Here is a 57,671-nt window from a genome sequence, read left to right on the forward strand (position 1 = left end):
GAATTTGCCTGGCGGCAATAGCGCGGTGGTCCCACCTGACCCCATGCCGAACTCAGAAGTGAAACGCCGTAGCGCCGATGGTAGTGTGGGGTCTCCCCATGCGAGAGTAGGACACTGCCAGGCATCAAATTAAGCGTGCTGATATGGCTCAGTTGGTAGAGCGCACCCTTGGTAAGGGTGAGGTCCCCAGTTCGACTCTGGGTATCAGCACCACTTTATTTAAAGTGGGTTTAGAAGTTCGGCAGAAAAAAGAATTTGCTTGGCGGCAATAGCGCGGTGGTCCCACCTGACCCCATGCCGAACTCAGAAGTGAAACGCCGTAGCGCCGATGGTAGTGTGGGGTCTCCCCATGCGAGAGTAGGACACTGCCAGGCATCAAATTAAGCGTGCTGATATGGCTCAGTTGGTAGAGCGCACCCTTGGTAAGGGTGAGGTCCCCAGTTCGACTCTGGGTATCAGCACCACTTTATTTAAAGTGGGTTTAGAAGTTCGGCAGAAAAAAGAATTTGCTTGGCGGCAATAGCGCGGTGGTCCCACCTGACCCCATGCCGAACTCAGAAGTGAAACGCCGTAGCGCCGATGGTAGTGTGGGGTCTCCCCATGCGAGAGTAGGACACTGCCAGGCATCAAATAAAACAACAAGCCTCATGCGAAAGCATGGGGCTTTTTGTTTTGTCTGTTATCTGGCGTTCTGCACGAGCGTGGCCTTTTTGCTTTTCAGTTCCTTTACTCCCGCTCCTCATACCTTGGCGCAGAGCGCGCAATGAAACATTTTCACCTTTCCGCCGAATGCTCGACATCGACGGAAAAAAACGCTATCTTCGGGCATCTAGAAGTCTAAACGTATAAATGGATGTGTGAGGGTTAAGCAATGCCGATTCGTGTTCCTGATGAGTTACCTGCGGTCAATTTCTTGCGCGGTGAGAATGTCTTCGTGATGACATCCTCGCGGGCAAAAACACAGGAAATCAGGCCGCTGAAAGTGCTGATCCTCAACCTGATGCCAAAGAAGATCGAAACGGAAAACCAGTTTTTGCGCCTGCTGTCCAACTCGCCGCTGCAGATTGATATCCAGCTGCTGCGTATCGACAGCCGCGAATCGAAGAACACGCCGGCCGAGCATCTGAACAACTTCTATTGTGACTTCGAGGATATCCAGAACGAGAACTTCGACGGTTTGATCGTCACCGGCGCGCCGCTGGGGCTGGTCGATTTCTGCGATGTTGCCTACTGGCCGCAGATCGAACGCGTGATCGACTGGGCCAAGCACCACGTTACCTCCACGCTGTTCGTGTGCTGGGCGGTACAGGCGGCGTTGAACATCCTGTACGGCATTCCCAAGATGACGCGCGAGGTGAAGCTCTCCGGCGTTTACCCACACCAGACGCTGCAGCAGCATGCGTTGCTGACGCGAGGCTTCGACGAAAGCTTTCTGGCGCCACATTCACGTTATGCCGATTTCCCGACCGAGGTGATTCGCCAATATACCGACCTGGATATTCTGGCCGAATCCGAGCTGGCTGGCGCCTACCTGTTCGCCAGCAGAGATAAGCGCCTGGCATTCGTCACCGGCCATCCGGAATACGATACGTTGACTCTGGCGGGGGAGTATTGTCGGGACAATGATGCCGGACTCGATCCTGCCGTACCGCTCAACTATTTCCCCGATGACAACCCCGCACTGACACCGAAAGCCACCTGGCGCAGCCATGGCCACCTCCTGTTTTCCAACTGGCTCAACTATTACGTCTACCAGATCACACCTTACGATCTGCGCCATATGAATCCGACTCTCGACTGATCTTTTCTGTCTGCCGGCGGCTGAATCGAGGCCGCCGCGCCGTTGATCCTCTGCACGATCCTCTTTTTATCCGTCCTTTGATCCAAATAACCATTTCCTGACAAGGCGTTAGTGTGTCTTTATTAAATTACTGGAACCAGTTTCCTTACCTGTCATTATTGTTATTTTATCTAACCAATTGATAATAAAGTGTTAATAAAATATTTAATAATAAAATGGAAATGGTTTTTGATTTTTATTTTTTGTTGAGTATTCTTAGAGCTATCGGGATGAGATCTGACCAGTTGAGGATCGTTTCATCCACCCTGATCCACAGTGATTTCTGATGAAAATGCGCCGGTCGCGCGAGCGCAACGATGGGAAGGAGCAAGGTCATGACACAACAGATAGCAGGCACGGAGTTAAGGTTTACGCAGGGTTTCGCCGCAGCGGAGCGCCAGGTGTTGACCGATGAAGCGGTTGAATTCCTGGCGGAACTGGTGGGGAAATTCACGCCGCGGCGCAACGAGCTGCTGGCGGCGCGTGTCCGCTGGCAGCAAAATATCGATCGCGGCGAACTGCCGGGATTTATTTCGGAAACCACTTCCATTCGTGAAGGTGACTGGCAGATCCGCGGCATTCCACAAGATTTGCGTGACCGCCGGGTCGAGATCACCGGGCCGGTTGAGCGCAAGATGGTGATCAATGCGCTTAATGCCAACGTAAAAGTATTCATGGCGGACTTCGAAGACTCGCTGGCGCCAAGCTGGGACAAAGTCATCGACGGCCAAATTAACCTGCACGATGCGGTTAACGGCACCATTTCCTACACCAATGAAGCAGGCAAAATCTACCAGCTGAAACCGAACCCGGCGGTATTGATCGCTCGCGTGCGCGGCCTGCATTTGCCGGAAAAACACGTGCTGTGGCGTGATGAAGCCATTCCCGGCGGCCTGTTCGATTTCGCGCTGTACTTCTACCACAACTATCGCCAGCTGCTGGCCAAGGGCAGCGGGCCGTATTTCTATCTGCCGAAAACCCAGTCCTGGGAAGAGGCGGCCTGGTGGAGTGATGTCTTCAGCTTTACCGAGGATCGTTTCGATCTGCCGCGCGGCACCATCAAAGCGACCGTGCTGATCGAAACCCTGCCGGCGGTGTTCCAGATGGACGAAATTCTCTACCACCTGCGCGACCACATCGTCGGCCTGAACTGCGGCCGCTGGGATTACATCTTCAGCTACATCAAAACGCTGAAGAATCATGGCGATCGCGTGCTGCCGGATCGTCAGTCGGTGACCATGGAGAAACCTTTCCTCAGCGCCTATTCGCGTCTGTTGATCAAAACCTGTCACAAGCGCGGCGCGTTCGCCATGGGCGGTATGGCGGCGTTTATCCCGAGCAAAGACGCCGAGAAAAATGACTGGGTGTTGAATAAGGTACGGGCGGACAAAGAGCTGGAGGCCAGCAACGGCCACGACGGCACCTGGGTGGCGCACCCGGGGCTGGCGGATACGGTGATGGAGGTATTTGGCAAAGCATTGGGCGATCGCCAAAACCAGCTGGAGGTGCTGCGTGAGCAAGACGCGCCGATCAGCGCCGCACAGCTGCTGGCACCGTGCGACGGCGAACGCACCGAGGCGGGGATGCGCGCCAATATCCGCGTGGCGGTGCAGTACATCGAAGCCTGGATCTCCGGCAACGGTTGCGTGCCGATTTACGGTTTGATGGAAGATGCGGCGACGGCGGAAATCTCCCGTACGTCAATCTGGCAGTGGATCCACCACGAGAAGAGCCTGAGCGACGGGCGCCCGGTCACCAAGGCGCTGTTCCGCCAGATGCTGCAAGAAGAGATGTTGGTGGTGCGTGAAGAAGTGGGGGAAGCGCGCTTTAACGCCGGCCGGTTCGAAGAGGCGGCGCGCCTGATGGAGCGCATCACCACGCAAGATGAATTAATCGATTTCCTGACGCTGCCCGGCTATGAGCTGCTGGCCTGAGTTTTCCCAATCAACCCTACACGACTGAAAGGATAAAAATTATGTCTACCTCTCGCTCTCAACAGATCCAGCAGCTGGAACAGGAATGGAAATCGGCCCGTTGGGACGGCATTACCCGCCCTTACAGCGCCGAAGACGTGATCAACCTGCGCGGTTCGGTCAACCCGGAATGCACCCTGGCGCAAAACGGCGCCGCCAAACTGTGGGCATTGTTGAACGGCAAGGCGCGCAAAGGCTACGTGAACTGCCTGGGCGCGCTGACCGGCGGCCAGGCGCTGCAGCAGGCCAAAGCCGGCGTCGAGGCTATCTACCTGTCCGGTTGGCAGGTGGCGGCGGACGCCAACAGCGCGGCGGCCATGTACCCTGACCAGTCGCTGTATCCGGTGGACTCGGTGCCGAAGGTCGTCGAGCGCATCAACAATACCTTCCGCCGCGCCGATCAGATCCAATGGGCTAACCAGATTGAGCCGGGCAGCAAAGGCTACACCGATTATTTCCTGCCGATCGTCGCCGATGCGGAAGCCGGCTTCGGCGGCGTGCTGAACGCCTTCGAGCTGATGAAAGCGATGATCACCGCCGGCGCCGCCGGGGTGCACTTTGAAGACCAGCTGGCGGCGGTGAAGAAATGCGGCCATATGGGCGGCAAAGTGCTGGTGCCCACGCAAGAAGCGATCCAGAAACTGGTCGCCGCGCGCCTGGCGGCCGACGTGCTCGGCGTGCCGACGCTGGTGATCGCCCGCACCGACGCCGATGCGGCCGACCTGCTGACCTCCGATTGCGATCCGTATGACAGCGCCTTCGTCACCGGCGAGCGCACGGCGGAAGGCTTCTTCCGTACCCATGCCGGCGTCGAGCAGGCGATCAGCCGCGGCCTGGCTTACGCCCCTTACGCGGATATGGTGTGGTGCGAAACCTCAACGCCGGATCTGGATGCCGCTCAGCGCTTCGCCGACGCCATCCACGCCAAATACCCGGGCAAGCTGCTGGCCTACAACTGCTCGCCGTCGTTCAACTGGAAGAAGAACCTCGACGACCAGACCATCGCCCGCTTCCAGCAGGCGCTGTCGGACATGGGCTACAAGTATCAGTTCATTACGCTGGCGGGCATCCACAGCATGTGGTTCAACATGTTCGACCTGGCGCACGCCTATGCGCAGGGCGAGGGCATGAAACACTACGTCGAGAAGGTGCAGCAGGCGGAGTTCGCCGCGGTGGATCGCGGCTACACCTTCGCGTCGCACCAGCAAGAGGTGGGCACCGGCTACTTCGACAAGGTCACCACCATCATTCAGGGCGGCGCCTCTTCGGTCACCGCGCTGACCGGTTCGACGGAAGAACAGCAGTTCTGATGCGGCAAGCTTGAAGACGTTTCACCCGGAGCCTGCATGCGCAGGCTTCTTTTTCTGGCGGGGGTAAGGATGGCGGCAAAACTGGAGTTGTTGATCGCACAGACGATCCTGCAGGGCTTCGATGCGCAGTACGGCCGCTTTCTGGAAGTGACCGCCGGCGCGCAGCAGCGCTTCGAGCAGGCGGACTGGCCGGCGGTGCAGCAGGCGATGAAAAAGCGCATCCATCTGTACGACCATCACGTCGGCCTGGTGGTGGAGCAGCTCAAATGCATCACCGGGCAGAAATACTTCGACGCCGACTTCCCCAGCCGGGTCAAAGCGGTCTATATCGACCTGCTACCGGACTATCCGCGTTTCGAAATCGCCGAAAGCTTCTTTAACTCGGTCTACTGCCGGCTGTTCAAGCACCGCGATCTGACGCCGGACAAGCTGTTCGTCTTCAGTTCGCAGCCGGAGCGGCGTTTTCGCGACATCCCGCGTCCGCTGGCGCGCGATTTCACGCCCAATGGCGATCTGCCGGCGATGCTGCGCAGCGTACTGAGCGATCTGCCGCTGCGTCTGCCGTGGGAGGATTTGACGCGCGATATTCGCTACATCACTCAGGCGCTGCAACGCGCCTTCAGCGCACAGCAGCTGGCGGGTGCAACCTTCCAGATCGCCAACGAACTGTTCTACCGCAACAAGGCCGCCTGGCTGGTCGGCAAGCTGCGCCTGGCCGACGGCGTTTATCCGTTCTTGCTGCCTATCCACCACAGCGAATCGGGCGCGCTGTTTATCGACGCCTGCCTGACCGGTAAGGCTGAGGCCAGCATCGTCTTCGGCTTCGCCCGTTCTTATTTCATGGTCTACGCGCCGCTGCCGGCGGCGATGGTGGAGTGGCTGCGTGAGATCCTGCCGGGCAAAACCACCGCCGAGCTGTACATGGCGATCGGCTGCCAGAAGCATGGCAAAACCGAATGCTATCGCGAATACCTGACCTTTATGGCGCAGTCGCAGGAGCAATTTATCATCGCGCCGGGGGTGAAGGGCATGGTGATGCTGGTGTTCACCTTGCCGTCTTTCGACCGGGTATTCAAAGTGATCAAGGACGAGTTCGCCCCGCAAAAAGAGGTGACGCAGGCGCAGGTGATGGCCTGCTATCAGCTGGTGAAAGAGCACGATCGCGTCGGGCGCATGGCGGATACCCAGGAGTACGAGAATTTCGTCGTCGACAAGGCGCGCCTCAGTCCGGCGCTGTTGGCGGAACTGCAGCGCGAAGTGCCGGGCAAACTGGAAGATCTCGGCGATCGCATCGTGATCAAGCACCTGTATATGGAACGGCGCATGACGCCGCTGAACCTGTATCTGGAGCAGGCCAACGATCAGCAGATGCGCGATGCGATCGAAGAGTACGGCAATGCCATCAAGCAGCTTGCCGCCGCCAATATCTTCCCCGGCGACATGCTGTTCAAGAACTTTGGTGTGACGCGCCACGGGCGGGTGGTGTTCTACGACTACGACGAAATTTGCTACATGACCGAGGTTAACTTCCGCGACATTCCGCCGCCGCGTTATCCGGAGGACGAGCTGGCCAGTGAGCCGTGGTACAGCATCGCGCCCAACGACGTGTTCCCGGAGGAGTTCCGCCACTTCCTGTGCGGCGATCGGCGCATTCGGCAGGTGTTTGAGGAGTTGCACAGCGATCTGTTTACCGCTGAGTATTGGCGCGGGTTGCAGCAGCGCATCCGCGAGGGGCACGTGGAAGACGTGTTCGCTTACCGCAAGAAGCAGCGGTTCAGCCAGCGCTGCGGGGCGGCGCTGCCGGCCGCCACCGCTGCGATGTAAATCAGGCCTGGGCGCCCGCGACGGCGGCGCGCGCCAGTTCGGTGATGCGGGCGTAGTCGCCGCTTTCCAGCGCGTCCGCCGGCACCAGCCAGGAGCCGCCGATGCACAGCACGCTTTTCAGCGCCAGATAGCTGCGGTAATTGTCCGGTGAGATGCCGCCGGTCGGGCAGAAGCGCACCTGCGGGAACGGGCCGCCGATCGCCTGCAGCGCTTTTACGCCGCCGTTGGCTTCCGCCGGGAAGAATTTAAACTCGCGCAGGCCGTAATCCATGCCCAGCATCAGCTCGGAAACGGTGCTGATGCCCGGAATAAGCGGAATGGACCCGGCGGTGGCCGCCTTGAGCAGCTCGTCGGTCAGCCCCGGGCTGATGGCGAACTGCGCACCGGCCTCGGTCACTTCACGCAGCTGCTGGGGATTGATCACGGTACCGGCGCCGATGATCGCTTCCGGCACTTCTTGGGCGATGGCGCGAATGGCGTCCATGGCGCAGGCGGTGCGCAGCGTCACTTCCAACACCCGCACGCCGCCGGCGACCAGCGCTTTCGCCAGCGGTACCGCATGTTCCAGCTTGTTGATCACGATGACCGGCACCACCGGCCCCGCCGTCAGGATCTGCTCGGCGCTTGTTTTCCATTGGTTCATGATGACGTTCTCCTCTGTGGCCGCCGCCAGGCGGCGATGCGGCCAGGCTATCGATTAAAATTTGATGCAGCAGGCGCCCTGCTCGGCGCCGGACAGCTGGCTGCGCAGCGCGCCGAACAGCTCGCGGCCGCAGCCGATGTGTTCTGCGCTCAGATCGGGTTGGCATGGCGCGCGCTGGGCCAGTTCGTCGGCGTCGACCAGCACCTGCAGCTCGCCGCTGCGGCCGTTGACGCGGATCGGATCGCCGTCGCGCACTTTCGCCAGCAGGCCGCCGGTATAGGCTTCCGGGGTGACGTGGATGGCGGAAGGCACCTTGCCGGAGGCGCCGGACAGGCGGCCGTCGGTCACCAGCGCCACTTTGAAGCCGCGATCCATCAGCACGCCCAGCGGCGGCATCAGCTTGTGCAGCTCCGGCATGCCGTTGGCCTGTGGCCCCTGGAAGCGCACCACCACCACGCAATCGCGATCCAGCTTGCCGGCTTCGAACGCCGGCACGATGTCGTGCTGGCTGTCGAACACCACCGCCGGCGCTTCGATAATCTGGTTGTCGGCGGGCACCGCCGAGGTTTTCATCACCGCACGGCCCAGATTGCCGGCCATCACTTTGGTGCCGCCGTGATGCTCAAACGGCTGAGCGACGCTGGCGATCACGCTGGCGTCGAGCGAACCGGCCACGCCTTCACGCCACACCAGCTGGCCATTATCCAGCCAGGGTTCCTGAGTGTAGCGGTGCAGGCCGAAACCGGCCACGGTGTGCACGTCTTCGTGCAGCAGCCCATGTTGCAGCAGCTCGCGCACCACCAGCGGCACGCCGCCGGCGGCCTGGAACTGGTTGATGTCGGCCGGGCCGTTCGGATAGATGCGGCACAGCAGCGGCACCGCCTCCGACAGCTCCGAGAAATCGTCCCAGGTAATGATGATGCCTGCTGCGCGCGCCATCGCCACCAGATGCATGGTCAGGTTGGTGGAGCCGCCGGTGGCCAGCAGCGAGACGATGCCGTTTACCACCACTTTCTCGTCCACCAGGCGGCCGATCGGCAGGTAGTTGCCGGCGGTGTCGGTCAGTCGCGTCACCTGGCGCGCGGCGGCGTCGTTCAGCGCGTCGCGCAGCGGCGTGTCCGGATGTACGAAAGAGGCGCCCGGCAGGTGCAGGCCCATCACTTCCATCACCATCTGGTTGGTGTTGGCGGTGCCGTAGAAGGTGCAGGTGCCGATGCCGTGATAGGACGCGGCCTCGGCTTCCAGCAGCGCCAGGCGGTCGGCTTTGCCCTCGGCGTACAGCTGGCGCACGCGTACCTTTTCCTTGTTGGGTAAACCGCTGCTCATCGGGCCGGCCGGCACGAACAGCGCGGGCAGGTGGCCGAAGGAGAGGGCGGCCATCACCAGCCCGGGCACGATCTTGTCGCAGATGCCGAGGAACAGCGCGCCGTCGAACATGTTGTGCGACAGGCCGACGGCGGCCGACATGGCGATCACGTCACGGCTCATCAGCGACAGCTCCATGCCGTCCTGCCCCTGCGTCACGCCGTCGCACATCGCCGGCACGCCGCCGGCCACCTGGCCGACGGCGCCCACCGCCTGCAGCGCCTGTTTCAGCCGCTGCGGGTAGTGTTCGTACGGCTGGTGGGCCGACAGCATGTCGTTGTAGGCGGTGATGATGGCAATATCGCTGCGCACCATGTTTTTCAGCGCCGTCTTGTCATCGGGCTGACAGGCGGCGAAGCCGTGGGCCAGGTTGCCGCAGGCCAGCTGCGCGCGGTGGACGGTTTGGGAACGGGCCGCTTCGATACGCGCCAGATAGGCGGCACGGCTGGCCTGGGAACGGTGGGTGATGCGCTGTGTGACACGGGACAAGGTTGGGTTAATCATGCCTTCCTCACATTGCTGTTGTTATAGTCGCCGCCTGTGGCGGTGCCCCCGGTGGTAATTTGCAGCCCTGGTGTGCAAGGCCGGGGGCGATTTGGGATTTAAAACATCGTGAATGCCATCATGCCGATAGCGCCGCCGACGCTGCCCAGAATCGTTTCCATCACCGTCCAGGTTTTCAGCGTTTGCAGTTCGTTGGCGCCGGTGAATTTGCCGAACAGCCAGAAACCGGCGTCGTTGACGTGGCTCAGCACGATGGAGCCGCCGGCGATGCAGATAGCCAGCGCGGCCAGCTGCCCGCCGTTCAATCCGAGCTGGCTGGTGACCGGCAGTACCAGGCCGACGGTGGTCAGGCAGGCTACGGTGGCCGAGCCCTGAATCACCCGCACCATGGCGGAGAGCGCAAAGGCGGCCACGGCGATCGGCAGGCCGGCGCCGATCATGGCGTCACCCAGCGCCGGCCCTACGCCGGAATCCACCAGGATCTGTTTGAACACCCCGCCGGCGCCGGTCATCAGCAGGATGATCCCGGCCGGTTGCACCGCGGCGGAGCAGATGGCCAGCGTCTGTTCGTTGCTCATGCCGCGCGGTTTCGCCAGGCCGTAAATCACGATCAGGCAGGCCAGCAGGATGGCGGTGAACGGGTGGCCGATAAACTCCAGCCACTGCTGCAGCTGTGAACCCGGAGTGACCAGCCGCGCGCCGATGGTTTTCATGCCGACCAGCACCAGCGGGCACAGCACCAGCGCCAGGCTGAAGCCGAATGACGGCAGATTGCCCTTGGTCAGCGTCGGCTCGTTCTCTTCCGGCGGCATTGGCCAGTTGACGAAACGGCTGATAAAGCTGCCATACAGCGGGCCGGCGATCAGCATGCCGATCACCGCCGCCACCAGGCCGATGGCGATCATCCAGCCGAAGTCGGCCTTCATCTGCGAAGCCAGCAGCATCGGCACCGGCCCCGGCAGCAGGAAGGAGGCGGCGGCGGCCACGCCGGCGAACAGCGGGATCGCCAGCTTGACGATATTGCCGTCGGTGCGGCGCGCCACGGCGAACACGATGCCGATCAGCAGCACCACCGCCACGTCGAAGAACAGCGGCAGCGCGCAGATCAGGCCGGCGATGCCGAGCGCATAGTGCGCCTTGCTTTGTCCGAATCGTTTCAGCAATTGCGCCGCAATTTGATCCAGCGCGCCGACCTCATGCAGGATCTTGCCGAACATCGCCCCCAGCGCCACCACGATCGCCAGAAAGCCCAGCGTGTCGCCCATGCCTTTTTGCATGGTGTCGGCGATATGGTCCAGCGGCATGCCGGAGAAAATGCCGGCGGCGATGGACACCAGCATCAGCGCGACGAAGGCGTGCATGCGCGCCTTCATCACCAGGAATAACAGCAGTAAAACCGAGCCGACTGCGGTACCGACCAGCGTAACGGTACTCACGCGCACACGTCCTGCGGCAGGAAGCTCTGGATATGGCGCACGGTATCGGCGATCACCGCGTCCAGCGGTTGGTTGATGTCGATCGCCATCACGTCGCTTTCGTCGGCGCCCGGTTGCTCCAGCGCGGCGAACTGGGTGACCAGCATCTGCGGTTTGAAGAAGTGGCCGTTACGCGCCGCCAGGCGGGATTCGATCACCGGGAACTCGCCGTGCAGGTAGATAAACGACAGGTTGCCGTTGCCGGCGCGCAGGCGGTCGCGATACTGCTTTTTCAGCGCCGAGCAGACGATGATCGACACGTTGTTGGTGCGCTGCATGGCAAAGGCGGCATCGTTGAGCGCGGCCAGCCATGGGGCGCGATCGTCGTCGTTCAACGCGTCGCCGGCGGCCATCTTCAGGATGTTGCTGCGCGGATGCAGGAAGTCGCCGTCGAGGAAGCCGGCGGAGAGTTGGCGGGCCGCGGCGGCGGCGACGGCAGACTTGCCGCTGCCGGAAACGCCCATAACGACGTAAATGCGATTTTGATTGTTGGTCATGGCTTGGCTCCAAAACACCGGGTGACGTTACCTTCGTTCAGCTTGATTGTTACCGGTAACATGTTATCGGTAACATTGTCGAAGGAAGTGTGAGCGGTTGCAATGGGCTTTCGCCGTGAGGATCGTTAACTGTGATCGGCTTCAAGCTTTTTTCCCGTGTGCTAAACAGGATGCCGATAGCCTGTTACATGCTGACAACAGAGCAAGGAATCGGGAGAGAGGGCGCGCAGGGGCGCCCTCGGAGGGGTAGGATCAGCGCACGCCGCCGTAGGCCAGGCTGATCTCTTTCGCCGCGTGGATCACCAGCGCCCCCAGTTCGATCACGCGATCGTCGGTGATGCGCGACACCGGGCCGGAGATGGAGATGGCGGCGAAGGCTTCACGGTGCTCGTCGAAGATACAGGCCGCCACGCAGCGCAGGCCGAGCGCGTGCTCTTCGTCGTCAAAGGAGAAGCCCTGTTTGCGGATCTGCGCCAGCCCCTCTTTCAGGTTGTGCGGCGTCAGGGTGTGCGGCGTGTAGGTATGCATGCCTTTCTTGTGCAGCAGTTTGGTCACCTGATCGTCCGGCAGGGTGGCGAGGAACGCCTTGCCGGCGCCGGAGGCGTGCATCGGCAGTTTACCGCCGATCGGCGCCGACATGCGCATCAGCGCCGTACACTGCACCTGATCGATGATGATTGCCTGGTACTCGCTGGTATCCAGCACCGCCAGGTTGACGGTTTCGCCGGACTCTTCCATCAGGCGCCGCAGCGTCGGATGTACCATCGCCAGCAGGTTGCGGCTTTGCAGGAAGCTGCTGCCGACCACAAAGGCGTGCGAGCCGATGGTCCACAGGCCGAGATCGCCGACCTGGCGCACGAATCCCTGCTGCTGCATGGTGGTGAGCAGGCGGTGGGTGGTGGAATTCGGCAGGCCAGCCTGCTGCGCCAGATCGGTCAGCGCCACGTTGCCCTGGGCTTCCGAAATGTATTCCAACAGCTTCAGGCCACGGGTCAACGATTGTACCTGGCCGGTCGCCGCACTGGCGGCCGGGGCTGCTGCGCGGGGCTTCTTGCCGCGTTTGGCGGGAGCAGGGGTGGCCATGGGTGAGATTCCTTTTTCCGTATGATGGAATTCATTTTCGTTTTTTGTCGATGAATTGCAAGTCGCCGCCAGCTCATCGGAGGTGTTGGCGCACAACCTGAAAAACTCTCAATTGTCGCCTGGCCCTTTGTCCTTACAAGCTGTGCTAGGATGACTCGTTGGTTTTTGCGGCAGTTGAGCAATGGGCTGGATGGCAATGGAAGGGGTTACAGTGACGAATCGAGTAGAACAACTGCGCCGCCAGTTAGCGCAGCGCATTTTAGTGTTGGATGGCGGCATGGGCACCATGATCCAGAGCTATCGCCTGGATGAGCGCGATTTTCGCGGTGAGCGTTTCGCCGACTGGCGCAGCGATCTGAAAGGCAATAACGATCTGCTGGTGCTGACCAAGCCGGAAGTGATCACCGCCATTCATTACGCCTATCTCGAGGCGGGCGCCGATATCCTTGAGACCAATACTTTCAACTCGACCTCCATCGCCATGGCCGACTACCACATGGAGTCGCTGTCCGCCGAGATTAACTATCAGGCCGCCTGTCTGGCGCGCGCCTGCGCCGATGAGTGGACGGCGCGCACGCCGGAAAAACCGCGCTACGTCGCCGGGGTGCTGGGGCCGACCAACCGCACTGCGTCCATCTCGCCGAACGTCAACGATCCGGCGTTCCGCAACATTTCGTTCGATGAGCTGGTGACGGCTTACCGCGAATCGACCCGCGCGCTGGTGGAGGGCGGCGTCGATCTGATCATGATCGAAACCATCTTCGACACCCTGAATGCCAAGGCCGCCGCTTTTGCAGTGGAAACCGAATTTGAAGCGCTGGGGGTGGAACTGCCGATCATGATTTCCGGCACCATCACCGACGCCTCCGGCCGCACCTTGTCCGGCCAGACGACCGAAGCGTTTTACAATTCGCTGCGCCACGTTAAGCCGCTGACCTTCGGCCTGAACTGCGCCCTGGGCCCGGACGAACTGCGTCAGTACGTCGCCGAGCTGGCGCGCATTTCGGAGACCTACGTCACCGCGCACCCGAACGCCGGTTTGCCGAACGCCTTCGGCGAGTACGATCTGGATGCGGCCGAGATGGCGCGCCAGGTCGGGGAGTGGGCGCAGGCCGGCTTCCTCAATATCATCGGCGGCTGCTGCGGCACCACGCCGGAACATATCGCCGCGATGGCCAACGCGGTCGAGGGCGTGCCGCCGCGCCGGCTGCCGGAGATCCCGGTCGCCTGCCGCCTGGCGGGCCTGGAGCCGCTGACCATCGATGCCAACACCCTGTTCGTCAACGTCGGCGAGCGCACCAACGTCACCGGTTCGGCGCGATTCAAGCGGCTGATCAAAGAAGAGAAATACAACGAGGCGCTCGACGTGGCGCGTCAGCAGGTTGAGAGCGGCGCGCAGATCATCGACATCAACATGGACGAGGGGATGCTCGACGCCGAAGCGGCGATGGTGCGCTTCCTTAACCTGATCGCCGGCGAGCCGGATATCGCCCGGGTGCCGATCATGATCGACTCCTCCAAGTGGTCCGTTATCGAGAAAGGCCTGAAGTGCATTCAGGGCAAGGGCATCGTCAACTCGATCTCGATGAAGGAGGGCGAAGAGGCCTTTATCCATCACGCCAAACTGGTGCGCCGCTACGGTGCCGCGGTGGTAGTGATGGCGTTCGACGAAGTGGGGCAGGCGGACACCCGCGAGCGCAAGTTCGAGATCTGCCGCCGCGCCTATAAAATTTTGACCGAGCGCGTCGGCTTCCCGCCGGAAGACATCATTTTCGACCCGAACATTTTCGCTGTCGCTACGGGCATTGAAGAGCACAACAACTACGCCGTCGACTTTATCGAAGCCTGCGCCGATATCAAAACCCACCTGCCGCACGCGATGATCTCCGGCGGGGTGTCCAACGTGTCGTTCTCGTTCCGTGGCAACGATCCGGTGCGTGAAGCGATCCACGCGGTGTTCCTGTATCACGCCATTCGCAACGGCATGGACATGGGCATCGTCAACGCCGGGCAGCTGGCGATTTATGACGATCTGCCTACCGAGCTGCGCGAGGCGGTAGAGGACGTGATCCTCAACCGTCGCGAAGACGGCACCGAACGCCTGCTGGAGCTGGCGGAAAAGTACCGCGGCAGCAAAGACGGCGAAGCGGCGGTACAGCAGGCGGAGTGGCGCGGCTGGCCGGTGGAGAAACGGCTCGAGTATTCGCTGGTGAAGGGCATCACCGAGTTTATCGAGCTGGACACCGAAGAAACGCGGCAGCAGGCCGAACGCCCGATCGAAGTGATCGAAGGGCCGCTGATGGCGGGGATGAACGTGGTTGGCGATCTGTTCGGCGAGGGCAAGATGTTCCTGCCGCAGGTGGTGAAATCCGCCCGCGTGATGAAGCAGGCGGTGGCCTATCTGGAACCGTACATTGAGGCCAGCAAGCAGCAGGGCACCTCTGCGGGGAAAATCCTGTTGGCGACGGTGAAGGGCGACGTGCATGACATCGGCAAGAACATCGTCGGCGTGGTGCTGCAGTGCAACAACTATGAAATCGTCGATCTGGGCGTGATGGTGCCGACGGAGAAAATCCTGCGCACCGCGCGCGAGGAGAACGTGGACATCATCGGCCTGTCGGGGCTGATCACGCCGTCGCTCGACGAGATGGTCAACGTGGCGAAAGAGATGGAGCGCCAGGGCTTTAGGTTGCCGCTGCTGATCGGCGGCGCCACCACCTCCAAGGCGCACACCGCGGTGAAAATCGAGCAGAACTACAGCGGCCCGACCACCTACGTGCAAAACGCCTCGCGCACCGTGGGCGTGGTGTCGGCGCTGCTGTCCGCCACCCAGCGCGACGAGTTTGTGGCACGCACCCGCAAAGAGTATGAAACGGTGCGCATTCAGCACGCGCGCAAAAAACCGCGCACGCCGCCGGTCGATTTGCAGAAGGCGCGCGCCAACGCCATGGCGCTGGACTGGGCCGATTATCAGCCGCCGGCGCCGCGGCAGCTCGGTGTGTTCCCGGTGGCGGCCGGCATCGAGACGCTGCGCCACTATATCGACTGGACGCCGTTCTTCATGACCTGGTCGCTGGCGGGCAAATACCCGCGCATCCTGGAAGACGAGGTGGTGGGGGAAGAGGCCAAGCGCCTGTTCCACGACGCCAATCAGATGCTGGATCGGCTGGCTGCCGAGCGCAGCCTCAACCCGCGGGGCGTTTACGGCCTGTTCCCGGCCAACCGCGTCGGCGACGACGTGGAGGTATATCGCGACGAACGGCGTGACGAGGTGCTGGCGGTGAGCCGCCATCTGCGTCAGCAGACGGAAAAAACCGACTTCCCGAACTACTGCCTGGCGGACTTTGTGGCGCCGAAAAGCAGCGGCAAGGCCGACTACTTCGGCGCCTTCGCGGTGACCGGCGGGCTGGAGGAGGACGCGCTGGCGGCGGCCTACGACGCGCAGCACGACGATTACAACAAAATCATGGTCAAGGCGCTGGCGGATCGCTTGGCGGAGGCCTTCGCCGAATACCTGCACGAGCAGGTGCGCAAGCTGCACTGGGGCTATGCCGCCGACGAGAGCCTGAGCAACGAGGAACTGATCCGCGAAAACTATCAGGGTATCCGGCCGGCGCCGGGCTACCCGGCCTGCCCGGAACACACCGAAAAAGCGACCATCTGGCAGCTGCTGGACGTCAACCGCCACACCGGCATGGAACTGACGGAGTCCTTCGCCATGTGGCCGGGTGCGGCGGTGTCCGGCTGGTACTTCAGCCATCCTGAGAGCAAGTACTTTGCGGTGGCGCAGATCCAGCGCGATCAGGTGGAAGACTACGCGGCGCGTAAAGGGATGAGCGTGAGCGAGGTCGAACGCTGGCTGGCGCCTAACCTCGGCTACGACGCCGACTGATTTCCTCTTTTAAGGGCGCAGCGATGCGCCCTTGTCATTACTGCGCTTCCACGTCGATGTGCAGCGCATCGTAACGCCAATACTCCAGGTCGCAATCGATCACCCGGTCGTGCTGATCGCGATTCACCCGCGTAATGAACAGCGCCGGGCTGCCGTAGGTCACCTTCAGCATGGCGGCGGCTTGCTGCGGCAGCAGGGTGGGCAGCATGTCGAAACGCACCCGCCCGTAGTGGATGCCGTAGCGCGCGGCGTACAGCGCGGTCAGCGACTGGGTCAGGTCTTCCTCCAGAATGCCGGGGAAATAGGCCGGGTTGAGGTAGTGCTCGCAGTACAGCACCGCGCGCCCGTCGATATAGCGCAGCCGGCGAATGCGATAGGCCTCGGCGCCGGGGGGTAGCGCCAGGCGGCCGGCCAGCGGCGCGTCGAGCGTGACTAGCGCGCTGTCGATCGCCTCGGTATGGGCGGCGCGCCCCTGCTGCTGCGCCATGGCGTGAAAATGGCTGCGCTGCAGCGGGTTGTAGATAAGACGCGGGGGCGAGATGAACCAGCCGCGCCGCACCTGGCGGTAGATGACGCCCTGCGCCTCCAGCTGACCGAGCGCCTCCTGCAAGGTAATGCGGGTCGTGGCGAACTGTTCGCTCAGGGCGCGTTCGGAGGGCAGCTTGCCGCCCACGGCAAACTCGCCTGCGGTGATGCGGGCGTTCAGCGTTTGGCAGATGGTCGCTACGGTCGTCGGTGCTTCACTCATACAGCGGGTGTCCCGTTTCAGTGCGTTTGGCCTCCCTTAAGGTAGACCAGCGTCGCGTTTTCGCCGTTGCAATGGGTGATAAAACTGTCGCTTTTTTAAGCTGACATATAATTATCACATTCGTCCGTTAGATTGGTTTGGTCCTTGCTGGACTAGTCCAGCCATCCCCACACTACCACCTGGAGCATCAGTTATGAAACGTTTGTGCGCTTCTGTGTTAACCAGTGCCATCGTGTTATCCAGCCAGATGAGCTGGGCCGCGGATACCGATCTGGCGGCGCTGGAGCAGGCCGCTAAAAAAGAAGGCGAAGTCAACAGCGTCGGCATGCCGGACAGCTGGGCCAACTGGAAAGGCACCTGGCAAGATCTGTTGAGCAAATACGGCCTGAAGCATGTCGATACCGACATGAGCTCCGCACAGGAGATCGCCAAATTCGATGCGGAAAAGAACAACGCCACGGCGGACATCGGTGACGTCGGCGCGGCCTTCGGCCCGGTGGCGGTGCAGAAGGGCGTAACGCAGCCGTACAAACCCTCCACCTGGGATCAGGTGCCGGACTGGGCGAAAGACAAAGACGGCCACTGGGCGCTGGCTTACACCGGCACCATCGCCTTCATCATCAATAAACAGCAGGTGAAAGATATCCCGCACAGCTGGGCCGATCTGCTGAAGGGCAGCTATCAGGTCACCATCGGTGACGTCGGCACTGCGTCGCAGGCGGCCAGCGGCGTGCTGGCGGCCACCTACGCCATGGGCGGCAACGAGAAGAACCTCAAGCCGGGCCTGGAATTCTTCGGCAAGCTGGCCAAGGCCGGCCGCCTGAGCCTGAGCAACCCGGTGATCGCATCGCTGGAGAAAGGGGAAGTGCAGGTCGGCGTGGTGTGGGACTTCAACGGCCTGAACTACCGCGACCAGATCGACAAAACCCGCTTTGAAGTGCTGATTCCGTCGGACGGCTCGATCACCTCCGGCTACACCACCATCATCAACAAATACGCCAAGCACCCGAACGCCGCCAAGCTGGCGCGCGAATACATCTTCTCCGACGCTGGCCAGATCAACCTGGCGCGCGGCTATGCCCGCCCGATCCGCGCCGAACATCTGACGCTGCCGGACGACGTCAAGGCCAAGCTGCTGCCGGCCGAGCAGTACAAGAATGCGCACCCGATCGCCGATCCGGCGGCCTGGGAACAGAGCGCCAAAGCGCTGCCGCGCCTGTGGCAGGAAAACGTCATTATGTTTATGCAGCAGTGAGTTAACGCACCATGAAAACGATCCTCGTGCTGCTGGACGGCCTCAACTACCGGGTGGCGCACGACGCCATGGGCTATCTGCAGGCCGAATGCGCGGCGGGACGCGGACGGTTGTACCTGCTGGAGAGCGAGCTGCCCTCGCTCTCCCGGCCGCTGTATGAATGCATCCTCACCGGCGTCACGCCGGTGGAGAGCGGCGTGGTGCACAACCACGTCTCGCGCCTTTCTCATCAACAAAGCGTGTTTCATTACGCGCGCGCCGCCGGGCTGACCACCGCCGCCGCCGCGTATCATTGGTTCAGCGAATTGTATAACCGCACGCCGTTCGACGCCGCGCGCGACCGCCATACCGACGCGCCTGAGCTGCCGATCCAGCACGGGCATTTCTATTACGACGACGGCTATCCCGACAGCCATCTGTTCGACGACGCCGAAAGCCTGCGCCAGCGTCATCAGCCGGACTTCCTGCTGATCCACCCGATGAACATCGACGACGCCGGGCACCGCTTCGGCCTCTCTTCGCCGCAGTACCGCAATGCGGCACGCCGCGCCGACGGTTCGCTGTCGCGCTATCTGCCCGAGTGGCTGGCCGCCGGTTATCAGGTGCTGGTCACTGCCGACCATGGCATGAACGACGATCGCAGCCACGGCGGTGTGTTGCCGGAAGAGCGCCAGGTGCCGCTGTTCGTGTTCGGCACGGGCTTCAGCCTGGACGACGCCGATCCGCAGCAAACCGAGCTGTGCGGCACGATTTGCGATCTGCTGCAGGCACCGCACGACAAGCCGCGCTGCCGGGCGCTGCTGGCGCAGGATGCGCGATGAACGGCAAAACCAAATGGATCGCCGCGCTGTGCCTGCTGCCGTTTATCGTGCTGTTCGGCGCGTTTCAGATCGCCCCGCTGGTGTGGATCGCCGTTCACAGCTTTTTCAGTGAGAGCAGCGGCTGGGGATGGGGCAACTATGTCGATATCCTCACCTCACCGTTCTACCTGCAGGCCTTTCAGTTCTCGCTGGAGATCTCGCTGTGGTCGAGCGTCTACGGCTTGCTGATTGCGTTAGTTGGCAGTTACTCGCTGCGCCAGCTCGGCCAGACCCGATTTCATGACTTCGTGATGTCGTTCACCAACATGACCAGCAACTTCGCCGGGGTGCCGCTGGCGTTTGCCTTCGTCATCCTGCTGGGGCTGAACGGTTGCCTGACGCTGCTGCTGCGCAAATACGGTCTGATGGAGAGTTTCAACCTCTATTCGAAGAGCGGCCTGATCGTGCTGTATACCTACTTCCAGATCCCACTGGGGGTGCTGTTGCTGTATCCGGCGTTCGACGCGCTGCGCGCCGATTGGCGCGAGTCGGCGGCGCTGCTCGGCGCTGGCCCCTGGCGCTACTGGCGGCATATCGGCCTGCCGGTGCTGGCGCCGGCGCTGATGGGCACCTTCGTCATCCTGCTGGCTAACGCGCTGGGCGCCTACGCTACGGTCTACGCGCTGACCACCGGCAACTTCAACGTGATCCCGATCCGCATCTCGGCGCTGGTGGCGGGGGACATCTCCCTCGATCCGAACCTGGCCAGCGCGCTGGCGATGCTGCTGGTGGTGATGATGGCGTTTATCACGGTGATCCACCAGTGGATGCTGCGCAGGAGCTACCTCAATGCGCGCTCATAATCGGATGGAGAATGCTCATGTCGCGTGCTGAACGCCTGTACCATCGCACGGTGACCGGCCTGCTGCTGCTGATCCTGCTGTTGCCGCTGGCGGCGACGCTGATTTATGCGCTGGCCACCCAGTGGGGCGCCACCATTTTGCCGGACGGTTTTACCCTGAAGTGGCTGACGGCGCTGTGGAGCGACCCGCGCTTTTTGCAGGCGCTGTGGCACTCGCTGTTGATCTGCTTCGGCACGCTGCTGCTGTCGGTGGTGGTGATCCTGCCGGCGATGTTTGTGATCGCTTACTACTTTCCCAAGCTGGACGCGGTGATGAACGTGCTGATTCTGCTGCCGTTCGCCGTGCCGCCGGTGGTGTCGGCGGTGGGGCTGATGCAGCTGTTCGCCGCCGATCCGCTGCCGCTGCTCGGCACTCCGTGGATTTTGGTGGGCTGCTATTTCACCATCGCGCTGCCGTTTATCTACCGTGCCATCAGCAATAACATGCAGGCGATCAACCTGCGCGATCTGATGGACGCCGCGCACCTGCTCGGCGCCAGCACCTGGCAGGCGGCGCTGCTGGTGGTGCTGCCGAACCTGCGCAAGGGCGGAACGATCGCCGTGCTGCTGTCGTTCTCGTTCCTGATCGGCGAGTTCGTGTTCGCCAACCTGCTGGTGGGCAGCCAGTATGAAACGCTGCAGGTCTACCTGTTCAACATGCGCAACGGCAGCGGGCATTTCACCAGCGCGCTGGTCATCTCCTATTTCGCCGTGGTGCTGCTCGTCACCTGGCTGGCGAACCTGCTGAATAAAAACAAGGGTTAACCCGATGGCTTATCTCAACGTCACCCGCCTGAACAAACACTATGGCCAGACCCAGGTGTTTCAGGATATCGATTTCACCGCCGAAGAGGGGGAGTTCGTCACCCTGCTGGGGCCGAGCGGCTGCGGCAAATCGACGCTGCTGCGCTGCCTGGCCGGCCTGACCCCGGTCGACAGCGGGCACATTTTGCTGCAGGGCCAGGATCTGGTGCCGCTGGCGCCGCAAAAGCGCGGCATCGGCATGGTGTTTCAAAGCTATGCGCTGTTTCCCAATATGACGGTGGAAGGCAACGTGGCCTTCGGTCTGAAAATGCAGAAACTGGCGGCCGGGCAGATCGGCCAGCGGGTGCAGGAGGTGCTGGCGCTGGTGGAGCTGAGCGATCTGGCGAAGCGCTATCCGCATCAGCTGTCGGGCGGCCAGTGTCAGCGCGTGGCGCTGGCGCGATCGCTGGTCACCCGCCCGCGGCTGCTGCTGCTCGACGAACCGCTGTCGGCGCTGGACGCGCGTATCCGCAAACACCTGCGCGAGCAGATCCGGCGCATTCAACGCGAGCTGAACCTGACGGCGATCTTCGTTACCCACGATCAGGAAGAGGCGTTGACCCTGTCGGATCGCATCGTGCTGATGAACAAGGGGCAGATCGTGCAGAGCGGCGATGCGGAAACCCTGTATACCCAGCCGGCGGACGCCTTCGCCGCCGGGTTTATCGGCAACTATAACCTGCTGACCGCCGAACAGGCCGCCCAGCTGACCGGGCGCAGCTATGCCGGCAAGGTGGCGATCCGGCCCGAGTCTATCGGCCTGTTGCCGGCCGGGCAGGGGATCGGCGGGGTGATCCTGGGCCACAGTTTGCTCGGGAATGTGGTACGCTATCGGATTCAGGTTCGCGGTGTAGAATTGCTGGTTGACGTGCTCAACCGGTCGGTGGCCGACCTGCGGCCCGACGGCGCGGAAATTGGGCTACACTTGGAACCTGTTGTATTGCGGGAAGTTGCATGACTTCGCAGCGCGGCGCCGGGGCCTTTCCGCCGCCGCATTAACCCTTCTTTTCTGCGGTCTGCCGCCCGCCCGCTGTCCTGCCAGACCTACGCCCGGCAGGCGGGACCGCGCGCTGTATCCGTCATCTTTTGGCCTACCGGCTGTGGCTAAGGCGAACAGAACCGTTCCGTCCGTCCGCACCGCCTGACAGGCATCGGGTATCAGCCTCCTTTGGCCGGGCGTTAATGGAGCGTATCTTCCGTGCTGACCCTTCTTCACCTGCTTTCCTCCGTGGCGCTGTTGGTGTGGGGTACCCACATCGTGCGCACCGGGATCATGCGGGTTTACGGCGCCAATCTGCGGCGCGTGTTGAGCGACAGCGTTGAGAAAAAGCCGCTGGCGTTCGTTTCCGGCATTGGCGTGACCGCGCTGGTGCAAAGCAGCAACGCCACGGCGCTGCTGGTGACCTCTTTCGTCGCTCAGGGGCTGGTGGGGCTGGCGCCTGCGCTGGTGATCATGCTCGGCGCCGACGTCGGCACCGCGCTGATGGCGCGCGTGCTGACCTTCGATCTTTCCTGGCTGTCGCCGCTGCTGATCCTGGTCGGCGTCTTCCTGTTCCTCAGCCGCAAACAGATGCGGATCGGCCAGATCGGGCGCGTCCTGATCGGCCTTGGGCTGATCGTGTTGGCGCTGGAGCTGATCGTGGCCGCCGCCACGCCGATCACCCAGGCAGCCGGGGTCAAAGTGCTGTTCTCGTCGCTGACCGGCGACGTGATGCTGGACGCCCTGACCGGCGCGCTGTTCGCCATCGTCAGTTATTCCAGCCTGGCGGCGGTGCTGCTGACCGCCACCCTGACCGCGTCCGGCGTGATTTCGCTGAAGGTGGCGCTCTGCCTGGTGATCGGCGCCAACCTCGGCAGCGGCCTGCTGGCGATGATCAACGCCAGCGGCCAGAACGCCGCTGGGCGGCGCGTGGCGCTCGGCAGCCTGCTGTTCAAGCTGGTGGGGTGCGTGCTGGTGCTGCCGTTCGTCGCCTATCTGGCGGATGTGATGGCTCAGTTGCCTGGCGGCAGCGAAGAACTGGTGATCTATTTCCACGTGTTCTACAACCTGATCCGCTGCCTGGTGATGATCCCGCTGGCCGGGCCGATGGCCACGCTGTGCGAGCGGCTGATCGTCGACGTGGCGGCCGACGATCCGCGCATGCGGCCGCGCCATCTGGACGCCAGCGCGCTGGACACGCCGACGCTGGCGCTGGCCAACGCGGCGCGCGAAACTCTGCGGATGGGCGACGTGGTGGAACACATGATGATCCTGCAGCGCGAAGTGCTGCACGGCAAGCAAGGGGTGGATAAAGAGGTGCGGCGTCTGGACGACGACGTCGACGTGCTGTACACCGCCATCAAGCTGTATCTGGCGCAGATCCAGAAGGAGGATCTGGGCGAGGAAGATTCGCGCCGCTGGGCGGAGATCATCGAAATGGCGCTCAACCTGGAACAGGCGGGCGACATCATCGAACGCATGGCCGGCGACGTGGGCGCCAAGTCGCACGCCGCGCGCCGGGCCTTCTCGACGGAAGGGCTGGCGGAGCTGGATGGGCTGCACGAGCGGCTGATCGGCAACCTGCGTCTGGGGCTGTCGGTGTTCCTGTCCGGCGACGTTACCAGCGCCAAGCGCCTGCGCCGTTCCAAGCACCGCTTCCGCATTCTGGATCGCCGCTACGCGCACGCGCACGTCGATCGCCTGCACCAGCAAAACGTGCAGAGCATCGAGACCAGTTCGCTGCATTTGGGGTTGTTGGGGGACATGAAGCGCCTGAACTCGCTGTTTTGCGCCGTGGCTTACAACGTGTTGGATCAGGATGCGAAGGACGACGATCGCGACTGGGAAGACACCCCAAGCACGCTGTAAAAAAATGCCCCCGGTTTTCACCGGGGGCATTGCCTAGGAGAGGTGCGTTATTTGCCGCTGAACACGCCGGCTTTGGCGTCCGCCTGTTTCGTTGAGGCATGGCCGCTGGCGAACGGCACGTTGCCGTCAACGCCCTGTTTCGCCGCACCGGCGGCCAGGCCGCCTACCGTGGCCGCCACATCGACGCGGCCGCCGCCCTGATAACGTTGGCCGCTGACGTCCTGCTGGCTGACCTGGCTGCCGCCCAGTTCCACCTTGCCCTGCTGGCTGCGGATCTCGCCGCCGGTGAGTTGGGTTTGGCCGCCGACCTGCAGCGCCACGCCGTGCTTACCGGCAATCGCCGATTGCTCGCCGACCGCATTGTTGTTCACCACCTCGGCATTGACCTTGAGCTGCCCCTGGCGGCCCGCCGGCCCGGTGACGCTGTCTTTCACCGCGCCGCCGACGGTGCGTGCACCGCGATCCCACAGCGGGCCCTGCGGTTTCTCGCCAGCCGGCGTTTCCGGCAGCGTCACTTTACCGTCGGCTTTGCTGAAGCTGACCGCGCCGGTGGTGTCCTGCTGCGGATCGAGGCGACGCGCCACGCTGTTGTATTTGTCGGTGGTGGCGTCGGCCACTTTGTTCACCCCGGCGTCCAGTTTCTCTTTCACTTTCCCGGCGTAGCGCGGCGTGCCCACCTTCGACAGCTTGGAGGTGATACTGCTGCCCGGATCGTTGCTGTGGCTCAGACCGGCATCCACATCCACCTTCACGCCTTTCTCGACGTCTTTGCGGCTTTCAACGTGCAGATCGCCGCCCACCTTGCCCTGTACGCTGTCGGCATCGACGCGCGCCCCGGCGAGGCGGGTGTCCTTGCCGCTGTTGAGCGCCACATCGCCCGCGGTGATGCCGGTGTTGGCGTGGGTGGTTTTATCCTGCTGTTCCACGCCGACCTTCAGACCGGCGCCCAGCGTATGGGTGTCTTTGCCGGTGTTCGGATCGACCTTGCCGGCGGCGTCCTTGTTGAACGTTTGGCCGCCTTTGGCGTTGGCTTTAATGCCCAGGCTCCAGTTGTCCTTATGCTGCTCGTTCTTGGCGGACTCCAGCAGGATACCGCCGTTTTTCGCCTCGAGCGCGGCGCTGCCGCCGCTGACCTTGGCGCCTTGCAGATGCAGCGCGTCATCGCCTTTGCCGCCGGCGGACAGGGTGACCTTGCCGTCTGAGGCGAGCTTAGCGCCCTGGCGTTCGGTCGCGGACTCATTCACCTTGGCGATGTCGAACGCGCCGCCGGCGGAGAGACTGCCACCGGTTTTTTCCTTGCTGTCGCTGCTGCCGGCGCCCAGATCGAGATTGCCGGACAGCTGGCTTTCCTTGCGCGTTTGGGTCGATTCCGCCGCCTGCAGCGCGACCTTGTTGCCCGCGCTCAGGGTGATGTCGCCCTGGCTTTTGACGTCGGTGCCTTTAAGCGTCAGATCGCGGCCCGCCTTCAGTTCAACGCCCTGTTGGCCGCTGACGTTGCCGACCTGTGCGGTACTGCCGCTGCTTTCGCCTTTGTTGGTACCGCCGCCGAAGCCGGCGCCGAAGTTTTTACTGTCGGCGGTGAAGCCGCCCTTCGCCGAGGCCTTGACGTTAAAGCCGCTGTGGTTCTCACTCTGTTTGTCGCTGGCCTGATCAAAGCGGATATCGCCGCCGGCGTCGACGGTGGTTTTACCGCTGCCGCCGTTCAGCGCGGTACCCTGATAGACCGCGTCTTTTTTCACGTTGACGTTGATGCCGTTGGCCGCGTCGATCGAGCCGGTCACCGCCTGGCTGGCGCTGCTGTTGCTGCGCTGGGTGCCGCCTTCGCCCTTGGCGTCCACGGTCAGATCGCTGCCGGTGGAGGTGTAGACGCGCACGCCGGCGCTGCCGCGGGTATCGCGGTTCTGCTCTTCCTGGCGGTTCGTTGCAGCTTCGCTGCGGTGGCTGTCCGCCGTCAGCGTGACCGCGCCTTTGCTTGCCTGATATTGCGTGCCCTGATCGCGCACTTCGCCTTTGGCGTTGATGTCGATGCTGCCGGCTTTCACCGAGCTGACCACCGCCTGCGAGCTGCTGCTGCGTTTTTCGCTGCTGCCGCCCTGTGCGCCGATATCCAGGCCGACGTTAGGCGCGCCGATGCCGCCGATGTCGTTGATGACGCCGGTGGCGTCCAGCTTGGCCGCCTTGCCGACCGCGCGCTCGACCGGGCGGGTCACGGCGCTGTAATCGACGTTGGCGCCGATGTTCACGCCGACGTCGGTTTTGGTGGTGGTGCTTCTGGCGGTGTCGGCGGCGGCCAAATGATCGACGCCGGCGGCGTTCTCTTGGTAGGTGCCGCCGACGCTGTGCTGCGCGCCTTGCTGGGTCAGCTTGTCGCGGGCGTCGACAGTCAGGTTGCCTTTGACGTCGCTGCCGGAGGTGACCGCCTTGCTGCTCTGCGCCTGCGTTTTGCTGTTCTCGTAGCCGGCTTCCACGCCGCTGCCGAGCTTGTCGATGCCGCCGGTGTAGTAGAAACCGCCGCCGATCTTGGTCTGCTCGGTGTTCGAGGTGGTTTTATCGTCGGCCGCCAGGAACGAGACCTTGTTGCCGCTGACGCTGGCGTCGCCTTTGTCGGCGACCAGTTTGGAGCCGCTGAAGGTCACGTCCTTCTCCGCCTCGAGCTTCACGCTACCGCCGCTGAGGGTCGAGGCGCGGTTTTCGGTGCGGGTGGTTTTTTCGCTGTCGCGGGTGTGTTCGATGCGCAAACCGGCACGGTATTGCTTGTCGCCGGCTTCTTTGGCGTAGCCGTTGACGGTCAGCGCGGTCTTCTGCTCATCGATTTTTTGCTGCTGTTCGGCGGCCTTGACGTTGATGTTGCCGGTCTGTGACGTCACGCTCAGCTCACCGCCGCTGGTGACCTGGCTGCCGATGACGTCGGTATCCTTACGGCTGACCAGCTTCAGGTTGGTATCAGACTTCAGCTCGCTGGCGGTGCTGCTCTGGTAGCTGTTGTCGGCCTTGTGTGAACTGCTGGTGATGTTGAAGGCGGTGCCGGTGCGCGCGTCGATTTTGTCCACGGTGGTGCTCAGCGCGTTGTCGATGCGCAGGCCACCTTGCGTGGCGGTGACCAGGCCGCCTTCCTTGCCGCGCGCCTTGCTGCCGGTGATGGTGACGCCCTGCTGGCCGTTCAGGCGCAGGGTGCCGTCGCTGGTCAGTTCGGAGGCGTGGCTGACCTCGCGACGGTTGCTGTTGTTTTTGTTGTCGCCGCCGCCGATGCCGCCCCAGGAGGTTTTGTCATCGCGCACCGCTTTGGCGTTGGCGGTTTTCTGCACCCCGATCTGGATTTGGTTGCCGGCATTGACCGTCAAATCGCGGCCGGCGTGCAGCTTGGCGCCCTGGGTCGCGACGTTGTTGCCGGCCTCCAGCGTCAGCGCCCCTGGCTGCGCAGTTCGCTGGCCTTCAGGCTTTCGCTTTCGTCGCTGCTGCTCCAGCTGCCGGTGCGCAGGCTGGAAGTGTGATTGCGCTGGTAGCCGCGTTCGGTGGACTTATCCTTCTCCACCAGTCCGGCGAGGTGCACGTTGCGCGCCGCCTTGACGCTCAGCGCCCGATCGGCACTGACGTTGGCGCCCAACAGGTTCACGTCTTCCCGGGTACTGACGAGTTTGGCGCTGCCGCTGGCGGCGACGGTGCTGCCTGCCTGCTGCTGCTGCTCGCGCTCACGGGTGACGTCGTATTGCCAGGAGTAGAACCAGCGGTCGTCGGTGTGGCCCTGGGTCTGTTTCAGCTGCTGGCCGTCGAGCGTCAGCTTGCCGCCCTGCAGCGTGATGTCTTCGCCGCGAATATCGGTAGCGGTGAGGTGCGCGTGGTTATCCGCCACCAGGCTGATGTTCTTGCCTTTCAGCTCGGTGCGGGTCAGCTTCTGGCTGCTGCTGCGGTCGTTGACGTAGATGCCGCCGCGGTAGTTCTGGTAGTTGTCGCCGCCGTTGCGGTTGCTGCTGGCGTCGTCAACGCGGCTTTCGCTGCGAATATCGTAGGCTTTCACCTTGAGATCGTCGCGGGCGGCCAGCGTGCCCGCCAGCTTCACGCCGCTGCCCTGCGCGGTGTTGATGATGTTGATGCGTCCGGCCTGCATGCTGCCGAGGTAGTAGCTGTCCAGCGCGGTGGTCGGCTGCACGCTGGCCAGCACCTTGCCGTCGCGCGCCACGCGGTTATGGCCGCTGATGGCGTTGATCGCCGCCGGCGTTACGCTGCCGTTGCGGTGGGTGAAGTCTTGTACGATCACGTCACCGCGGCTGTCTATCTTCGGTGCGATCAGATCCAGCACGCCGCCGGCGTTCAGGGTACCGTTGAGGCTCAGGGTATTGCGGTTGTCCAGGGTGCTGTAGCCCTGCAGCAGGCCGTTCTCCACCAGCGGGTTGCCGACCACCAGCGAGGAGCGGCTGGTATTGATGAACCCGCAGCCCTGGCAGCTGATGCCGTTCGGGTTGGCCAGCACGTAGTCGGCCGCCATGCCGAAGATCTCTTGCTGGCCGTGCAGCAGAGAAGGGTTACGGCCGATCACTTCGTTGAGGATGACGCTGGCTTCGCGCCCGCCCAGATTGGGGTTGGCGCCCAGTTGGCCGGCCAGCTGCGACAGCCCTGCCTCGCGGGAGTTGTTCAGCACCGCGCCGGGCTGGTTGACGTTGAAGTCCTGATACTGGTTGTGCGACAGCCCGTTACCGTTCGGCGCGACGATGTCGACCACCTGCGCGCCGGTTGCGGCGGTGGAAACGCCGGGGCCGTTGGCGCCGTTGGCCGCCACGATCTCCGCGGCATAGGCGCCGGCGGAAGCGGCGAGAATAATCGCCAGCGCGGCGGCCAGTTTGCCTGCTGCTGAAAGCCTGAAGTTATTATTTTTCATCCATGTCTCTCCGTATATTGCCGTGGGGTCCTGCAAAACTGCTGATTAATTAAAAGGTGTAAGAAAAGCGCGCCAGTACCTGAACGGGATCTTCCGGCGTGGCGTGATTTGACAAGATCCAGCCGCGGCTGACCTCGAGATCGACCAGCGCCTGCCGATAGCGCAACGTGGCGCCGCTGCTCAGGCCGGTGCTGCTGCGCCACCCCGAGTTGTCCTGGCGCGGCAAAATGCGGCCGACGTCGGCGCCGAGGCGCGGCGTCAGCGTGGTGGCGCCCAGATTGAAGCTGCGCGACAGCGTGTTCTGCAGATACCAGCCGTTGTCGCCGGACTGGGTGCTGCGGCTAAAGCCGCGCACGGCGCTGCGATCGGTAAGGCTCAGCCATTCCACGCCGGGCAGCGGGTCGCGGCTGTACTGGCCATAGAACAGGTTGTTGAGCTGATAGGTCGCCTCGCCCAGGTGAAGGCGCTGGCTGAGGTTGGCGAACAGCTTGCCCTTGGTGAACTGGCTGTCGAGGTGCACCGAGCTCGGGTGGCGATCGGCCCCCAACCACGGCAGACCCTGTTCGACGCTGAGGTTGGCGCTGAACACCCCGTTGGGCAGAATCTGCAGGTGGCTGGCGCTCAGCTCGGCCAGGGTCAGCGTGGGGCTGCTGACTTCGAGGCGCACGCTTTCGAAGTAGTTGTCGATGCGCTTGTAGGTCAACTGGCCGCTCAGGCTGTCTATCTGATCGCGATCGCGGTAAAACACATAGTCGCTGCGCAGCCCGTACTGTTGGGTCTGGCCGTGCAGTTTGACCACGTTGTGCGGCAGCTGCTGGTGGTTCTCATAGGACGAGAAGCTGGCGAACCCGCTGAAGGTGAACGCGCCGTACGGCAGCGAATAGAGCAGGGTATAGGCGCGGTTATAGCGGTGAGCCGGGTTTTCCAGCGTTCTGCTGGCGTTCAGGCTGACGAAGTCCGACAGGCCGAACGGGCTGTCCAGCGTGGCGGTGGCGCGCGCCAGCCACTGGCCGGTGCTTTTTTGGCCGTAATTATCCGTGCCGGCGGTAATCAGCCAGGGCTTGGCATGTTGATTGCGCAAACGAATGACCGAACCGCCAACCTGGTGGCCGGGCAATATATCCAGCTTGGTGGTATTCGATTGCAAACGGTTGGCCTGATCCAATCCCTGGTCGAGCTCGGTTAATTTCAACGGCTTGCCTTCCAGCCCCGGAAATAATAAACGGCTGTTGACCCAGCGATCGCCGCCTTCTATTTTCTCGATAAATCCTTCGGTGACGATTAACCCCAATTCTCCCTGTGAATTAGGGCGAACAATTTGCACGCGCGCGGTGATATAGCCTTTTTGCACATAAAGGCGCGTTAATTCGCGGGTCAGGCGATTGATATCATTGCTGCTGATGCAGTTTTCCGGCAGCGCGCTCAGGGCGGATAAATCGGTCGGCGAGAGCAGGGTGACGCCCTGCAGATAAACGCCGGCGATCGGCAGGCACTGCGCGGACTGCGGCAGGGCGGGCGCGGGCGGTTCCGGCTCCGCCAGCAAGCGTTGCTGCTTCAGCTGCTGGTAGCGGCGTTGCTCAATCAACTGGTTGACTTCACGCGTGCTGTCTTGCAACGCACGGCGCGACTCCCCCATCGACATATCCCGCATCATGTGGGCGTCCGGCAGGGTTTCGGCGGAAAGGGCCGTGCTGACCAACAGCGTCAAGGCGGTTATTTTTTTTATCATTGTAATCCATTATGAGAGGCCGCCGGGGCAGCCCGCCCAATCCATGAGGTTAACCACGGGCGGCCGACGGCCGGCCCGAAATAATGAGCGACATGCACATTGCGAGGTATCTTGATTTGCCGCGGCAAATAAGACGGTGGGTATAGATCTAAATAATAATTAGGCTGCTTCTTTTATGGTGGGCAACCCTGGTGACTTAATTAATTAAAAAAAGTAGAACGTCTCTTCCTCTTGCCAACATTATCGGCATGGTTAGGAAGAATCTGAATTTTTATTTTTCACGGATGATAGGGGATGAGAGGAATTATGACAATCCGACCAGTGGGAAATACGAAATTTCGCAGAGAAGAACGGGGACGCAATTGTTTGCGTCCCTACAGGCGGTTTATTTTTTCTTGATAGGGCGGCCGGACCAATACCCCGCCAGCAGCGAACCGGAGAGGTTGTGCCAGACCGAGAACAGCGCGCCCGGCAGAGCGGCCAGCGGTGAGAAGTAGATTTTACCCAGCGTGGCTGCCAGCCCGGAGTTCTGCATGCCGACTTCGATCGCCAGCGTGCGGCAGGTGGATTCGTCGAAGCCGAACAGCTTGCCGCCCCAGTAGCCGCTGAGCAAACCGATGCCGTTGTGCAGGATCACCGCGACGATCACCACCAAACCGACCGAGGCGATGTGGCTTTGGCTGCCCGCCACCACTGCGCTGATGATCGCCAGGATACACACCATCGACAGCGCCGGCAGCAGCGGCTCAATGCGTTTCACCGCCTTGGTCAGGGTGTGGTGGACGATCAGGCCCAGGCCGATCGGGATCACCACGATCTGCAGAATGCTCAGCAGCATGCCCATGATATCGACGCTGATCTTGGCGTCGACATACAGGCGGGTCAGCAGCGGCGTGGCGAACACCCCCACCAGCGTCGAGACCGCCGAGATGGTCACCGACAGCGCCACGTCACCCTTGGCCAGGTAGATCATTACGTTGGACGCGGTACCGCTGGCCACGCTGCCCACCAGCACCATGCCGGCGGACAGATCCGGCGGCATGCGGAACAGCATCGCCAGAATCCAGGCCGCCAGCGGCATGATCAGATAGTGCAGGAAGATGCCGGCCGCCACCGGGCCGGGGCGCGCCAGCACGCGTTTGAAGTCGTCCAGCCGCAGCGTGACGCCCATGGCGAACATGATCAGCATCAGCAGCGGGCTGACGTAGGGGCCGATGCCGGTAAAGGAGGTCGGCGTGTAATAGGCGGTGACGGACAGCAGTATCGCCCACAGGGGGAATAAGCGCGTGAAGAGTGCCAACATGCAGGTTTTCCTTAGCCAGATTGAGAACGGTGGGTGTGGTTGTGTTTTTTGCGGGTTCAACATGCTGAACCCCTGCAGGTTTTGAACGAATTTTTTAGACGCAGGGGCGCAGCGTGCTGCGCCCGCAATCAGGGATAATGACTTATTCGAACAGGTTGTGGTGCAGGGCGCGCACCACCTGCTCGGCTTCTTCGCCCGGTACCAGGAAGCACAGGTTATAGCTGCTGGCACCGTAGCAGATCATGCGGATATTGAACGGATCGAGCACGCCGAACACCTCTTTGCCTACGCCGCAGGCCCGCGACAGCTGGTTGCCGATGATCGCCACCAGCGCCAGGTTTTCTTCCACTTCCACCCGGCACAGCGACGACAGCTCGGTCAGCAGCGAGGTGGTCAGCAGGCTGCCGCCGACGGAGGTGGCACCGGTGGTGTCCATGGTCAGCGCAATGCTGACCTCCGAGGTGGTGATCAGATCGACGGAGATGTTGTGGCGCGCCAGAATATTGAACACCTCGGCCAGGAAACCGCGTGCGTGCAGCATGTTCAGGCTGTGCAGCGTCAGCAGCGTTTGCTTGCGGCGCAGCGCCAGCGCACGGAACAGCGGCGGGTTTTCGGTGGTGTTGCACACCAGCGTGCCGCCGGCCGCCGGATCCTTGCTGGAGCCGACGAATACCGGAATATCGCTGCGCACCGCCGGCAGCAGGGTGGCGGGGTGCAGGACTTTAGCGCCGAAGGTGGCCATTTCCGCCGCCTCTTCGAAACCGATTTTGTCGATGCGCTTGGCCGCCGGTACCACGCGCGGATCGGTGGTGTAAATGCCCGGCACGTCGGTCCAGATATCCACCCGGCCAACGCCGAGCGCCTCGCCGAGCAGCGCGGCGGTATAGTCGCTGCCGCCACGGCCGAGCGTGGTGGTGCGGCCTTTCGGCTCGCTGCCGATAAAGCCCTGGGTGACCACCAGCGCTTCCTGCAGGCGCGGCTGCAACTGCGCTCGGGCCAGTTCGCTGAGCGCGGCGCTGTCCGGCACGGCGCGGCCGAAGTGATCGTCGGTGCGCATCACTTTGCGCACGTCGAACCATTCGGCCTGCACGTTGCGGGCGCGCAGGATTTCAACGAACAGCAGGGTGGACATCAGCTCCCCATGGCTGACCAGCTCGTCGGTCAACGCCGTCGAGGTGGCCAGCGACGCGGCCTCCGACAGCATGGCGATGTTTTCCAGCAGCCGGTCGATCTCTTCGCGGATCACCGCCGGCGCCGTGAGGCGATCGAGGATGGCGTACTGGATGCGGCGAATTTCATCAAGCTGGTAATTGCGCTTGTCGGCCTCGCAACCCTCGGCCAGGGCGACCAACAGGTTGGTGACGCCCGCCGAAGCGGACAACACCACCAGGCGGACCTGCGGGTTGGCCAGCACGACGTCGGCGCTGCGGTTCATGGCTTCAAAGTCGGCGACGCTGGTGCCGCCGAACTTGGCTACCACGGTGGAATTCTGGGGTGCTGCTTGGTTCATCTAGAAACCTCGTGTCAGGGATGCCCGTTTGGGGGCACTGTAATTCCATAGCCTTGGCACAAGGGGAGAGCGGTAAACAGGGGGCAGGCGTAGAGGTCAGGCTACGATACACCCAGAAGCGCCCCACCTTGTCGATCGCCCTGTGGGCGATCCCCTGGTGACAACCCAGGGGATTCAGCCCCTGTAGTCGATACGATAATGGCCGGCCATTATCGTACCTCGGCGTCGCTCCCCCTCGGGTGCCGTCAACGGAGAAACGGCTCCTCTGACACTCTACCTGGGCGACGCGCCTCTTCTGGCTTGCGCACCGGGTGCGCAAGTAGGCTGTTAGGAATAGCCGGTTATCGCCATTCTGTCAACGTACAGACGGTGAGGGATTTTCATCTTGTACCAGCGCGATAAGCGTACAGGGCATCGCGGGCGTGGAACCGGCGCCAATCGGTTGCAGAGAACCGTCTTCCTTTTGGCTGAATAACGGGATAACGCCCTGATGTTTCTCCAAATACTCCAGCCAACCGAAATTTTCGTTCAATTTGGTCGCCTTGATGGTGGCCCCCCTGGCGAGCAGGCTGCTCAGGCGGCCGTAGGTGGCTTCCTGATTAAATAAAATTTCATGCCGGCGGAAACGCGAACTTTCCGCGCTGGCGCCGCGCCCTTTCAGCGGCGCCCCCGAACGGATGGCAAACACGTGATCCTCGCCGAAGAGATGGCCGAAGTGGTAGACCGCCAGCGCGTTCTGGTGGCGATTGGGCGACAGCGCCAACACCTGGGCGATATTGCTCAGGTCGAGATAGTTCTCGGCGTGTTCGGAGTAGGCGTGGCCATAGTAGGCCGGAATGCCGTCCATGCGCGCCTGGCGGTAGTATTCCCAACTGCTGTCGGTGACGATCACCGGCACGTTCAGCTTGATCAGCGCCTGCGCCAGCATGCGCGCCACGCTGTTGGCGCCGACAATCAGCACGCCGCGCGGCTTTTGCTGCTGCACCCGCAGCCAGCGCGCCATCATGCCGCTGGTCAGGCTTTGCAGCACCACGGTGCCGATGATGATGGCGAACACCACGGTGACCAGCCGGTCCGCGCCCTGATAGCCGCTGCGCTGCAGCGTCAGCGCGAACAGCGAGCTGACCGCCGCGGCGACGATGCCGCGCGGGGCGATCCAGCACAGCAGCAGCCGATCGCGCCAGTGCAGGGAAGAGCGCCAGGTCGACACCGCGATGCACAGCGGCCGGGCGATGAACTGCACCGCCAGCAGCAGCAGGAGCAGCGGCCAGCCCATGTTCCACAGCGCCTGGATGTCGAGCCGCGCCGCCAGAATGATGAACAGCGCCGAGATCAGGATCGCCGACAGCTCCTCTTTGAACGCCAGAATATCGCTGGTATCGACGTCGCGCATGTTGGCCAGCCAGATGCCCATCACCGTGACGGTCAGCAGGCCGGATTCGTCGGCGATGGCGTTGGAAACGCCGAAGGCGGCCAGCATGATCGCCAGCACCGCCAGGTTCTGCAGGTAGCGCGGCAGCCAGACGCGGCGCAGCGCCAGGCCGAGCAGGTAGCCGAACAGCGCGCCGGCGATCAGGCCGACGGCGGCGGTCACGCCCAGCGTCCAAAACAGGTGGGTATAGGACTCCGCATTCTGTTTCAGCACGATGAATTCGAACACCAGCAGGGTGAAGATGGCGCCGACCGGATCGATGACGATCCCTTCCCAGCGCAGCACCTGGTTAATGTTGGCGTTCGGCCGCACCACGCGCATCAGCGGGGCGATCACCGTCGGCCCGGTCACCACCGTCACCGCGCCGATCAGCGCCGCCAGCTCCGGCGGGAAATCCAGCAGCCACCAGCTGGCGAGGCTGATGACCAGAAAGGTAACCAGCATGCCGACGGTGACCAGATTGCGTACCACGCCGCCGAGGCCGCGTATCTCCTCGAAACGCAGCGTCAACGCCCCCTCGAACAGGATGATCGCCACCGACAGCGACACCAGCGGAAACAGCAGATCGCCGAACAGCAGATCCGGCTGCACCAGATGCACCGTCGGGCCGAGCACGATGCCGAACAGCAACAGCGGCAAAATGGCCGGCAGGCGCAGCAGCCAGGCCAGCCACTGCGCCAGCAGCGACGCCAGGCCGATAAGCACCAACATGAGCGGGGCGGATAATTCCATAAGCGAGATCCCTTTCAAATGACGAAATAAGCAACGATGACACAGCCTGATGACAATTCGGCAACCCCGATAACAGGCCGTTAGCCCAAAGTATAGAGTGAAAGCTGAAACGAGGCGGCAATGCGTTGACAGTTAGCGCCTATCGCAAGAAAAGAGATCATAATCACAGTCGAACAGGCTACAATCGGACAAACGCGTCATTTTTATTCTCAAGCCTAAGAGTGTTGCTATGAAAAATATCAATCCTAGTCAAACCGCTGCTTGGCAAGCCCTGCAGCAACATTATGCACAGATGAAAGACGTACGGATCGCCGACCTGTTCGCCCAGGACAACGATCGTTTCTCCCGGTTCTCCGCGACCTTCAACGACCAAATGTTGGTGGACTATTCCAAGAACCGTATCACGCAGGAAACCCTGGAGAAGCTGCAGGCGCTGGCGAAAGAAACCGATCTGCAAGGCGCCATCAAATCGATGTTCGCCGGTGAGAAAATCAACCGCACCGAAGATCGCGCGGTGCTGCACATTGCCCTGCGCAACCGCAGCAACAGCCCGATCCTGGTCGACGGCAAAGACGTGATGCCGGAAGTGAACGCGGTATTGGCCAAGATCAAACAGTTCTGCGTGCGCGTCATCGGCGGCGAGTGGAAAGGCTACACCGGCAAGCCGATCACCGACGTGGTGAACATCGGCATCGGCGGTTCGGATCTCGGCCCTTACATGGTGACCGAAGCGCTGCGCCCATATAAAAATCACCTGAACATGCACTTCGTCTCCAACGTCGACGGCACCCATATCGCCGAAACGCTGCAGCCGCTGAACCCGGAAACCACGCTGTTCCTGGTGGCCTCCAAAACCTTCACCACCCAGGAAACCATGACCAACGCCCACAGCGCGCGCGACTGGTTCCTGAGCAGCGCCGCCGATCAACAGCACGTAGCCAAGCACTTCGCCGCGCTGTCCACCAACGGCAAAGCGGTGGCCGAATTCGGCATCGATACCGACAACATGTTCGAGTTCTGGGACTGGGTAGGGGGCCGTTACTCCCTGTGGTCGGCGATCGGTCTGTCGATCGCGCTGTCCATCGGTTATGACAACTTCGAGCAGCTGCTGAGCGGCGCGCACGCCATGGATAAGCACTTCGCCGAAACGCCGGCGGAGAAAAACCTGCCGGTGCTGCTGGCGCTGATCGGTATCTGGTACAACAACTTCTTCGGCGCCGAAACCGAAGCCATCCTGCCGTACGATCAGTACATGCACCGTTTTGCCGCTTACTTCCAGCAGGGCAACATGGAGTCCAACGGCAAGTACGTCGATCGCAACGGCAATCCGGTGGATTACCAGACCGGCCCTATCATCTGGGGTGAGCCGGGCACCAACGGCCAGCATGCGTTCTACCAGCTGATCCATCAGGGCACCAAGCTGGTGCCGTGCGACTTCATCGCGCCGGCCATCAGCCATAACCCGCTGGGCGATCATCACGCCAAACTGCTGTCCAACTTCTTCGCCCAGACCGAAGCGCTGGCGTTCGGCAAGTCGCTGGAAGTGGTGGAGGCCGAGTTCGCGGCGCAGGGTAAGACCCCTGAGCAGGTCAAGCACGTGGCGCCGTTCAAAGTGTTTGAAGGCAACCGTCCGACCAACTCGATCCTGCTGCGCGAAATCACCCCGTTCAGCCTGGGCAGCCTGATCGCGCTGTACGAGCACAAAATTTTCACCCAGGGCGCGATCCTGAACATCTTCACCTTCGATCAGTGGGGCGTGGAGCTGGGCAAACAGCTGGCTAACCGCATCCTGCCTGAGCTGGCGGGCAGCGAGAAAATCAGCAGCCACGACAGCTCGACCAATGCGCTGATCAACCGCTTCAAGGAATGGCGCTAATCGCCTGAGCTGAAGCCAATAAAAAACCCGCCGCGGCGGGTTTTTTTACGTCTGCAACAAATTACAGGTTGATCGGTACTTCGAAGCTGACGCCCGCGCCCACGTCATCGGCGGTGCTGTGATCGTTATCGGTGTACCACAGGCTGGTGTCGAACTTAACCTGAGACGGGAAGGTGTAACCCCAGCCGACCTGAATGCCCTTCAGCGTATCGGATTTCGGGAACGCCTGGTTGATGCTTTGGCTCAGCGGGTTCACCTTGGCGTAAACCACGCGGGTGCTCCAGCGCTGGCTGTCGTCCAGCACCAGCTCTACGCGGCCGGACAGCATCTGGCCGTCGCCACCCATGGCGTGGCCCAGCGGGTAACCCTGTTGGTAGTAGCCGCCTTTGTAGACATAGTGGTTATACACATAATTTTTGCGGCTCATATCCGAACGGGTGTCTGACCCTTCGATATACCAGTTGATGGTCGTCGGGCCCCATTCCGGGTGGCCTTCCAAACCGAGCAGATAGGTGTTTTGCGATGGCAGATAGCCTGCCTCATCTTCACCCACCAATTGACCATACAGGCTAACCGGCATACCGATCAGCGGCTGCATTTTCAGTTTGAAATCGAAACCGGCGAGCTGGTTGCCCGGATCATCACCTCTGCCGGAATCATCATTATCACGGCCGCTAACGCCTTTCCAGAACGAACTCCAGGACTGTGGTCGGCCCTCACCACCCCACTGCATGACGCGCGACGCACCCAACTCCAGGAAATCGGTCGGCATCATGGTGAAGCGGGCACCGATCAATTTGGTGTGCGGGACGGAACTGTACTGCGACAGCTGGCCGGCGCTCAGCTGGTATTGCCAGCGGCCGATCCACGACAGCCACGGGGTTTCAAATGGCGATTGGTCGGCGCGCTGCAGCATAAAGCCCGCGACCGGGCGTGCGGCATCGGAGCGGATCAGGCTGCCGTCGTAACCAGGGCCCCACCATTGGGAAACTTCGCCGAAGGAGAGCCACTGGTTCCAGATTTTCACCGCGCCGTAGGAGCCGTTCATATTGAATTTGGAGCCATCGCTGACGCGCTGATCGCCTTCCACCGAGCCCTGCAGACGCACGTCCCAGAACTCGCCGTTGGCGCCGGCGCCGATGGTCAGGCGATCGTCGGCGTACTCATTTTGGCCGAAGCCCTGCGGGGTACCGGGTTTATCCGTTGACGCGTAACCGCTGACGCGGATGTTGGCTTTCAAGGCATCGACACGGCGCTGCACGCGGTCGATGACGTTTTTCTCGGTATTGGTCACCGGCTTGGCCTGCGCGATAACGGAACTGATCTCTTCCTGGCTCAGCGGCCAGGTGGACAGGCTGACGTTGATGACGCCGCGGTCAGACAACCAGGCGAGATCGTTACGCAGATCGTTGTCAGGGGTTACCAGGCCGGCGGCGTGGCCGGACAATGCACAGGTAAACAGGCCCGCAGCGACCAGTCCGTTAAGTTTAGCGCGCATAAAGAATTCCCTTGTTAATTCGAGGTTATTGGTTTTATGTAAAGATCTCTGTGACCCATGATAGTTGACATTTCGATTTGCTACAAATCTATAAGCCAGAAACATCTTATTATAACTTTATGAATTAAATGGGGTTTAAAGTGCTTTCGCGCGGGGCATAATTTTTAAGACAATGCCTATATTGGCACGGTTGAATCATATTAGCGGTATTCAAAGAGAGGTTTTATGGCAAAAACGTCGCGTTCGATCATGATAGCGAAAGGGCTGCAGCGGGTACTGAACGTAGGTTTGCTGCTGCTGGCGGCAATTTTGGTGGTGTTTCTGGTCAAGGAGACCCTCCACCTGGCGAAGGTGTTATTTATCAACAACGAAGAGTCTTCTTCATATCTGTTGATTGAAGGCATCGTGATTTATTTCTTGTACTTTGAATTTATCGCCTTGATCGTCAAGTATTTTGAGTCGGGTTATCATTTCCCGCTGCGCTATTTTATTTATATTGGCATTACCGCGATTATTCGTTTGATTATCGTGGACCACAAGAATCCCATCGATACCCTGATCTACGCTGCGGCGATATTGGTGCTGGTGGTGACGCTCTATCTGGCCAACACCGATCGGCTGAAACGGGAATAGCGGAGATAAAAATGGCGGCCAATGGCCGCCAAAGACACAGGATATCATTACCCGTCGTCTTTCAAGCTACAGCGTTGTTGACTGCACTCGCTGTAACTTGAAATCCATAGGGTAAAAGATAAGGAAAGACATCAAACGCACTGCAGTGGCACAAATTACCCCTTCACGCCGCCGGCCGTCAGGCCGCCCACCAGCCAGCGCTGCGCCAGCAGGAACACGGCGGTAATCGGTATCGCCGACAGCACCGCGGCGGCGGCGAAGTCGCCCCACAGGTAGTTCTGCGGGTTGAGATATTGCTGCATCCCCACCGCCAGCGTGTAGCTGTTCACATCGCGCAGCAGCAGCGACGCTACCGGCACTTCGGTGATGGCGGCGATAAACGACAGAATGAACACCACCGCCAGAATCGGCACCGACAGCGGCAGCAGCACCAGACGGAAGGCCTGCCACGGCGTGGCGCCGTCCAGCGCCGCCGCCTCTTCCAGCGAGTTGTCGATGGTTTCGAAATAGCCCTTGATGGTCCAGACGTGCAGCGCGATGCCGCCCATGTAGGCGAAGATCACGCCGCCGTGGGTGTTCAGGCCGATAAACGGAATGTACTGGCCCAGGCGATCGAACAGCGCATACAGCGCCACCAGCGACAGCACCGCCGGGAACATCTGGAATATCAGCATGCTCTTCAGCAGCGTGCTCTTGCCGCGAAAACGCATGCGGGCGAAGGCGTAGGCGCAGGTGGTGGATAGCGTCACGATGCCGATGGCGGTGATCGCCGCTATCTTGATGGAGTTCCACAGCCACAGCAGCACCGGGAACGGCGGCGGCGTCACGCTGCCGTCGGCGTGCGTGACGCTTAAGCCGAGCGCCAGCCGCCAGTGATCCCAGGAGAGGGTTTCCGGTATCAGGCTACCGGTGGCGAAGTTGCCGGAGCGCAGCGAGATGGCCACTACCATCAGCAGCGGGAACATGATCAGGGCGATAAAGCACAGCATCAAAATATGGGTGATCCACAGGCGCAGGCGCTGGGACTTGGGTTGAACCATGGCCATCGTTATTCTCCCTAATCGAAGTTCATCTTGCTGGCTTTCAAATTCAGGATCGCCAGCGCGCCCACCAACAGGAAGATCAGCGTGGCGATGGCGGCCGCCAGCCCGAAGTCTTGCCCGCCGCCGCCTTCGAAGGCGATGCGGTAGGTGTAGCTGACCAGCAGATCGGTATAGCCGGCCGGCGTGGTGGTGCCGATCATGTCCGGGCCGCCGTTGGTCAGCAGCTGGATCAGCACGAAGTTGTTAAAGTTGAAGGCGAAGCTGGCGATCATCAGCGGCGTCAGCGGCTTGATCAGCAGCGGTAAGGTGATGCGGAAGAAGTTTTGCCACGGGTTGGCGCCGTCCATCGCCGAGGCCTCGTACAGATCGTCCGGGATGGCCTTCAGCAGCCCCATGCACAGGATCATCATGTACGGGTAGCCGAGCCAGGTGTTGACGATCAGGATCATGCTCTTGGCGGTGAGCGGATCGCTGAACCAGGCCGGTTTGATGCCGAACAGATGGCTGAGCATCATGTTGATCTCGCCGAAGCTCTGGTTGAACAAACCTTTGAAGATCAGGATCGAGATGAATGACGGCACCGCATAGGGCAGGATCAGCAGCACGCGGTAGATCGCCTTGCCTTTCAGCGCCTCCCACTGCACCACGCAGGCCAACACCATGCCGACCGCCACGGTGAGGATCACCGTCATCACCGAGAACACGATGGTCCAGATGAAGATCGACACGAACGGTTTCTTGATGCCCTCGTCCTGCAGCACCCGCAGGAAGTTCTTCCAGCCGGTGGTGACGGTATAGCCTGGGCTCAGTGTTTCCTGCGCCCAGCCGCCGTCGGCGTTGATCGCCTGATAGAAGCCGGTGCCGCCGTTCGGCCGGTAGCGCACCTGAGTCTGGTTATTGGTCAGCGTGCTGCCGTCTTTGTCCAGCGCATACAGCGGGCGGGTGCCGGAGAACTGGCGCAGGGAGCTCATGCGCAATTCCCCGCCGTCGGGCAGTTGCGCCACCAGCTGGCTCAGCGCCTGCCGGTTCTGGGTGATCGCCCGCAGCGTGGCACGTTCGCCCTGCGGCGCGGCGCTCTGCGCCGTCAGCTTCAGGGGTTGCGGCGCGGCGGCGTCGAGGCGGAAAGGCTCGGAGATCAGCGGCTGTTCACTGTCCGGAGGCGTCAGCTGCAGGCGCCACTGCTGGTTTTCCGTCGGGTAGAGGCCGAAGGTAAAGGTTTGGCCGCTCTGGAACTGGCGCTGCATCAGCACCGATTGCGCGCGCTCGAAGGTCAGCTGGTTGGTGCTGCTGTAGTTGGTGAAGGCGATGGCGATGGTGCAAATCAGCGGGAACAGAACGAACAGCCCCATGCCGGCGACGCCGGGATACACATAGCGCCAGGCGTAGGCGCGGCGGTTGGCGAAGACGTAAAGCCCGGCGCTGACCAGGATCAGCGTCAGGATGGCGAACAGGTATTCACCCTGTGCATACATCAACACAATCAGGTAGCAGGTCACCAGGCTGAACAGGCCGACCACCAGCCATTTCAGCGCGTCGCTTTGCCACCACTTCGATTTTTTACGCGCGGGCGTCCCGGCGTGAGCGAATTGCATAGGGCGTTCCTTTCTGTGAAGCAACGGCGGGGCACCGTGGCACCCCGCACGACGTCGTTACTTGGTGATACGGGTCTGCACGTCGTCCAGCGCGGCTTTCACCGTCTGACGGCCGCTGACGGCGTTGATCACCGCGCTGCGTTCGGCGTACCAGAAGGCGCTCATCTGCGGGATGTTCGGCATGATTTCCCCGTTTTGCGAGTTCTGCATGGTGGCCGCTATCTTCGGATCTTTGGCCAGCGCTTCCTGATAGGACTTCAGCGCCACCGCGCCCAGCGGCTTGTCTTTGTTGACGTCCGCCAGCCCTTCGTTGGTCAGCAGGTAGTTCTCGAGGAACTCGGTCGCCAGCTCTTTATTCGGGCTGGCGGCGTTGATGCCGGCGGTCAGCACGCCGACGAACGGCTTGGACGGTTTGCCTTTGAAGGTTGGCAGCAGCGTCACGCCGTAGTTGATTTTGCTCTGCTCGATGTTGTTCCAGGCCCACGGCCCGTTGATGGTCATCGCGGTCTGGCCTTTGTTGAACGCGGCTTCGGCGATCGAGTAGTCGGTATCGGCGTTGATGTGCTTGTTTTTCACCAGATCGACGATGAACTGCAGACCGGCCTGCGAACCGGCATTGGCGACGCCGACATCCTTGATGTTGTATTTGCCGTTTTCATACTTGAAGGCATAACCGCCGTCGGCGGCGATGATAGGCCAGGTGAAGTAGGGCTCCTGCAGGTTCCACATGATGGCGCTTTTGCCGCTGGCGCGCAGCTGCTTGTCCAGCGCCGGGATCTCTTCCCAGGTCTTCGGCGGCTGTTTGACCAGGTCTTTGTTGTAAATCAGCGACAGCGCTTCGACGGCGATCGGGTAGCCGATCAGCTTGCCGTCATAGCGCACCGCGTCCCAGGTGAACGGGAACAGCTTGTCCTGGAAGGCTTTGGACGGGTGGATTTCGGCCAGCAGGCCGGACTGCGCATAGCCGCCGAAGCGGTCGTGGGCCCAGAAGATGATGTCCGGGCCGTCGCCGGTGGCGGCCACCTGCGGGTATTTTTCTTCCAGCTTGTCCGGGTGCTCGACGGTGACCTTGATGCCGGTGTCTTTTTCGAATTTTTTGCCGACTTCGGCCAGGCCGTTATAGCCCTTATCGCCGTTGATCCAGATAACCAGTTTGCCTTCCTCGATCTTGGCGAAGGCGGAAGAAGAGAGCACCAGGGTGGCCAGTGCCGAGAGCGCCAGCGTGCGGGCGAGGGTAATGCTGCGAGTCATAATCCAGTCCTTCTTTTTGTGGGCACATAAATCAAGGAGAGACGTTTCGCGGTAATAGTGGGTCACAACGCGACATATTCTCATCCTCCCCCCCTCTACGCCCCTGTGATGAGGAGTGTGATCCAGTTAACGTTGCGCTCTATTCTGTGGCGTCAGGCACAAAATAGGGGGGCGATTTTTGCCAGCCGGATCACAGATTTGCCTTAAGCGCGGAACTTCTCATCGCTGTGGTCGTTCTCTCATCCTCCCGTCTCCTCCCCCATGAAAAATCCTGTTACGGATGATTACCCTTTCCGGCGACTCCCGCACTATCGGCCCATTGATTTTCAACGCCACGCGCAGCAGGGATACCGGATTTATGTCGTCAATGCCTATCGCCACCCAGCCCACCCTGTACCGGATCCATCCGGCCAGTTTCCGTGACGGAAACGGGGACGGCGTGGGCGACGCGCACGGCATGCTGGCGGCGCTGCCGTACCTGAAAGCGCTGTCGATCGACGGCCTGTTGCTGCCGCAGACGCTGGCGCCGGAGGCCGAGGCGACGGTGACGGGCGAAGGGCTGACGCTGTGGTACGCCGATGAAGCCAACCGCGTTCGCAATGCGGCCGCACCGCAGCGGTTTGCCCACGGCGCATTGGCGCTGGACGTGATGCCGTTCAGCGCGGAGAAGCTGGTGGCGGTGCTGCAGGCCCGCCGCGCCACGTTGGCGGACAGCCTGTGGAGCACCGGCGACGCCGATCAGCCCCGAGTGGTCAGCCGCTGGGGGCAGGGCGATTTGCGCTCCGCCGCCGCTTTTCTGACGCTGCTGGCGATGTTGCCGGCGCCGATCTGCCTGTATCAGGGCGAAGAGCTGGGGCTGCCGCACGCCGCCGGCCTGCAGGATCCGCGCGGCGCGCAAACGCCGATGCCGTGGCATGAGGCACCCGAACAGGTCACCGCCGGTGAAATCAGCTGGTATCAGCAGGTGGCGATCGAACACCGCGCGTTGGCCATCAGCCGCCAACAGCACGACAGCCACTCCACCTTACGTTACTGCCAGGCGCTGTTGGCCCTGCGCCGTTCGCCGCTCATCCAGCGCGGCGAGCTGAGCGCGGTCAGCCAGCGAGACGGCGTGGTGCGCTTACTTATTACCCATCAGGATCAATGCCTTGAAGCGCTGATAAACCTGCAGCCTTATACTCAGGCGGCCGCGCCGTCTGAGGCGACCTTGCCGTTGGCATGGCAGCACGGCGCGCAGCAAGAGGGTCATCAATGGGTTTTGGCGGGCTTTGCCTCCGCCATTTTCACACGACATGTTAACTGCGAAAGCAGGGGAGTAACGCATGGCTAGCGTCACACTGCGCAGCGTTTATAAGGCCTTCGGTGAGGCCGTGATTTCCAAAGACGTCAATCTGACCATCGAAGACGGCGAGTTTGTGGTGTTTGTCGGGCCGTCGGGCTGCGGCAAATCGACGCTGCTGCGCATGATCGCCGGGCTGGAGGACATCACCTCCGGCGAGCTGCTGATCGGCGAGAAACGTATGAATGAGGTGCCGCCTTCCGAGCGCGGCATCGGCATGGTGTTCCAATCCTATGCGCTGTATCCGCACCTGTCGGTGGCGGACAACATGTCGTTCGGCCTGAAGCTGGCCGGCGCCAGGAAAGCGGAAATCAATCAACGGGTGAACCAGGTCTCCGAGGTGCTGCAGCTGGCGCATCTGCTCGATCGGCGGCCGAAGGCGCTGTCCGGCGGGCAGCGTCAGCGCGTGGCGATCGGCCGCACGCTGGTGGCTGAGCCGGACGTGTTCCTGCTCGACGAACCGCTGTCCAATCTCGATGCCGCGCTGCGGGTGCAGATGCGCATCGAGATCTCCCGTCTGCACAAGCGCCTGCAGCGCACCATGATTTACGTCACCCACGATCAGGTCGAAGCGATGACGCTGGCCGACAAGATCGTGGTGCTCGACGCCGGTCGCGTGGCCCAGGTCGGCAAGCCGCTGGAACTGTACCACTACCCGGCCAACCGCTTCGTCGCCGGGTTTATCGGCTCGCCGAAGATGAACTTCCTGCCGGTCAAGGTGACCGCGGCGCAGCCGCAACAGGTGCAGGTCGAACTGCCCAACCGCCAGCTGGTCTGGCTGCCGGTGGAAGGCGCGGGCGTTCAGCCCGGCGCCAACCTGTCACTGGGCATTCGCCCTGAACATCTGCTGCCTGGCGAAGCCTCTGAAGTGCGGCTTACCGGCGACGTACAGGTGGTGGAGCAACTCGGCAACGAGACGCAAATCCACATCCAAATCCCGGCTATCCGTCAAAACCTGGTGTACCGCCAGAATGACGTGGTGCTGGTAGAAGAAGGTGCCACATTCGCCATCGGCCTGCCGCCTCACCGCTGCCACCTATTCCGTGAAGACGGTACGGCATGTAAACGGCTGCACCAGGAGCCGGGCGTTTAAAGCATCAAAGTCGGTATAACAGGAGAATAATGATGACTACTCTGCGCAAACTTCCTCTGGCACTGGCTGTCGCCGCCGGTGTTCTCTCTACCCAGGCGCTGGCCGTGGATTTCCACGGTTACGCCCGTTCCGGCATCGGCTGGACCGGCAGCGGCGGTGAGCAACAGTGCTTCAAGGCCACCGGTGCCGCGAGCAAATACCGTCTCGGCAACGAATGCGAAACCTACGCCGAGCTCAAACTGGGGCAGGAAGTGTGGAAAGAAGGCGACAAGAGCTTCTACTTCGACACCAACCTGGCCTATTCGGTCTCGCAACGTTCCGACTGGGAAGACGTGACTCCGGGCTTCCGCGAAGTCAACGTGCAGGGTAAAAACCTGATCGACTGGCTGCCGGGCTCCACGCTGTGGGCCGGTAAGCGCTTCTATCAGCGTCATGACGTTCACATGATCGACTTCTACTACTGGGATATCTCCGGCCCGGGCGCCGGTCTGGAAAACATCGATCTGGGCTTCGGCAAGCTTTCCGCTGCCGTGACCCGCAACTCGGAGTCCGGCGGCTCTTACGGCTACCTGGATAACGAATGGAAACAGCGTCCGACCGTCAACGACACCTTCGACGTGCGCTTGGCCGGCCTGGAGCTGAACCCGGGCGGCACCCTGGAGCTGGGCGTGGACTACGGCCGCGCCAATGCGCAGGACCACTACCACCTGGCCGACGGCGCCAGCAAAGACGGCTGGATGTTCACCGCGGAACACACCCAAAGCATCCTGAACGGTTACAACAAGTTCGTGGTGCAGTACGCCACCGACTCGATGACCTCGCAGAACAACGGCCGCAACGAAGGCGCCACCATCGATAACAACGGCAAGATGATCCGCGTGCTGGATCACGGCGCCATCGACTTCAACGATCAATGGGCGTTGATGTACGTCGCCATGTTCCAGGACATCGACCGCGACAACAACAACGGCACCACCTGGTACACCGTGGGCGTGCGCCCGATGTACAAATGGACGCCGATCATGAGCACCCTGCTGGAAGCGGGCTACGACAACGTCAAATCCCAGCGCACCGGCGATCGCAACGGCCAGTATAAAGTGACCCTGGCGCAGCAATGGCAGGCCGGCAACAGCATCTGGTCGCGCCCGGCCATCCGTCTGTTCGCCACCTACGCCAAGTGGGATGAGAAGTGGGGCTACGCCACCGGTGACGACACCGGGTATAACGCCGGCACCGCTTACAACGACACCAGCATGCATACCTTCAGCCGCGGCAAGGATGACGAAGTCACCTTCGGCGCCCAGATGGAAATTTGGTGGTAACGACGACAGGGCGGGGAGGGCCAGCGGCTCTCCCCCAACCGCATTCGCCGCGGCCGGATCTCTTGCCTGATCCGCCGCAGCGCTGAAAGAGGATATAACGATGAAAAAGAATCTGCTGTCACTCTGCCTGTCGCTGGCGCTGACCGTCGGCGCGCCTTTGGCGGCCAACGCCGAGACGCCGGCCAACGTTTCCGTCGCGCCGGCCATCAGCGCCGCCACGCTGCAAAGCCTGCCGTGGCAGCCGCTGCAGCCGCCGGTGTCGCAAGAGGTGAAGCTCGACGCCGTCAGCCCGCAGCTCAATCAGGGCGAGATTCAGGGGGCGATCGCCGCCTATACGCTGCCGGCCGATCGCGGTTCGCTGGAAGTGACGCTGAGCAGCCTTGCCAAAAACAATTCGCTTTATGCGCCGAGCGTGCTGGTGCTGGACGAGCATCTGCGCCCGGCGGCGTATTACCCGAGCAGCTACTTCCCGTATCAGCCGCCGGGGGCTATGTCCTCCGATCGCCTCGAAGGCACGCTGAAACTGACGCCGGCGCTCGGCCAAAAACAGATTTACCTGCTGGTGTACACCACCCGCCAGGACTTGGCGAAAACCACTCAGTTGACCAACCCGGCCAAGGCCTATGCGCAGGGCGTGGGCAACGCGGTACCGGATATCCCGGATCCGATCGCCGGCCACGCGACGACCGGCACGCTGAAGCTTAAGGTCACCGCGGAACAGGGCACCGGCAACGTGATGATCGGCATGCTGCAGCCTGCGCCGACCGTGGCGCCGGTGGTGGTGGGCTCGACCGCACCAGCCGCCGTGGCGGCACCGGCACCGGAGAAACCGGCGGAGCCGATGCTCAACGATACCGAAAGCTACTTCAATAACGGCATCAAACAGGCGGTGAAGGCGGGCGATATCGACAAGGCGCTGAAACTGATGAATGAGGCCGAGAAACTGGGCTCGACCACCGCGCGTAAAACGTTTATCAGCAGCGTTAAAGGCAAGGGGTAACACCCGGCGCTGCCGATGCTGGCTCGATGATTGGTGCGCTTTGGCGCACCTTTTTTCATCCGCGGGCCAGCGTTGCGCCGATCAACGCCAACAGACGGGCGTTGTCTACCTGCTGCATGACACGCACCGGCTTGCCCTGCGGCGGCGGCATGCCGACCGTCAGGCGCAGACTGTCCGGCCGCCAGCGGCGTGAGCTGCCGCGCGTCAACGCCCCTTCCAGCGCCACATCCACATGGAACATCTCGGTGGTGACCAGCTGCGGCGCCAGCAGCCAGGCGATCACTAACGCATCATGGATCCAGCAGCCCGGCAGGTGCCGCGTATGGCGCGAATAGTCGATCCACGGCCGCGTGGTGGCGCGTAAATAGCGGCACAGCGGGGTGTCCGGCTGGGTCAACTCGGCCAGATCCGCCTGGGTCAGCATGGTCTGGGTGGTGACATCCAGCGGTGCCAGCGTGATGGTGGCGCCGCTGTTCAACACCAGCCGCGCCGCTTCCGGATCCAAACCGAAATTGGTGTCCTTGATGTACCCGTCGACGTTGAATACGCCCCCCATGATCACAATCTCTTTCACCGCCTGCGCCATCTGCGGGTAAAGCTGCATGGCGTGCGCAACGTTGGTCAGCGGGCCGATCGCCGCCAGCGTGATCTCGCCGGGATGCCGGCAGATCAGCTCGCCGATGGCGATGGCGGCGTCCGGTGCGGGCGCGTTGGCCAGCGAGGGCGCGGGCAGGTCACGCCACAGCGCCGCCAGCTTCGGATCGGCGATCGGGCGGTCCAGATGTGCGCGCCACGGCTCCGGCGGCTCGCTCAGGGCGCGCGCCGCGCCGAGGGCGACCGGCACCTGATAGCCGCTCTGCGCCAGCAGATCGGTGGCGACGGCGAAGCCCACTTCTCGCGGGGTGTTGCCAGCCACGATGCTGATTAGCTCCAGCTGCAGCTGCGGTTTGGCCGCCAGCGCCAGGGCCAGCGCCAGGCCGTCGTCGACGTTGGCGCCGGGCACGCCGTTGCCGGGATCGCAATCAATGATTAAACGCATATATATAAGGTGTCCTGAAAAACCGCTAACAGCCGCAGGAGCGGCGGATGCGCAGTTGAAAAGCGAATTCATGCAGCTCGGCGGGCGCGGCACCGGCGGCCAGCATGGCGATGGCCCGCTTGGCCATGGCGTCGATCGGCTGCTCGACCGCGCTGAGCGGCGGCACGCTGAATTCGGATTGCTGCGTGCCGTTAAAACAGATCAGCGCCAGATCGTCCGGCGCGCGCAGCCCATGCTCCGCCAACGCCGACAGGCAGCCGAGCGCCTGTTGCTCGTTAGAGGTGAAAACGGCGCGCGGGCGTGGGCCTTGCACCAGGCGCTGGGTGGCCTGGTAACCGCCCTGGCGGGTGTAGGGCACTTCGAAAATCCACTCGTCGCGCGGCGCGATACCCGCCTCCAGCAGCGCATCGCGCCAGCCGTTCAGGCGATCCTGCGCGTTGAGCATGGTCAGCGGGCCGATAAAAATGCCGATGTCGCGATAGCCGTGTTGCAGCAGATGGCGGGTTGCCTGGCAGGCGGCGTCGCGCTCGTCGACGCGAATGGCGCAGACGCCGGCCTGGCTGTCGATGGTGTCTATCATTACGCAGGGCGTGCCGGAAGCGCGGATCAGATCGAACCACGGATGGCGATCGACGCTGGTGTACAGCAGGCCGTCGACCTGGCGGCGCAGCAGGTTGTTGATAAGTTCATACTCGCGCTGACGATCGTCGCCGGCGTCGCCCAGCAGCAGCACACGGCCGCGGCTGAAGGCTTCCTGCTGCAGTGCCCGCGCCAGGGTGGCGAAGAACGGGTTGGAAATATCCGGCACCACCAGCCCGTAGGTTTGTGTGCTGCCGGAGGCCAGCGCCCGCGCGATGTCGTTCGGCCGGTAGCCGGTCTGCTCGATCGCCGCCAGCACGCGCAGCCGGGTGGCTTCCGCCACCGGGCGCGGGCCGTTGTTGATCACATAGCTGACTACGGCGACGGAGGTGCCCGCTACGCGAGCCACGTCGGCGCGGGTAACGCGTCGCGCGGAGTGATTATCCACATTGAGGTCCTGTTCGCCTTCTCGCTACGCGGCATCCTGCGGCAGGTTGAGATCGCGGCCGCGGGTTTCGGGAGCAAAGAAGGTGGTGATTAAGCCGATGCCCGCCATTACAACAAAATAGCAGGCGACAGGCCACCAGTGACCGAAACCGGACAGCAGTGCGGTGGCGATCAGCGGCGCGGTGCCGCCGGAGAGGATCGAGCCGAGCTCCTTGGCGAACGCCATTTTGGAGTAGCGGTTCTTCACGCCGAACAGTTCGACGCCATAGGCCGCCTGCACGCCGAAGATCCCCAGCGACGCGATGCACATGCCGACCACGATCACCGAGATGACGATCGCCGGCTCACGGCTGTCGAGCAGCCAGAACGCCGGGAAGGCGTACAGCACCAGCAGCAGGCAGAACCACCGGTAGGTGACGCGGCGGCCGAAGCGATCGGACAGCCAGCCGGCCAGCGGGATCACCAGAAAACCGCACAGCGAGGCGATCAGCACCGCCAGCGCCGGCACCGATTTATCGACCATCAGCACCTTGGCGACGTAGCCGACGATAAAGCCCTGGCACAGGTAGGAAGGGCCGTTTTCGCCGATGCGCAGGCCGAGCATCACCCAGAACGCCTTGGTGCGCTGCAGGTAGCTGCGCGTATCCGGTGCGGCCTGGGCGGCGTCCAGCATGCGCTGGTGGTTTTGCTGCAGCTCGCGCTCGAAGACCGGCGTTTCCCGCACGTGGCGGCGCAGGTACAGCGCCACGCCGGCGATCAGAATGCTGGCGAGGAACGGAATGCGCCAGCCCCAGCTCATCAGGTCTTCCTTGTCGAGCTGCAGTACCAGCAGCCACACCAGCGACGCCAGCAGGGTGCCGCTGTTGGAGCCGATGGCGATGATCGACGCCACCAGCCCGCGCCGTTTGGCCGGCGCGTATTCCGCCAGCATTACCGCGCCGCCGGACAGCTCCGCGCCGGCGCCGAACCCCTGCGCGAAGCGCAGGATCACCAGGCAGGTGGGCGCCCAAACGCCGATTTGCGCATAGGACGGGATCAGGCCGATCAGCGTGGTGGAGAGACCCATCAGCGCCACGGTGGTGATCAGCACCACGCGGCGGCCTTTGCGATCGCCGATCCAGCCGAACACCAGCGCGCCGATCGGCCGCGCGACGAAGCCGACGGAGTAGGTGGCGAAGCTGGCCAGCAGGGCGACCAGCGGCGTGGCCTCGGGGAAGAACACGTCGCCGAACACCATGCCGGCCGCCAGGCCGTACAGCGCGAAATCGACGTATTCCATGGCGGTGCCGAGCCAGCAGGAGAAGGTGGCGCGCCAAAATTGGCTGCGCCCCTCTTTGGTTGCCAGGCGTTCATCGGCCGCCAGCGCGGCGTCGGCGGTCTGTGGAGTGGCAAGCGTTGTTTCGCTCATGGCAGTGCTATCCTCTTTTGTTCTGCGCCTGGAGGGGCGCGGTTAAAGATGGTTTCCCTGGTGCCGGCAACAAAGGTGTGCCGACAAATGATGTCGGACGCATGGCGATTCAACGCTGCGGTGTCAGAGTATCTACGCGCGTAGATAAAACAACGCGACAAAGATGAAACTTTGCAGGCGATCACAGAATCGTCATCGTGCCGGGGAACGAAGATAGAGAACGCGGATGGCAAAAAGATGACAGGAACCCGGTTTTTCCGGCGGAAGCCACCGCCGTTTTCGCCACGAATCAGCCTGCCGCTTTCGTATTTCTGCGCTACAATGGGGGCCTGTTAACAGTTTGTATCGTCTGGCGCGCCGTACCGGCCGCGGTTCAGGCGAGGAGTAAAGCAATGTCTGGCATCAGGGATTCCATCCTGCCGCCGCTGGAGTGGTTGTCCGAACAGGATCCTCCGGCGCCCGCCGCCGTCAGCGACTGGCTGATGGAGTTAGGCTCCATGACCCGCCGATTTGAACGCCATTGCGCCCAGGTGCGCGTCGAACCGCAGCGCGAATGCTTCGTCACGCGCGAGGCGCTGGGCGACGAGGCGAATCACCTGCCCGACAGCCCGCGCTACTGGCTGCGCGAAGTGGTGCTGCTGGGCGACGACCAGCCCTGGCTGCTGGGGCGCACGGTGATCCCGGAAAATACGCTGACCGGCCCCGACCAGGCGCTGGTGGATCTGGGCACGCTGCCGCTGGGGCGCTACCTGTTCAGCAGCGGCGATCTGACCCGCGACTATATCCATATCGGCCGACAGGATGCGCTGTGGGCGCGCCGTTCACGGCTGCGGCTGGCGGGCAAACCGCTGTTGCTGACCGAATTGTTTTTACCGGCTTCGCCGCTGTATTCAGCGGTTCCTGCATAAGAGAGGAGAGCAAGACCTTGGAGGGAAGCGTGACTCAAAGTAAATGGCGGGCTTACAGCCATTTGATGCGCATTGATAAACCGATCGGCACGCTGTTGCTGCTGTGGCCGACGCTGTGGGCGCTGTGGCTGGCCGGGAAAGGCGTGCCGCCGCTGTCGATTTTGCTGGTGTTCGTGCTCGGCGTGTTCCTGATGCGCGCCGCCGGCTGCGTGGTGAATGACTACGCCGATCGCGCGGTGGACGGCTACGTGAAACGCACCGCCGGGCGGCCGATGCCGAGCGGTCGGGTGAGCGCGAAAGAGGCCAAGGTGCTGTTTGCGGTGCTGGTGCTGATCTCGTTCTGCCTGGTGTTGACGCTCAATGCGATGACCATCTGGCTGTCGCTGGCGGCGCTGGCGCTGGCCTGGGTGTATCCGTTCATGAAGCGGGTGACCAACCTGCCGCAGTTCGTGCTGGGCGCCGCGTTCGGCTGGGGCATTCCGATGGGGTATGCGGCGGTCAGCGAATCGCTGCCGCTCAGCTGCTGGCTGCTGCTGCTGGCCAACATCTGCTGGACGGTGGCCTACGACACGCTGTATGCGATGGTCGATCGCGACGATGACTTGAAGATCGGCATCAAATCCACCGCTATCCTGTTCGGCCGTTATGACAAGCTGATCGTCGGGCTGCTGCAGTTCGCGACGCTGCTGCTGCTGGTGTGGGTCGGTTATCTGGCGCAGCTCGGCGGGGCGTTTTACTGGTCGCTGTTGCTGGCGGGCGCGCTGTTCATTCACCAGCAAAAACAGATCGCCGGCCGCGAGCGCGAAGCCTGCTTCAAGGCCTTCCTGCAGAACAACTATGTCGGCTTGGTGGTATTTATCGGCATCGCGCTGAGCTATCTGCCGGCGTAACGGTTTCGCAAAGCAAGAAAAAAGGCACCCCAGGGGGTGCCTTTTGTGTTTCGGTGCCGGACGACATCACTCGTCCTGCTCTTCTTCCGCGTCGGCTTGCGGCAGGGCGTTGGTCTCTGCCGGCATGTTGACGCTTTCGATGGTCAGCTTGATTTCCGGCGTGATCAGCTCGCTCAGCATGTTGTACACCTCAAGGGTGTGCTCGCGGATCGCATCCCCGCTATCGTTGATATAGCCTTCTTCGCGCAGCGTCGCCACCAGGGTGGAGAACACCGCCTTGTCGAAGAACTCCGGCGCGTTGATGCCGTGCAGCACCGACAGACGCTGCGCCATGATGCGGCTCTCTTTCTCCAGCGCGCCGCGGTTGATGCTCGGGTTGGCGCTGAGGATCGACATGGTGATGGCGTAGCGTTGCAGGGTTTCGCGCACCCCGGCGGCCAGCAGCTGCAGCGGGCGAATGCGCGCCGGGTTCAGCACCAGCTCGTCGCCTTTGTCGCAGATCAGCTGTTGGCGGATCAGCTCGTCGATCACCGGCTGCAGCACCTCCGGCAGCTGTTCCTTGTCGTTATGCAGGAACAGCTCGGCTTTCAGCATCGGGTAGATCATGCCGATTTGACGCAGCAGTTCGGCGCGCGATACCCGGCGATGATGCATCACGATGCTGGCGATCAGCGACGGCAGCACCAGCAGGTGGTGGATGTTGTTGCGGTAATAGGTCATCAGCACCGCCTGCTCACGCGGCAGGATGATGATGTCGCCGATGTTGTCCTTTTCCACCTCGAACTTGTTCATGTTGAGCGCGTGATCCAGCAGCTCGTCCGGCGTTTGCGTCGGTACGGTGACGTCACGTGCGTAAGGCGCGTTGCGCATCAGCTGCAGGTAGCACTCGAGCTGTTCGACCAGCTGTTCGCGGGTTAGCGAACGCTGGCGCGAAGCCAGCAGCGCGGTGGAACACAGGTTCATGGCGTTGGCCGCGGCGGCGTTGTTGATGCGCACCATGATCTGGCCGGCCAGATCGTTGACCGTCGGCGTCAGCCAGCTTGGGCGCTGAGCTTCGATCGGATCGATCGACTCGCGCCACTGCGGCACGTGCTGGTTGAGGTAAGCGGTCAACGGCAGCGGCTCGCCGAAGTTGACATAACCCTGGCCCAGATTGCGCAGCTTGCGCAGGCCGCGCAGCATCTGCGGCAGGCTCTCTTTTTCCTTGGTGGCGCCGCGCAGCTCTTTGGCGTAGGTGCCCACTTCCATCACGTGTTCGTAACCGATGTAAATCGGCACCAGCGTGATCGGACGGGTGCCGCCGCGCAGCATCGCCTGGATGGTCATCGACAGGGTGCCGGTCTTCGGCTCCAGCAGACGCCCGGTGCGGGAACGGCCACCTTCCACGAAGTATTCCACCGAGTAGCCGCGGGTGAACAGCTCGCCGAGGTATTCGCGGAACACCGTCGAGTACAGCTTGTTGCCCTTGAAGGTGCGGCGGATGAAGAACGCGCCCAAGCGGCGGAAGATCGGGCCGGCCGGCCAGAAGTTGAGGTTGATGCCGGCGGCGATGTGCGGCGGCACCAGGCCCTGGTGATACAGCACGTAGGACAGCAGCAGGTAGTCCATGTGGCTGCGGTGGCAGGGCACGTAGACGATCTCGTGGCCGTCCTGCGCCAGCTGGCGCACGCGCTCGGCGTTGGTGACGTTGATGCCCTGATACAGCCGGTTCCAGGTCCAGCTCAGCACGCGGTCGGACAGGCGCACGGTTTCGTAGGAGAAATCGGCGGCGATCTCTTCCATCAGCGCGATGGCGTTCTGCTGGGCCTTTTCGTGCGAGATCTTCTTGCTGCGCGCTTCGTCCTCGACCGCTTTTTCGATCGCTTTGGACGCCAACAGCTTGTTGAACAGATCCTGGCGGGCCGGCAGGCTCGGGCCTACCGCGGCCAGGCGCTGACGCGAGAAGTGCATGCGCGCCACGCGCGCCAGTTTCTGCGCGATGGTTTTATCCGTGCCGTGCTCGGTGGCCATGCGGCGCAGCGAAACGGTGTTGGAGAAACGCACGAAGCTGTCGCGGCCGAGCCACAGCACGGCGAAGAATTTCTGCACGCCGTTCAACAGACGCAGGTGCGGCGTGCCGTGGCCTTCGCGGCCCGGCGAGCGGCCGAACATCACCGAAACCGGCAGCATCTGAATGTCGAGATCCGGATTGCTGCGGTGCAGATCCAGATAGTCGTGGAACAGCTTTACCGACTCTTCTTTCGGGGTGTAGTAGCGGAACACGCGCGGGCCGTCGTGAATGAACACGTAGCTCGGCAGCACGGTGCCGTCGATCTCCAGCGAGTTGAGCGGATCGGGCAGATCCTGCGCCAGGCACTGGGTGCGCAGCGTCAGCAAATCCGCCTTGGAATTGTAAGGTAAAACATACAAAATCGGCCGTGAGGGATCCAACCCTAGCTCGGTAACCGGATCTGAAGGGATGACCTTACTTCTTACCAACAATTTAAGTGGTAAATTCAATATTTTATAATAAATTTTACGCCAACCTGACATAAACAACGTGAAGCCTCTTGTTAGCAATGCGCCGCAAGCATACCAGAAACCGGGTAGCAGATCTGTGGTGTTCGAAAACCGAGAGCCGTCAGCGCGGACTGTTCTAGACTCTTGTTATTATGACCGACCTCTGAGAAAGGCACGAAAACATGGCAAACCAAGCAACCGGACTGACCCGCATCATCAAGGCCGCCGGCTATTCCTATAAAGGGCTTTCCGCCGCCTGGCAACACGAGGCGGCGTTCCGACAGGAACTGGTGGTCACCCTCTTGGCTATCATACTGGCAGTCTGGCTGGATGTGGGTGCGATAGCGCGCATTTTATTGATCGGATCGGTAGCGCTGGTGATGATCGTCGAGATCCTGAACAGCGCGATCGAGGCGGTGGTGGATCGCATCGGCAGCGAACACCATGAGCTGTCCGGACGGGCCAAGGACATGGGGTCGGCGGCGGTGTCGCTGGCGATCGTACTGGCGCTGTTCGTTTGGGGCACGGTCTTGTGGCAGCATTTTGGCTGACGAAAGGCGCCTACTGACTGATTTTTATTTATTCTTCGGTTCCCAATCCGCGCTTACCTGTATATACTCACAGCAAGACTGTATAAACAAACAGGGGGCGGAATGAAAGCACTAACTACCAGACAGCAAGAGGTCTACGATCTGATTCGCGATCATATTTCGCAAACGGGCATGCCGCCAACGCGTGCCGAGATCGCGATGCGTCTGGGGTTCCGTTCGCCTAACGCCGCCGAAGAGCACCTGAAGGCGCTGGCACGCAAAGGCGTGATCGAAATCGTCTCCGGTGCGTCGCGCGGTATCCGCCTGCTGATGGAAGAAGAAGAGGGGCTGCCGCTGATCGGCCGCGTCGCCGCCGGCGAGCCGCTGTTGGCGCAGCAGCACATCGAAGGGCACTACCAGGTGGATCCTTCCCTGTTTAAGCCGAGCGCCGATTTCCTGCTGCGGGTGAACGGCATGTCGATGCGCGACATCGGCATTCTGGACGGCGATCTGCTGGCGGTGCACAAAACGCAAGACGTGCGCAACGGCCAGGTCGTGGTGGCGCGCATCGAAGACGAAGTGACGGTCAAACGCCTGAAAAAACATGGCAACGTGGTCGAGTTGCTGCCGGAGAACAACGAATTCCAACCGATCGTGGTCGATCTGCGCCAGCAGAATTTCACTATCGAAGGGCTGGCGGTCGGCGTGATACGCAACGGCGACTGGATCTAATCGCCGCACCCTCAGTGCCACCCCTTGTATCAATCGCCCCTGTTCTGGGGCGTTTTTGTTTCTGACCTTGCCCTTCGCCACTGCTACGGGAACATTTCATCATGCGCTTGATTTCCGCCTTCACCAGCGACACCGATAAAGCCCTGTGGCGCCTGGCTTTGCCGATGATTTTCTCCAATATCACCGTACCGCTGCTCGGGCTGGTGGACACCGCGGTGATCGGCCACCTCGACAGCCCGATCTATCTGGGGGGCGTCGCGATTGGCGCGGTGGCGACCAGCTTCCTGTTCATGCTGCTGTTGTTCCTGCGCATGAGCACCACCGGCCTGGCGGCGCAGGCGCTGGGGGCACAAAACCCGCAGGCGCTGGCGCGCGCCTTTATGCAGCCGTTGCTGCTGGCGCTGCTGGCCGGGGGGGCGATCGTCCTGTTGCGCTATCCACTGATCGAACTGGCGCTGCGGATCGTCGGTGGCAATGGCGAGGTGCTGGAACAGGCGCGGCGTTTTCTTGAGATCCGTTGGCTGAGCGCGCCGGCGGCGCTGGCTAATCTGGTGCTACTGGGCTGGTTGCTCGGCGTGCAGTACGTGCGTGCGCCGGTGATCCTGCTGATCGTCGGCAACCTGCTGAACATCGTGCTGGATATCTGGCTGG

The 57,671-nt window shown here is 62.0% G+C and carries 40 protein-coding genes, 2 tRNA genes, 3 rRNA genes, 1 pseudogene and 1 riboswitch (1 of these 47 running past the window's edge); of the genes and pseudogenes, 27 read left to right on the forward strand and 19 right to left on the reverse strand.

All coding sequences use genetic code 11. The annotated features are described in order from the left end of the window. Positions 1-7: 7 nt before the first annotated feature. From rrf (AC4PR2_RS19150) to aceK, 9 genes are all read left to right on the forward strand, one after another. Positions 8-123 (forward strand): 5S ribosomal RNA (gene rrf / locus AC4PR2_RS19150). A 14-nt stretch (positions 124-137) separates the two neighbouring features. After that, positions 138-213: transfer RNA gene (locus AC4PR2_RS19155), tRNA-Thr, on the forward strand. Positions 214-258: 45 nt separating this feature from the next. Then, positions 259-374, forward strand: a 5S ribosomal RNA gene (rrf, locus tag AC4PR2_RS19160). A 14-nt stretch (positions 375-388) separates the two neighbouring features. Continuing rightward, positions 389-464: transfer RNA gene (locus AC4PR2_RS19165), tRNA-Thr, on the forward strand. Positions 465-509: 45 nt separating this feature from the next. Further along, a 5S ribosomal RNA gene (rrf, locus tag AC4PR2_RS19170) occupies positions 510-625 on the forward strand. A gap of 246 nt (positions 626-871) precedes the next feature. After that, positions 872-1,801, forward strand: coding sequence for a homoserine O-acetyltransferase MetA (gene metA / locus AC4PR2_RS19175; protein WP_197804202.1), 930 nt, complete (start codon positions 872-874; stop codon positions 1,799-1,801). Between the two features lie 374 nt (positions 1,802-2,175). Further along, positions 2,176-3,774: a malate synthase A gene (gene aceB / locus AC4PR2_RS19180; protein ID WP_049201549.1), complete on the forward strand. Its 1,599-nt coding sequence runs from the start codon at positions 2,176-2,178 to the stop codon at positions 3,772-3,774. A gap of 41 nt (positions 3,775-3,815) precedes the next feature. Further along, positions 3,816-5,123 carry an isocitrate lyase gene (aceA, locus tag AC4PR2_RS19185; protein ID WP_147840679.1) on the forward strand — a complete coding sequence of 436 codons (1,308 nt, stop codon included), beginning with the start codon at positions 3,816-3,818 and terminating at the stop codon, positions 5,121-5,123. 69 nt (positions 5,124-5,192) lie between these two features. Further along, positions 5,193-6,947, forward strand: coding sequence for a bifunctional isocitrate dehydrogenase kinase/phosphatase (gene aceK, locus AC4PR2_RS19190; RefSeq protein WP_147840680.1), 1,755 nt, complete (start codon positions 5,193-5,195; stop codon positions 6,945-6,947). 1 nt (position 6,948) lies between these two features. Here the strand turns inward: aceK and AC4PR2_RS19195 are convergent, their stop codons facing one another. The 5 genes from AC4PR2_RS19195 to iclR all read right to left on the reverse strand — a co-directional run bounded on the left by AC4PR2_RS19195 (position 6,949) and on the right by iclR (position 12,514). Then, entirely contained in the window at positions 6,949-7,590 is a 642-nt protein-coding gene (locus AC4PR2_RS19195) for a bifunctional 4-hydroxy-2-oxoglutarate aldolase/2-dehydro-3-deoxy-phosphogluconate aldolase (RefSeq protein WP_049201544.1), read from the reverse strand. Between the two features lie 54 nt (positions 7,591-7,644). After that, positions 7,645-9,459, reverse strand: a complete 1,815-nt coding sequence (edd, locus tag AC4PR2_RS19200) for a phosphogluconate dehydratase (RefSeq protein WP_049201542.1) — start codon at positions 9,457-9,459, stop codon at positions 7,645-7,647. Between the two features lie 98 nt (positions 9,460-9,557). Then, positions 9,558-10,895, reverse strand: coding sequence for a gluconate transporter (gene gntU, locus AC4PR2_RS19205; RefSeq protein ID WP_060425180.1), 1,338 nt, complete (start codon positions 10,893-10,895; stop codon positions 9,558-9,560). Beyond that, a complete protein-coding gene (gene gntK, locus AC4PR2_RS19210) occupies positions 10,892-11,431 on the reverse strand; it encodes a gluconokinase (protein WP_038874371.1) in 540 nt (179 codons plus the stop codon). Before gntK ends, gntU begins: the two co-directional genes overlap by 4 nt. Positions 11,432-11,683: 252 nt before the next feature. Next, positions 11,684-12,514 carry a glyoxylate bypass operon transcriptional repressor IclR gene (gene iclR, locus AC4PR2_RS19215; protein WP_004936648.1) on the reverse strand — a complete coding sequence of 277 codons (831 nt, stop codon included), beginning with the start codon at positions 12,512-12,514 and terminating at the stop codon, positions 11,684-11,686. A gap of 196 nt (positions 12,515-12,710) precedes the next feature. On the opposite strand from iclR, the gene metH reads away from it, so the two are divergent. After that, on the forward strand, positions 12,711-16,406 hold the full coding sequence (gene metH, locus AC4PR2_RS19220; protein ID WP_492175373.1) for a methionine synthase: 3,696 nt from the start codon (positions 12,711-12,713) through the stop codon (positions 16,404-16,406). 37 nt (positions 16,407-16,443) lie between these two features. Here metH and AC4PR2_RS19225 read toward each other — a convergent pair whose 3' ends face one another. Continuing rightward, positions 16,444-17,154: a UTRA domain-containing protein gene (locus AC4PR2_RS19225; protein WP_060425131.1), complete on the reverse strand. Its 711-nt coding sequence runs from the start codon at positions 17,152-17,154 to the stop codon at positions 16,444-16,446. Positions 17,155-17,347: 193 nt separating this feature from the next. On the opposite strand from AC4PR2_RS19225, the gene AC4PR2_RS19230 reads away from it, so the two are divergent. The 6 genes from AC4PR2_RS19230 to AC4PR2_RS19255 all read left to right on the forward strand — a co-directional run bounded on the left by AC4PR2_RS19230 (position 17,348) and on the right by AC4PR2_RS19255 (position 23,762). Beyond that, complete coding sequence (locus AC4PR2_RS19230) at positions 17,348-18,409, forward strand: ABC transporter substrate-binding protein (RefSeq protein WP_004936660.1); 1,062 nt, start codon at positions 17,348-17,350, stop codon at positions 18,407-18,409. An 11-nt stretch (positions 18,410-18,420) separates the two neighbouring features. Then, on the forward strand, positions 18,421-19,230 hold the full coding sequence (locus AC4PR2_RS19235) for an alkaline phosphatase family protein (RefSeq protein ID WP_100397036.1): 810 nt from the start codon (positions 18,421-18,423) through the stop codon (positions 19,228-19,230). After that, positions 19,227-20,072 (forward strand): ABC transporter permease, encoded by an 846-nt coding sequence (locus tag AC4PR2_RS19240; RefSeq protein WP_039569690.1) that lies wholly within the window; start codon positions 19,227-19,229, stop codon positions 20,070-20,072. The genes AC4PR2_RS19235 and AC4PR2_RS19240 overlap by 4 nt, the downstream gene beginning before the upstream one ends. A 17-nt stretch (positions 20,073-20,089) precedes the next feature. Next, positions 20,090-20,875, forward strand: a complete 786-nt coding sequence (locus AC4PR2_RS19245) for an ABC transporter permease (RefSeq protein WP_049201534.1) — start codon at positions 20,090-20,092, stop codon at positions 20,873-20,875. Between the two features lie 4 nt (positions 20,876-20,879). Further along, a complete protein-coding gene (locus AC4PR2_RS19250) occupies positions 20,880-21,872 on the forward strand; it encodes an ABC transporter ATP-binding protein (protein ID WP_038874358.1) in 993 nt (330 codons plus the stop codon). Positions 21,873-22,112: 240 nt separating this feature from the next. Further along, complete coding sequence (locus tag AC4PR2_RS19255) at positions 22,113-23,762, forward strand: Na/Pi cotransporter family protein (protein ID WP_049201530.1); 1,650 nt, start codon at positions 22,113-22,115, stop codon at positions 23,760-23,762. A 47-nt stretch (positions 23,763-23,809) separates the two neighbouring features. Here the strand turns inward: AC4PR2_RS19255 and AC4PR2_RS19260 are convergent. From AC4PR2_RS19260 to AC4PR2_RS19280, 5 genes and pseudogenes are all read right to left on the reverse strand, one after another. Continuing rightward, a pseudogene (locus tag AC4PR2_RS19260) lies at positions 23,810-28,635 on the reverse strand (hemagglutinin repeat-containing protein). Positions 28,636-28,684: 49 nt separating this feature from the next. Next, on the reverse strand, positions 28,685-30,364 hold the full coding sequence (locus AC4PR2_RS19265) for a ShlB/FhaC/HecB family hemolysin secretion/activation protein (RefSeq protein ID WP_492175374.1): 1,680 nt from the start codon (positions 30,362-30,364) through the stop codon (positions 28,685-28,687). 385 nt (positions 30,365-30,749) lie between these two features. Continuing rightward, the gene (panS, locus tag AC4PR2_RS19270) at positions 30,750-31,667 is read right to left on the reverse strand and encodes a ketopantoate/pantoate/pantothenate transporter PanS (RefSeq protein ID WP_049201525.1); all 918 of its coding nucleotides are present in this window, start codon (positions 31,665-31,667) and stop codon (positions 30,750-30,752) included. A 142-nt stretch (positions 31,668-31,809) separates the two neighbouring features. Continuing rightward, entirely contained in the window at positions 31,810-33,177 is a 1,368-nt protein-coding gene (gene lysC, locus AC4PR2_RS19275) for a lysine-sensitive aspartokinase 3 (protein WP_084827463.1), read from the reverse strand. A 108-nt stretch (positions 33,178-33,285) separates the two neighbouring features. Further along, positions 33,286-33,480: riboswitch (Lysine riboswitch) on the reverse strand. Between the two features lie 52 nt (positions 33,481-33,532). Further along, the gene (locus tag AC4PR2_RS19280) at positions 33,533-35,341 is read right to left on the reverse strand and encodes a cation:proton antiporter (RefSeq protein WP_060425143.1); all 1,809 of its coding nucleotides are present in this window, start codon (positions 35,339-35,341) and stop codon (positions 33,533-33,535) included. Positions 35,342-35,570: 229 nt separating this feature from the next. Here AC4PR2_RS19280 and pgi point away from each other — a divergent pair, with 229 nt between their 5' ends. Then, the gene (gene pgi / locus AC4PR2_RS19285; protein WP_346420688.1) at positions 35,571-37,217 is read left to right on the forward strand and encodes a glucose-6-phosphate isomerase; all 1,647 of its coding nucleotides are present in this window, start codon (positions 35,571-35,573) and stop codon (positions 37,215-37,217) included. A gap of 61 nt (positions 37,218-37,278) precedes the next feature. On the opposite strand, the gene AC4PR2_RS19290 is transcribed toward pgi, so the two are convergent. Next, positions 37,279-38,715 (reverse strand): capsule assembly Wzi family protein, encoded by a 1,437-nt coding sequence (locus AC4PR2_RS19290; protein WP_049201520.1) that lies wholly within the window; start codon positions 38,713-38,715, stop codon positions 37,279-37,281. Between the two features lie 225 nt (positions 38,716-38,940). Here AC4PR2_RS19290 and psiE point away from each other — a divergent pair, with 225 nt between their 5' ends. Next, the gene (gene psiE, locus AC4PR2_RS19295) at positions 38,941-39,348 is read left to right on the forward strand and encodes a phosphate-starvation-inducible protein PsiE (protein ID WP_004936694.1); all 408 of its coding nucleotides are present in this window, start codon (positions 38,941-38,943) and stop codon (positions 39,346-39,348) included. A gap of 155 nt (positions 39,349-39,503) precedes the next feature. Here the strand turns inward: psiE and malG are convergent, their stop codons facing one another. Genes malG through malE form a run of 3 tightly spaced genes read right to left on the reverse strand, consistent with a single transcriptional unit; the run spans position 39,504 to position 43,234 of the window. Continuing rightward, the gene (malG, locus tag AC4PR2_RS19300; RefSeq protein ID WP_197804211.1) at positions 39,504-40,394 is read right to left on the reverse strand and encodes a maltose ABC transporter permease MalG; all 891 of its coding nucleotides are present in this window, start codon (positions 40,392-40,394) and stop codon (positions 39,504-39,506) included. A gap of 11 nt (positions 40,395-40,405) precedes the next feature. Further along, on the reverse strand, positions 40,406-41,983 hold the full coding sequence (gene malF / locus AC4PR2_RS19305; RefSeq protein ID WP_197804212.1) for a maltose ABC transporter permease MalF: 1,578 nt from the start codon (positions 41,981-41,983) through the stop codon (positions 40,406-40,408). A gap of 57 nt (positions 41,984-42,040) precedes the next feature. Then, complete coding sequence (gene malE, locus AC4PR2_RS19310) at positions 42,041-43,234, reverse strand: maltose/maltodextrin ABC transporter substrate-binding protein MalE (RefSeq protein WP_019453233.1); 1,194 nt, start codon at positions 43,232-43,234, stop codon at positions 42,041-42,043. 358 nt (positions 43,235-43,592) lie between these two features. On the opposite strand from malE, the gene AC4PR2_RS19315 reads away from it, so the two are divergent. The 4 genes from AC4PR2_RS19315 (at position 43,593) to malM (ending at position 47,988) form a co-directional block, all read left to right on the forward strand. Next, entirely contained in the window at positions 43,593-44,564 is a 972-nt protein-coding gene (locus AC4PR2_RS19315; protein WP_337046846.1) for an alpha-amylase family glycosyl hydrolase, read from the forward strand. Then, complete coding sequence (gene malK, locus AC4PR2_RS19320; RefSeq protein WP_038874339.1) at positions 44,557-45,666, forward strand: maltose/maltodextrin ABC transporter ATP-binding protein MalK; 1,110 nt, start codon at positions 44,557-44,559, stop codon at positions 45,664-45,666. Before AC4PR2_RS19315 ends, malK begins: the two co-directional genes overlap by 8 nt. A 29-nt stretch (positions 45,667-45,695) precedes the next feature. Then, on the forward strand, positions 45,696-46,988 hold the full coding sequence (locus tag AC4PR2_RS19325; RefSeq protein ID WP_049288181.1) for a maltoporin: 1,293 nt from the start codon (positions 45,696-45,698) through the stop codon (positions 46,986-46,988). Positions 46,989-47,088: 100 nt separating this feature from the next. After that, the gene (gene malM, locus AC4PR2_RS19330) at positions 47,089-47,988 is read left to right on the forward strand and encodes a maltose operon protein MalM (RefSeq protein WP_084827464.1); all 900 of its coding nucleotides are present in this window, start codon (positions 47,089-47,091) and stop codon (positions 47,986-47,988) included. Between the two features lie 55 nt (positions 47,989-48,043). Here the strand turns inward: malM and AC4PR2_RS19335 are convergent, their stop codons facing one another. From AC4PR2_RS19335 to AC4PR2_RS19345, 3 genes are read right to left on the reverse strand one after another with little or no spacing between them, the layout of a single operon-like run. Next, a complete protein-coding gene (locus tag AC4PR2_RS19335; RefSeq protein ID WP_084827465.1) occupies positions 48,044-49,027 on the reverse strand; it encodes a nucleoside hydrolase in 984 nt (327 codons plus the stop codon). 25 nt (positions 49,028-49,052) lie between these two features. Continuing rightward, positions 49,053-50,054: a LacI family DNA-binding transcriptional regulator gene (locus AC4PR2_RS19340; RefSeq protein WP_060425151.1), complete on the reverse strand. Its 1,002-nt coding sequence runs from the start codon at positions 50,052-50,054 to the stop codon at positions 49,053-49,055. Between the two features lie 24 nt (positions 50,055-50,078). Further along, the gene (locus AC4PR2_RS19345) at positions 50,079-51,461 is read right to left on the reverse strand and encodes an MFS transporter (RefSeq protein ID WP_060425154.1); all 1,383 of its coding nucleotides are present in this window, start codon (positions 51,459-51,461) and stop codon (positions 50,079-50,081) included. Positions 51,462-51,853: 392 nt separating this feature from the next. On the opposite strand from AC4PR2_RS19345, the gene ubiC reads away from it, so the two are divergent. Further along, positions 51,854-52,369 carry a chorismate lyase gene (gene ubiC, locus AC4PR2_RS19350; protein ID WP_038874327.1) on the forward strand — a complete coding sequence of 172 codons (516 nt, stop codon included), beginning with the start codon at positions 51,854-51,856 and terminating at the stop codon, positions 52,367-52,369. Between the two features lie 17 nt (positions 52,370-52,386). Further along, positions 52,387-53,259: a 4-hydroxybenzoate octaprenyltransferase gene (gene ubiA, locus AC4PR2_RS19355; RefSeq protein ID WP_049201503.1), complete on the forward strand. Its 873-nt coding sequence runs from the start codon at positions 52,387-52,389 to the stop codon at positions 53,257-53,259. Between the two features lie 66 nt (positions 53,260-53,325). Here ubiA and plsB read toward each other — a convergent pair whose 3' ends face one another. Continuing rightward, positions 53,326-55,791, reverse strand: coding sequence for a glycerol-3-phosphate 1-O-acyltransferase PlsB (gene plsB, locus AC4PR2_RS19360; protein WP_193158445.1), 2,466 nt, complete (start codon positions 55,789-55,791; stop codon positions 53,326-53,328). A gap of 149 nt (positions 55,792-55,940) precedes the next feature. Between plsB and AC4PR2_RS19365 the strand changes: the two genes are divergently transcribed. The 3 genes from AC4PR2_RS19365 to dinF form a co-directional block, all read left to right on the forward strand. Beyond that, positions 55,941-56,309 carry a diacylglycerol kinase gene (locus tag AC4PR2_RS19365; RefSeq protein WP_015379225.1) on the forward strand — a complete coding sequence of 123 codons (369 nt, stop codon included), beginning with the start codon at positions 55,941-55,943 and terminating at the stop codon, positions 56,307-56,309. 102 nt (positions 56,310-56,411) lie between these two features. Beyond that, complete coding sequence (lexA, locus tag AC4PR2_RS19370; protein ID WP_025160136.1) at positions 56,412-57,020, forward strand: transcriptional repressor LexA; 609 nt, start codon at positions 56,412-56,414, stop codon at positions 57,018-57,020. A 101-nt stretch (positions 57,021-57,121) separates the two neighbouring features. Beyond that, positions 57,122-57,671, forward strand: partial view of an MATE family efflux transporter DinF gene (gene dinF, locus AC4PR2_RS19375; RefSeq protein ID WP_049273293.1) — the beginning only. It continues 788 nt past the right edge of the window; only the first 550 of its 1,338 coding nucleotides appear in the window; its start codon is at positions 57,122-57,124; its stop codon lies beyond the right edge, outside the window.

Source organism: Serratia sp. A07, assembly GCF_058725505.1.

What these genes read in the sequence shown, in the direction of transcription:
- metA (WP_197804202.1), top strand. Translation starts at nt 872, where the DNA reads ATGCCGATTCGTGTTCCTGATGAGTTACCTGCGGTCAATTTCTTGCGC.
- aceB (WP_049201549.1), top strand. Translation starts at nt 2,176, where the DNA reads ATGACACAACAGATAGCAGGCACGGAGTTAAGGTTTACGCAGGGTTTC.
- aceA (WP_147840679.1), top strand. Translation starts at nt 3,816, where the DNA reads ATGTCTACCTCTCGCTCTCAACAGATCCAGCAGCTGGAACAGGAATGG.
- aceK (WP_147840680.1), top strand. Translation starts at nt 5,193, where the DNA reads ATGGCGGCAAAACTGGAGTTGTTGATCGCACAGACGATCCTGCAGGGC.
- AC4PR2_RS19195 (WP_049201544.1), bottom strand. Translation starts at nt 7,590, where the DNA reads ATGAACCAATGGAAAACAAGCGCCGAGCAGATCCTGACGGCGGGGCCG.
- edd (WP_049201542.1), bottom strand. Translation starts at nt 9,459, where the DNA reads ATGATTAACCCAACCTTGTCCCGTGTCACACAGCGCATCACCCACCGT.
- gntK (WP_038874371.1), bottom strand. Translation starts at nt 11,431, where the DNA reads ATGACCAACAATCAAAATCGCATTTACGTCGTTATGGGCGTTTCCGGC.
- iclR (WP_004936648.1), bottom strand. Translation starts at nt 12,514, where the DNA reads ATGGCCACCCCTGCTCCCGCCAAACGCGGCAAGAAGCCCCGCGCAGCA.
- metH (WP_492175373.1), top strand. Translation starts at nt 12,711, where the DNA reads ATGGAAGGGGTTACAGTGACGAATCGAGTAGAACAACTGCGCCGCCAG.
- AC4PR2_RS19225 (WP_060425131.1), bottom strand. Translation starts at nt 17,154, where the DNA reads ATGAGTGAAGCACCGACGACCGTAGCGACCATCTGCCAAACGCTGAAC.
- AC4PR2_RS19230 (WP_004936660.1), top strand. Translation starts at nt 17,348, where the DNA reads ATGAAACGTTTGTGCGCTTCTGTGTTAACCAGTGCCATCGTGTTATCC.
- AC4PR2_RS19235 (WP_100397036.1), top strand. Translation starts at nt 18,421, where the DNA reads ATGAAAACGATCCTCGTGCTGCTGGACGGCCTCAACTACCGGGTGGCG.
- AC4PR2_RS19240 (WP_039569690.1), top strand. Translation starts at nt 19,227, where the DNA reads ATGAACGGCAAAACCAAATGGATCGCCGCGCTGTGCCTGCTGCCGTTT.
- AC4PR2_RS19245 (WP_049201534.1), top strand. Translation starts at nt 20,090, where the DNA reads ATGTCGCGTGCTGAACGCCTGTACCATCGCACGGTGACCGGCCTGCTG.
- AC4PR2_RS19250 (WP_038874358.1), top strand. Translation starts at nt 20,880, where the DNA reads ATGGCTTATCTCAACGTCACCCGCCTGAACAAACACTATGGCCAGACC.
- AC4PR2_RS19265 (WP_492175374.1), bottom strand. Translation starts at nt 30,364, where the DNA reads ATGATAAAAAAAATAACCGCCTTGACGCTGTTGGTCAGCACGGCCCTT.
- panS (WP_049201525.1), bottom strand. Translation starts at nt 31,667, where the DNA reads ATGTTGGCACTCTTCACGCGCTTATTCCCCCTGTGGGCGATACTGCTG.
- lysC (WP_084827463.1), bottom strand. Translation starts at nt 33,177, where the DNA reads ATGAACCAAGCAGCACCCCAGAATTCCACCGTGGTAGCCAAGTTCGGC.
- AC4PR2_RS19280 (WP_060425143.1), bottom strand. Translation starts at nt 35,341, where the DNA reads ATGGAATTATCCGCCCCGCTCATGTTGGTGCTTATCGGCCTGGCGTCG.
- pgi (WP_346420688.1), top strand. Translation starts at nt 35,571, where the DNA reads ATGAAAAATATCAATCCTAGTCAAACCGCTGCTTGGCAAGCCCTGCAG.
- AC4PR2_RS19290 (WP_049201520.1), bottom strand. Translation starts at nt 38,715, where the DNA reads ATGCGCGCTAAACTTAACGGACTGGTCGCTGCGGGCCTGTTTACCTGT.
- psiE (WP_004936694.1), top strand. Translation starts at nt 38,941, where the DNA reads ATGGCAAAAACGTCGCGTTCGATCATGATAGCGAAAGGGCTGCAGCGG.
- malG (WP_197804211.1), bottom strand. Translation starts at nt 40,394, where the DNA reads ATGGCCATGGTTCAACCCAAGTCCCAGCGCCTGCGCCTGTGGATCACC.
- malF (WP_197804212.1), bottom strand. Translation starts at nt 41,983, where the DNA reads ATGCAATTCGCTCACGCCGGGACGCCCGCGCGTAAAAAATCGAAGTGG.
- malE (WP_019453233.1), bottom strand. Translation starts at nt 43,234, where the DNA reads ATGACTCGCAGCATTACCCTCGCCCGCACGCTGGCGCTCTCGGCACTG.
- AC4PR2_RS19315 (WP_337046846.1), top strand. Translation starts at nt 43,593, where the DNA reads ATGTCGTCAATGCCTATCGCCACCCAGCCCACCCTGTACCGGATCCAT.
- malK (WP_038874339.1), top strand. Translation starts at nt 44,557, where the DNA reads ATGGCTAGCGTCACACTGCGCAGCGTTTATAAGGCCTTCGGTGAGGCC.
- AC4PR2_RS19325 (WP_049288181.1), top strand. Translation starts at nt 45,696, where the DNA reads ATGATGACTACTCTGCGCAAACTTCCTCTGGCACTGGCTGTCGCCGCC.
- malM (WP_084827464.1), top strand. Translation starts at nt 47,089, where the DNA reads ATGAAAAAGAATCTGCTGTCACTCTGCCTGTCGCTGGCGCTGACCGTC.
- AC4PR2_RS19335 (WP_084827465.1), bottom strand. Translation starts at nt 49,027, where the DNA reads ATGCGTTTAATCATTGATTGCGATCCCGGCAACGGCGTGCCCGGCGCC.
- AC4PR2_RS19345 (WP_060425154.1), bottom strand. Translation starts at nt 51,461, where the DNA reads ATGAGCGAAACAACGCTTGCCACTCCACAGACCGCCGACGCCGCGCTG.
- ubiC (WP_038874327.1), top strand. Translation starts at nt 51,854, where the DNA reads ATGTCTGGCATCAGGGATTCCATCCTGCCGCCGCTGGAGTGGTTGTCC.
- plsB (WP_193158445.1), bottom strand. Translation starts at nt 55,791, where the DNA reads ATGTCAGGTTGGCGTAAAATTTATTATAAAATATTGAATTTACCACTT.
- AC4PR2_RS19365 (WP_015379225.1), top strand. Translation starts at nt 55,941, where the DNA reads ATGGCAAACCAAGCAACCGGACTGACCCGCATCATCAAGGCCGCCGGC.
- lexA (WP_025160136.1), top strand. Translation starts at nt 56,412, where the DNA reads ATGAAAGCACTAACTACCAGACAGCAAGAGGTCTACGATCTGATTCGC.